This window comes from Burkholderia sp. MSMB1835, assembly GCF_001526365.1.
Taxonomy (GTDB): domain Bacteria; phylum Pseudomonadota; class Gammaproteobacteria; order Burkholderiales; family Burkholderiaceae; genus Burkholderia.
Genome location: NZ_LOYP01000015.1, coordinates 1 through 56,758 on the forward strand (window position 1 = coordinate 1; position 56,758 = coordinate 56,758).

A 56,758-nucleotide genomic window follows, 5' to 3' on the forward strand; every position below is an offset into this window, starting at 1 on the left:
TCGAACCTCATCGCAAGCGCAAGCGCAAGCGAGCTATGGACGTCGTCCGAGCCGAGTTTTTCAACAGTATCGGCCGAATGCCGACAACGCGTTCCACGCCCCAGTAATTTGCAAATGACAACAAAAAAGGCCCTTGCGGGCGTTTCATGGCGAAGTCGCGGACGACGCTTACCGCGTCAACGCCGTAAACCCGTCCAGCAACCGCTCGACATCGGCCGCCTGAATCGCGCCCATCGTGGAGATGCGGAACAGCTCCTTCGACAGCCCGCCTTGCCCCGCATAAATCACGAAGCCACGCGCCTTCAGCCCATCATGCAGTGTCTCGTACGTGACGCCCTGCGGCAACCGATACGCACGCAGCACGACCGACGATTCGCCCTCAGGCAACACCAGCGGCATCCCGCGCGCAGCAAGCCCCGCCTGCGCCTGATCCGCGAGCGCCTTGTAATGCGCATGCCGTGCACGCCAGCCGCCGGCCTCATCAAACTCGCGCAGCGCCTCGACGAGCGCGTAATACGCGTGCACGGACGGCGTAAACGGCGTATTGCGCTGATCCTGCAGCTTCGCAAGCCGACCGAGATCGAGATAGTAAGTCCGGCTCGCCGCCTTCGCGAGCGCGCTGCGGCGCACGATCACGAACGCCGCGCCCGGCACGCCGTGCAGGCACTTGTTCGCGGTCGCGGCAACGGCGTCGATGTCGCCACCGGCAAAATCGATCGCTTCCGCGCCGAAGCTGCTGACGCCATCCACGAGCATCTTCACGCCGCGCGCACGGCACACTTCCGCAATCGCGCCGAGATCGTTCAGCCGGCCCGTCGTCGTTTCATGATGAATCACGGCGACATGCGAGTACCCGCCCGCGTCGAGCTTCGCACCGATCTGCGCGAGATCGGGCGCCTGCATCCACTCGTGCTTCAACACGTCGCGCGCGATCCCGTACTGCGTGGCGATCTGCGTGATCCGTTCGCCGTACACGCCGTTCTCGATCACGAGCAGCTTGCCGTCCTGCGGCACGAGCGCCGCGATCATGCTCTCGACGGCGGCGGTGCCCGAACCCGTCATCAGCACGGCGGCCCATTCGGCCGGATCGAGTTCGTATGCGGCGACGAGGCGCGCACGCGCTTCATCCTGCAGGTCGAAGAACTCGCTTTCGCGATGGCACAGATCGGGTTGCAGCAGGCTGCGGCGCACGCGTTCGGTGAGCGTGACCGGGCCGGGGTTCAGCAGCAGCATCAATGAGCTCCTTCAACGTGGGCGGCGGTCTGCGCGGCGCCGATGTGCCGCATCAGACGGGTCTTGACCTCGACCGGCGTGACGGTCGGGCGGGGCAGGCCGTCGGGCACGCCCGTGCGGATCGCCACGCGAACGAACTGCGCACCATTCCCCGTGGCGGCCAGCGCCGCATCGAGCACGTCGAGCGTATCGCCTTCGACCGCCGACGCGTATCCGCACGCGGCCGCGACACCCGCGAACGACACATGCTGCGACACCGTCGCCTGGCCGCCCGTCGATTCGTGCGCGCCGTTGTCGAGCAGCACGTGCGTGAGGTTGGCCGGGCCGTAGGTGCCGAGCGTCGCGAACACGCCCATGCGCATCAGCGCGGCGCCGTCGCCGTCGACGGCCACCACGCGCAGGTCGGGGCGCGCGAGCGCGAGGCCGAGCGCGAGCGGCGTCACGCAGCCCATCGAGCCGACCATGTACAACTGATTCGGGCGATCGTCGAGCGCGTAGAGTTCGCGGCCGCAGAAGCCGGTCGACGCGAGCACGACGGTCGAATCGACCGGCGTATGCGCGATCACGCGCTGCAACGCGTCGTGGCGGGTCGGCCATGCATCGGCCGACCCGGCGCGCGACGACGATTGCGCGGCGACGTGCGCGCGCGGCTTCGCGGCCGGATTCGCCTTCAGTTCATACGGCGCGACGCTGCCTTTCTGCATCACGAGCGCGTACGGGCGGCCCGTCGCGTCCATGTGCGCGATCGCGCGGTCGAGCGCCGGGCCGACCTGTTCGGGGTCGGTCGGGAACGTCTCCCACGGGATCTCCATCGTGTCGAGCATCGCGGGCGTGATCGGTCCCATCAGCGCGTGCTGCGGCTCGTCGGCCACGCCCGGCTGGCCGCGCCACGTGACGATCAGCAACTGCGGCAGCCGGAACGTCCAGGTCAGCGACGTGAGCGGGCTCACCGCGTTGCCGAGCCCCGAGTTCTGCATCATCGCGATCCCGCGCTTGCCGCCGAGCGTCGCGCCTGCGATCAGCGCGACCGCGTCGCCTTCGTTCGCGGCCGACACGTAGTGCAGCGTCGGGTCCTGCAGCACGTAATTGATGAACGGCGTCAGGTACGAGCACGGCACGCCCGCGTACCAGTCGAAGCCGCGTTCGCGCGCGGCCTCGACGAACTGGGCCGCTTCGATCATTGCGCGCCCCCGTTGCCGGCGCCCGGTTCGGACAGCGGCGTCTGGCCGTGCGCGAAGTCGCCCGCGCGACGGAAGTCTTCCAGGTCGTTGACGCCGCGCCAGTGGCCGTGCACGTACTGCACCTCGATCTTCTCGCCGGCGGCGATCAGTTCGTTCAGCAGCGACGGGATGTCGAGCGTGTCGAAATCAGGGCGCGCCTGCAGCGTCGCGAGCATCGCCTTCAGGCGGTCGACGCCGGCGCCGCGCACGTTCAGCAGGCCGATCCAGCGGCCGTGCGGCGTGCCCGCGGCGACGTCGCTCGACACGCGTTGCAGGTAGGTCTTCTGGCCGAACAGGCCGCGATCGTCGGCTGCCGAGCAGAGGGCGAAGTCGCGCACGCTCTGGTTCGACGGCTCGGTCAGCGACGAATCGACCACCACGCTGAACTCGGCCTCGCTCTCCGCGAGGTCGCGCAGGATGTAGCTGCGGAACAGCAGGTCGCCGTACGAGATCACGGTGTCGCCGGTCAGGCGTTCGGCCGCGCACGCGAGCGACGCGAGCTCGCCCGTCTGTGCATGGCGTTCGTTGACGACGAGCTTGATGCCCGACGTGTCGATCGCATCGGCGCGGTAGCCGCCGACCACGGTGATGTCGTTTACGCCTTGCTTCTTGAAGCCGTCGACGAGCCAGCGCAACAGCGGCTTGCCGGCGACCGGCAGCATGACCTTGGGCTTGTCTTCGGTGACGGCTTCGAGGCCCTTGCCGCGGCTCGCGGCGAGCACGACCGCCGCGTTCGACGCGCGCGACGACGACGACAGGTAGATGCGCTCGGCCGCCGAATACTCGTCGGCGTCCTGCAGGCGGAAGATCTCGTTGACCGACGCGACGCGGTCTTCGACGTTGATCAGCGTTTCGTTCTCGTGGATCTCGCGCGCGACGGCCTGCATCGCCGACGCGGACGCGCGGATCAGGTGGTTCGCCCAGATCACGGTGCTGATGCCGGCCTGGCGGAACACGTCGGTCGGCGTGCTGTAGTACTTGGTCGGCACGATCACGAGCGGCGCCTTGCCGCTCCATTCGCGCGCGAACTGCAGGATTTCGTCCGGACGCGACAGCTTGCTGTGGATCAGGATCGCATCGGCGCCGGCTTCCGCATACGCGTTCGCGCGGCGCAGCGCCTCGTCCATTCCCCAGCCCGCGATCAGCGCCTCGACGCGCGCGACGATCGAGAAATCGGGATCGGTCTGCGAATCCTTGCCGGCCTTGATCTTGCCGCAGAACTCGTCGATCTCGGCGAGCGGCTGGCGCTCGCCGTCGATGAAGCTGTTCGTCTTCGGGAACTGCTTGTCCTCGATGCAGACGCCCGCGATGCCGCGCTGCTCGAGCTTCTTCACGAGGCGGCGCACGTTGTTGAAGTTGCCGTAGCCGGTGTCGCCGTCGAGCAGGATCGGCAGGTCGCTCGCGTCGGCCATGAACTCGAGCACGTCGACCACCTGGGTCCAGCTCGCCTCGTTGTTGTCGCGCACGCCGAATTGCGCGGAGATCGCGAGGCCCGACGCCCAGATCCCCTTGAAGCCGGCCTCGCGGACGATCCGCGCCGACAGGCCGTTGTGCGCTTCCATCAGGAATTCGAGGTCGCTGCTGACGAGCATGCGACGCAGGCGCGCGCTGCGCGATTCGGTGAAGTTGGGTTCGCGTGCGTTCATCGTGCGGCTCCGGCGGTGGTGCGTTGAATCAGGGGAAGAATGTCTTGCGTCGCGCGTGCGACGTCGTTCGGGAAGTCGATCTCGATCCACGGCGAGCCGGTGACGTCGGCGACGTCGAACGAATGGCCGCCTTCGAGCAGCAGGTCGCGCACGGCTTCCTCGTGCGGCATGTTCGCGCGGCCGCTGTCGACGTAGCCGGCGACGATCGCCGCGAGGCGGCGCGCGGTGCCTTCGGTGAAGCGGAAGAAGCCGACCGATTCGCCGATCGTGTCGTAGTCGAGGTCGACCGCGAGCTGCTTGCGCAGCTCGACCGGCACGCCGTTCTTCAGGCACAGCTTGACGGGCTCGTCGCCGGCCTCGAAGTCGCGATCGATCAGCAGGCGATCGACCGGCTTGTCGGCGTCGGCCACCAGCGCGTGCAGGATGTTCTCGTCGTACAGCACGTCCGCGTCCATCAGCAGCACGTCGCCGCCGCGCGTCATCGCATCGGCGACGGTATGCACGGTCAGCACGCTGCCGAGGTCGTAGCGGTCGTTGATCACGATCTCGGCCTGACGGCCGAGGCGCTTCAGTTCCTGCTCGACTTTCTCGTGCTGAAAGCCGAGCCCGAGCACGATCTCGTCGACGCCCGCGGCATCGAGCACGCGCAGATGGCGCTCGAGCAGCGACACGTCGTCGAAGCGCAGCAGGCACTTCGGGAACTGCGCTTCGGGCGGTTGTTGCAGGCGCAAGCCGAGGCCTGCCGCAAGAATGATGGCTCGCATGGGTTCTCCAACCAAAAAGCCGGCGATCTGAACGATCAGTCGGCGAGCGGCTGCGGCGCATGGCGCCGCTGCCAGTTTCTTTCACTGAAATGCAGATAGAGCAGGCCGGGCAGGCCGAGCGCGAGTTCGCGCGCACGCTTCGCGAGCGACAGCGCGAGCGCCGCGTCGGGCGGCAACCCGACCAGCGGCGCGAGCAGCAGGTAGCCGCCTTCCTGCGCGCCGAGCGAGCCCGGGATCGCGAAGGCCGCCCCGCGAATCGCCTGGCCGACGCTTTCGAGCAGCAGCGCGTCGAGCCAGCTCACCGGATGCCCGAGGAAGTGCAGCGCGAGCCACACTTCCGCGGTGCCGACGATCCAGCCGGCGAGACTCAATGCAAAGGTCTTCGCGACTTTTGCGCGATCGCGGTACAGCGCGCCGACCGCGTCGTCGATCGCGTCGGCGCGCGTGGCGAGCGACGACCAGTCGCGCGGGCCGAGCAGCTTCGACGCGAGGCGCAACCCGCGGCCGAACAGCCCGCGCCGCTGCGCCAGATAGAACATCACCGCGAGCGCGCCGAGCACGCCGGTGGCGATCAGCGCGGGCGTGCGCAGGTGCGCGACCGACTCGTGCGTCGCATACAGGCTGAACGCGGCGATGCCGATCAGCGCGAAGGCCATTTGCGCGAGCGCCTGCATCGTCGTGCTGACGGTCACGGCGGCGGCCGCATCGGCCATCCGCGTGCCGCGCTGCGCAAGGTGGCGCACCATCAGCACGGGGCCGCCGATCTGCCCGGCGGGCAGCAGGCTGTTGACCGATTCGCCGACCCAGCGTGCGCGCAGCGCATTGCCGAGTTCGGCGGCGGGCTGCCCGCGGCCGAACATCACGGAGATCGCGACCGCGTCGATCGCGAGCGGCACGACGTGGAACGCCGCGACGAGCGCGAGGCCCCAGCCGGCCGCGAGGAACGTGGACGCTACCGCGCCGATGCCCTGCCAGGCCAGGAGTGCGATGAAGAGTGCGGTCCCGAGGGACAGCAGGATGAGGCCCGCGCGTGTCATGACCCGCTCGTGCGTCGCGTCGCCAGTTGCTTGAACACCTGGCGGAAACCGAAATACGCGATCGCGTCCTTCATGTTCGAGATGAAGCGCTTCCACGGCCGCATGCCGGGGTTCGTCACGTATTCGAACGTGAGCGACACGCGCATCTCGTTCTGGCCGAGCGGCGTGATGCGGTGGCGCAGCTTGTCGCCGTCGAACAGCACGATCCCGCCGTCGGCGATCTGCACGGAGCCCGGTTCGTCGGCGACGTCCGGGTTGCGCGTGTGCAGTTCGTAGTCGAGCCGGCACGACGATTCGTCGATCACGCCGATCAGCAGCGTGTAGCGGCGACCGTCGTAATACGACGTGTCGTAGTGCCAGCCGATGTGGTCGCCGGGCTTCGTGTAGTAATACAGCGCGTACGCGTGCGGATCGTCGTCCGGCGACAGCATCAGCTTGTCGCCCGTGATTTTCTCGAGGAAACCGATCAGCGCCTTCGAGCGATACAGCTCGGCGATGTACGGCGCTTGCTCGTCGATCGTATGGCGGCTCACGCTGCCGCCCTGCTTGTGGCCGGGCAGGTAATTGCGGTTCAGGCCGGCCTGCATCGCGCGGGCGGCATTCGCCAGCTTCGCGTGCGCGTCGGCCGGCAGGAACGCGTCGAGGTAGAGGAACGAGCCCTGGCGCGTGTAGTCGTCGCGCAGGCGGTCGAGGTCGAGCCGGCCGACGCAGTCGGCCACGGTGCGATCGGGATCGGCCGCGGCCGCGCGCACGGGCGCGGGGCGTGCCGGGCTCAGCACGGAATCGTCGCGCGTGCTAGGAGTCATTTGGAAGCCTGGATTTCGGTTGGGTTCTGCGCGGCCGGGTTCTGCGGCAGGTTGCCGCGCCGCACGATGCGCCACCAGTCGATCACGACCCAGGCGGCGAACAGCGGAGCGCCGATCGACGCCGCGAGCAGGAACGGCTCGACGCCGTCGACGAGCGTCACGATCGGCAGCAGGTACAGCACGTCTTCCGTCTCGAAGCCGCCGGCGAACGCCTGCTTGGTGCCGGCCTTGCCGGCGATCGACTCGATCCGCATGCGCAGGAAGAAGATCAGCGCGACGGCCGCGCCGGCCACCGCGCCGAGCAGCACCGGCGACGCGGCCATCTGGCCGCCCTGGGCGACGATGCCGACGCCCATGCTGACGAACAGCGCGACCGTGACGAGCGCATCGGCCGCCAGATCGTAAAAATGACCGATCTTGCTGGACTTGCCGCTGATGCGCGCGAGCTCGCCGTCGGTGTGGTCGACGAAGTTGGACAGCACGATCAGGAACGCGCCTGCATTGCTCCAGCCGAAGCCGCCGTGCGCGAGGCACCAGGCGCCGGCGAGGCCGATCAGCAAACGAACTGTGGTGAGGTGATTCGGGGTGACCGGCGTATCGACGAGCGGTCGGACGAGCGAGCGCGCGAGCCGCGCATCCCAGGTGCGTGGCGGGGGTGGCTCGGGGCGTGTGGCGGTTTTTCTTTGGTCCATCGGCGAAATATATACGGAATTGTAATTTGTTGCTTTTTATTCGATCAATGTCCTGACATACGGGAGTGTTACCGCGTCTTGCAGGCATCGGCCGGGCCAAAAACGCACGGGTGAACGGGGCGGCCATCCGGTCGGCGACCCTGTCTTCCAGTGTGGTTCGCCTCACGCGGCTGTCAAGGCCGGACGGGCCTCGCAGGCGGATCTGGCCGGTTTTTCGCGCCGTGTGGCCGGCGTCGCGCAGCGCATGCGACCTTGATCTCCGTCAGGTCCGGAAAAGCCGCATCGGGCGACAATCGGCCGCGCCGGACGGTATCGGCGATTACCGAGCCAGAGGCCGTCAATGTCGGCGTAATCGCATCGATTGATGCGCGACGGTCGGGGGATCGCAAATCCATGATTCGCCCGATGCTTTCGCACGCCTTTCGGATGCATTCGGCGGGGGCGGGTCGCCTGTCACAGAACGCTCGTTCGATACCCGGCAAATCCGGCAAGGATCTTTTGCATCCAGCGGACATTTCGCGGCGATGGCCTCTGCGATACTCCGACCGTGCCCGTGGTGCCGGGCCGCCCCTCGCGGCCCCAAGGGCTTCGCGTCGCTCAGGAGACACCCCCCGCGACGTCAACGACAGACCAAAGCGTCAGATAACCAGCCATGTCTTCTTCACGCATCCTCGCTCCCGCCCTGCGTTCGCTCGTCCGCACCGCCAACGAAGCCGCCGCGCTGATCCGCCCCGGCATGACCGTCGCCATGAGCGGCTTCACCGGGTCGGGCTATCCGAAGGCCGTGCCGGCCGCGCTCGCCGCCCACATCGACGCGGCGCACGCGCGCGGCGAGGACTTTCGGATCAACGTGCTGACGGGTGCGTCGACCGCACCGGAACTCGACGGCGCGCTTGCCCGCACCGACGGCATCTCGATGCGGCTGCCGTACCAGTCCGACCCGACGTTGCGCGACAAGATCAACGGCGGCGAAGTCGATTACCAGGACGTCCACCTGAGTCACGTCGCGCAATACGCGTGGTTCGGGCTGTACGGCGATCTCGACGTCGCGATCGTCGAAGTCGCGGGCATCCGCGAGGACGGCCTGCTGATTCCGTCCGCGTCGATCGGCAACAACAAGACCTGGCTCGAGCGCGCGAAGCACGTGATCCTCGAGGTCAATTCGCGCCAGCCGCTCGGCCTCGACGGGATGCACGACATCTACTACGGCACCGCGCTGCCGCCGCACCGCAAGCCGATTCCGCTCACGAAGAGCGACGACCGGATCGGCGAGCCGTACCTGCGCTGCCCGGCCGACAAGATCGTCGCGATCGTCGAGACCGATGCGCCCGATCGCAGCAATGCGTTCACCGCACCCGATGCGACGTCCAAGCAGATCGCGCTGCAGCTGATCGACTTCCTGCGCCACGAAGTGAAGCGCGGCCGTCTGCCGGAAAACCTGCTGCCGCTGCAGTCGGGCGTCGGCAACATCACGAACGCGGTGCTCGCGGAACTGAGCTCGGCCGGCTTCTCGAACCTGACCGCGTACACGGAAGTGATCCAGGACGGCATGCTCGACCTGCTCGACGACGGCACGTTGAGCTTCGCATCGGCCACCGCGCTGTCGCTGAGCCCGGCCGCCGTGCAGCGCTTCGCCGACGAAATCGCGACGTTCCGCGAGAAGATCGTGCTGCGCCCGCAGGAGATCAGCAACCATCCGGAACTCGTGCGCCGGCTCGGCTGCATCGCGATGAACGGGATGATCGAGGCCGACATCTACGGCAACGTGAACTCGACGCACGTGATGGGCACGAAGATCCAGAACGGCATCGGCGGCTCGGGCGACTTCGCGCGCAACGGCTACCTGTCGTGCTTCATGTCGGCCAGCACCGCGAAGGGCGGAGCGATCTCGCGGATCGTGCCGATGGCGAGCCACGTCGACCATACCGAGCACGACGTCGCGGTCGTCGTCACCGAGCAGGGGCTGGCCGACCTGCGCGGCCTGTCGCCGAAGCAGCGCGCGCGCAAAATCATCGCGAGCTGCGCGCACCCGGACTACCGGCCGATGCTCGAGGACTACTTCGAGCGCGCGTCGCGCGACAGCTTCGGCAAGCACACGCCGCATCTGCTCGCCGAGGCGCTGTCGTGGCACGAGCGCTACGTGCGAACCGGGACGATGAAGGCCTGACGCGGCCCCGGACGGGCGCATGCGCGCTCGTCAATCCATCGCCGCATGCGCGACGTCGACGCTCGCCGCCTTCTGCGGCGGGCGGATCAGCAGCAATAGCGGGATCATCAGCAGCGTCGCGACGAACATCAGTTTGAAATCGTTCAGGTACGCGATCATCGTCGCCTGCTGGTTGATCGTGCGGTCGAGCAGTGCGATGTCGACGCGGCTGCCGACGATCGCCTGCACGGCCGGGTCGAACGGCGTGACGTGGGCCGCGAGATCGGCATGCGCGACCTGCGTATTGCGTGTCATCAGCGTCTGCACGATCGAGATGCCGATACTGCTGCCGATGTTGCGCATCAGGCTGTAGGTGGCCGTGCCGTCGGCGCGCAGGTCGGGCGGCAACGTCGAGAACGACAGCGCGCTCAGCGGCACGAACACGAGCCCGAGACCGAAGCCCTGGATCACGCCGGGCCACACGATGTCCGCTTCGGACAGCACGACCGTGTACTGCATCATCTGCCACAGCGCGAGCGCGGAAATCGACAGCCCCGCGAGCAGCAGCATTCGCGCATCCACGTATTTCAGCAGCCGCCCGACGAACAGCATCGCGATCATCGTGCCGGCGCCGCTCGGCGCGGTGACGAGGCCCGTCGTCGCGACCGGGTAGCCCATCAGGTTCTGCAGCATCGGCGGCAGCAGCGCGCGCGTCGCATACAGCACCGCGCCGACCACGAAGATGAACAGCGTGCCCGTTGCGAAATTCGGGTCGCGCAGCAGTTCCGACTTGAAGAACGACGCCTTGCCGACGCTCGCCGTATGCGCGAGGAAGAACGCGAAGCCGAGCGCCGCGACGAGCGCCTCGATGCGGATCTCGTACGAACCGAACCAGTCGAGCTGTTCGCCGCGGTCGAGCATCGCCTGGAACGCGCCGATCGCGAGCGCGAGCGTCGCGAAGCCGAACGCGTCGAATTTCACGTGCGGGCGCGGCGCGCGCGCCGGCAGGAAGGTCATCACGCCGGCGAGCGCGAATGCGCCGATTGGCACGTTGATGAAGAACACCCAGCGCCAGTTGTAGCTGTCGGTGAGCCAGCCGCCGAGCGTCGGGCCGAGGATCGGGCCTACCATCACGCCCATCCCCCAGATCGCCATCGCCTGGCCCTGCTTCTCGCGCGGGTTGATGTCGAGCAGGATCGATTGCGACAGCGGCACCAGCGCGGCGCCGAACACGCCTTGCAGCAGCCGCGCGCCGACGATCTGCACGAGCGTCTCCGACAGCCCGCACAGCGCCGACGCAACCGTGAAGCCGGCGATCGACACGATCAGCAGCCGCTTCACGCTCAGCCGGTCGGACAGCCAGCCGGTGAGCGGCGTCGCGATCGCCGCGGCGACGATGTAGGAGGTCAGCACCCACGTGATTTCGTCCTGCGACGCGGACAGCGTGCCCTGCATGTGGGGCAGCGCGACGTTCGCGATCGTGCTGTCGAGGGTCTGGATCAGCGTGGCGAGCATGATCGACAGGGTCAGCATCGGCCGGTTCAGGGCGGGCGAAGCGGGGGCGTCGGCGGCGGGGTTCAAGCGGGTGTCTCCGTGCGGCGGTCGCCGTGGGCGGCGATCCGGTATGGCGCAAATTATAAGCATGCTCATTATATAGCCGCTTATTGCCGAGTCGCCAGCCTCGGGTCGGTTCCGGCTTGACCCTATAATCGCCGCATGGACAAGACCTACGAGAACCGGATCGGTTACCTGATCGCCGACGTGGCCCGCCTGAACGGGCGCCTGTTCGACCGGCGCGCGAAGCGCATCGGGCTGACGCGGGCGCAAAGCCGCGTGCTCGCGTACCTGACGTGGAAGGGCGAGATGAACCAGGCGCGGCTCGCCGAATGGCTCGAGATCACGCCGATCTCCCTCACGCGGCTGCTCGACCGGATGGAAAGCTATGGGTGGATCGAGCGCGTCGCGAACGACGACGACCGCCGCGCGTTCGTGATCCGGCTGACCGACAAGTCGCGCGAGATCTTTCCGCAGATGCTGGAGGTGGGCGATACCGTCGCCGACGACGGGCTGCGCGGCTTCACGCCCGACGAGCGCGAGACGCTGGTGCGCTTGCTCGGGCGCGTGCGCCGCAACCTGATCGACTGCGGCGGCGAGTGACGCCGGTGCGCGGTCGGGCGTACCGGTTGCAACCACAACAAAGAGAACACTGAGAGATGACCGAGGCACGACGAATGGGCCGGAAAGCCCGTATTGCGATTCTCATTGCGCTCGCGCTGGTATTGATCGTCGGGGGCGGTACCGCCTGGCTCGGGCACGACGATGCGCCTGGGACGTTCGACGCGGCGATGGCGAAGGCGAAGCGCGGCGATCTGGACGGCGAATTCAGCGTCGCGCTGATGTACGAGCACGGCGACGGCGTCGAACGGAATCCCGCCGAAGCCGCGAAATGGTACCGGCGGGCCGCCGATCAGGGCGACGCGGCGTCGCAGAACAATCTCGGCACGCTGTACGAAACCGGCATCGGCGTCGAGCAAAGCCGTGCGGAGGCCGTGAGCTGGTATCGGCGCGCGGCCGCGCAGGGCAATGGGGATGCGTTGTGCAATCTCGGCCGCGCATACGAGGACGGCGAAGGCGCGCCGCAGGATAGCGCGGAAGCGGTGCGGCTCTACCGGCGCGCGGCCGAACAGGGCCTGCCGCGCGGGCAACTGTATCTGGGGCTGATGTACGACGCCGGGACCGGCGTGCCGCAGGATGTCGCGGAAGCCGCCAAATGGTATCGGCGCGCGGCCGATCAGGGCGAGCCGCAAGCACAGAACGCCCTCGGTTACCTGTACGACAGCGGGCGCGGCGTGACGCAGAGCGACACCGAGGCATTCAAGTGGTACCGACTCGCCGCGGAACAGGGCGACGCGAACGCGCAGAACAATCTCGGCCTGATGTATGAAAACGGGCAGGGCGTGCGCAAGGACGACGCCGAAGCGGCGAGATGGTATCGGCTCGCTGCGGCCCAAGGGGCCGCGACCTCGCTGTTCCGGCTGGGCGTGCAGTACTACGCGGGTAGCGGTGTCGCATCCGATCCGGTCGCCGCGAACGCGTTGTTGAGCCTGGCGGCCGCCGCAGGCGAGACGCGCGCGCAACAGTACCTCGATCAGGGCGCGAAGCTCACCGCGCCGGCCGATATCGAGAAAGCCGCCAGGCTGAGGGCCGCGATGAGCCGGCCGGGCAACCTGCTCGACGCGCTCGATCGCCACGAGGAAACGGCGCAGCGCGGCGACGGCGGCTGATTCCACCGGGCTTGTCTTCGTGAAGTCGAGCGACTATCTTGCAACTTCAAGTTCACTTGAGGTCAAGCATGAGCCGACTGGACATCGCGGACGTGGCGCGGCGCTCGGGATTGCCCGCGTCGACGCTGCGTTACTACGAGGAAAAGGGGCTGATCGTACCGATCGGCCGGCACGGGCTGCGGCGGCAGTACGACGCGTCGGTGCTGGAGCGCCTGGCGTTGATCGCGCTCGGCCGGGAGGCCGGTTTCTCGCTCGACGACATGCTCGCGATGGTCGGCGGCGACGGTCGGCCCGCGATCGATCGCGCGAAGCTCGATGGCAAGGCCGACGAGCTCGACCGCACGATCCGCCGTCTCGGCGCGGTGCGCGATGCGCTGCGGCATGCGGCCGTGTGTCCGGCGGCGAACCATCTCGAGTGCCCGTCGTTCCAGAAGCTGCTGCGCATTGCCGCGCATCGTCGTCCGGCACGCCGCGCGAAGGCGGAAAGCGCGTAGGCGGCGAGCCTGCGCGAGGGCGGGCGTAGCGGTAGCGATTCGACGGGAGGGGGGGACGTGGCGACGTAACGGGTGCGACGTGCCCGTTACGTCAAAAGGGACGCCGCTCGAGCCGCCCTCGACGTCGGCAAAACCGTTGACGCATGACTCACCCTGCGTAATACACGCGGCATTCCATCTCGCGCCCGCGCACGATCCGCTTGCCGACGAGCGCGCCGTACGTTTCGGTGAAGACGGTGCGCTGGTGCTCGCACTGCACGGCGTCGTAGAAGTAGAGCGAGACCCAGTCGGTCGGGCGCCCGGCTTCCGGCGTGCGCATCGCGGCATGCTGGCTTAGCACCGTGAAATGCCAGCCGCCCTTGGTCATGTGCATGACGGGCGGCGGCATGTAACCGTCCGCGTTCAGGCGCCGGTGCGTGAGCCTCGGCAGCACGCCGGCGGCCGCCTTGTTGCGGTATTGGCGGTCGATGTAAAGCAGCAGTTCGACGGGCGGTTCCGTGCCGGGATCGGCGTTCTGCATGTGACCTTGCCAGCGCCGGCGGCGACTCAGCACGTCGTCGAGTGCGGCGCGGATGCCGGCCGCGCGGCGCGGGCCGACGCCCGCGATCGTTTCGAGCTGGCCGTTGCGGGCCGCGCGTTCGAGCTCTTCCAGCGTGTCGATGTGCAGTGCGTCATGAATGCGCAGCGCGAGCGCGTGGCCGATGCCCGGCACCGCGTCGAAGGCCGACGCGCGTTCCGCATCGCCGCGCAAGCGATCGAGCTGGCGCCAGCGCCCCGTCACCAGCAGCTCGGCGATCGCCTGCGCGACGCCCGCGCCGATGTCGGGCAGCGCGCCGAGCGCCTCGACGCCGCCGGTTTCGAACACGCCGCGGATGTCGCGCTCGAGCGCGTCGACGGTATCGGCCGCCGCACGGTACGCGGCGACCCGGTACGGGTTCGCGCCCTGGTCGACGAGCCACTGCGCGGCCTCGCGCAGGCAGGCCGCGATGGACCGGTTTTCCTCGTACGTCTGGCTAACGGTCGACTGCATGGCGAGGGGCCCGGAAAGCACAAACGGAATGGACGCGGCGAGCGACGCGCCGGTCGGCTGTCAACCATTGTGGCGACGCGCAACGAAGAAAGTTTGATGCGCGTCAATGACAAACGTAGCACAGGCGCGCAGCGCACGGTCGTGCCGGAACGCGGCACGATCGGCGCTGCGCTCGATGCGGTCAAGCGTCGAGAAACGACTGCGCGTTCTCGGCCTCGGCGGCCGTACGCAGCGCGGCGAGCGCCCGTTTCTCGATCTGCCGCACGCGCTCGCGCGACATCCCCGCATCCTGCGCGATCGCGTCGTAGGTGTCGGGCTCGGCGCCGCCGAGGCCGAACCGCCGGCGCAGCACGTCGGCCTCGGTCGGCGTGACCGACCGCAGCAGCGACCGCACGCAGTCGCGCATGCGCGTGTCGGCCAGTTGCTCGAACGGGCTGGCCGAGGCCTGATCCTCGATCAATTCCACGAGGCCGGTGTCCGCGTCGGGCAGCGGCGTGTCGAGCGAGACGGGCTCGGCGGGCAGCGCGAGCACCGCGCGCAGTTTGTCTTCGTCGAGGCCGGTTTCGGCCGCGAGCTCGGCCGGCGTGGCCCGTCGGCCCGTGCGCTGGCGAAAGCGCAGCGCATGCCGCTGTACGCGCTGGTACTGATCGCCGACGTGCACCGGCACGCGAATCGTGCGCGAGCGATCCGCGACCGCGCGCGCGATCGCCTGGCGAATCCACCACGTCGCATAGGTCGAGAACTTGAATCCGCGCCGGTATTCGAATTTCTCGATCGCGCGCATCAGGCCGAGACAGCCGTCCTGCACGAGGTCGGACAGGTCGACGCCGCGGTTCAGGTACTTGCGCGCGATCGACAGCACGAGCCGCAGGTTCGCCTCGAGCATCGCACGCGTCGCGTCGCGCACCTTCTGCTGGCCGTCGCTCAGTGCGGCTGCGAGCGCGCGCCGGGCGACCGCGTCGAAGCACGCCGCGTCGGCCGCCGACGGATCGTGAGGGGCGGCCGCGAGCGCGCGGACCGTCCGGCTCGCGTCGTCGACAGCCGGCGCGACCCACGAGAGCGAACCGAGCAGGGCGGCCACGTGGTTGCGCGCGTCGCGGTATTCGGCCGACCGGCTGCCATGCGCATGCAATGCGCCGCGCAGCGCCGACACCGCTGCGTGCAGCGCATCGTAGCGGGCGGGCGCGGACGCACCGGCGTCGTCGTCATCGGGCGAGCCGGTCGAGCCGGCGCTGCCCGTCGCGCGATGACGCTCGAGCAGCGCGTCGACCGCGGGCGGATAGCCGGCAATCGCGTGCAGTACCTGATGGCGACCCGTTTCGATCTCGCGGGCGAGCACGATTTCGCCTTCGCGCGTGAGCAGCGGCACCGCGTGCATGCGGCGCATGTAGAGCGCGAGCGGGTCGGTCGATGCGCTCGTGCCGCGCGCGAGGTCGCCGAGCATGGCCCGGCCTTCGTCGAGCGCGTCGCGATCGACTTCGACCGGCGCCGCGCCGGCGAACGGCGCAGGCACGGCCGGCTCGTCGAGTACCGCGATGCCGATGTCGGCAAGCGCGGCGCGCACGACGTCGAGCGCGTCGGGGCTGTCGCTTTCGGGCGGCAGCGCGTCGACGAGGTCGGCGTGCGTCAGATAACCCTGCTCGCCGGCGAGCGCCAGCAACTGAATGATCGGATCGAGCGGTGTGTCCGCCCGGGAAGTGGGGCGTGGCGTAGTCATGTCGATGGCGGCGCGAGCCGCGTTCCTGTCTGGGCGGGCCGAAGCTCGCCGGTTTGCGGGTGCCGGTGGATCGCGGACGCCCGTCCGCGCCGGTCAGCCCGACATCGTTCAAGTTGAGGGCATTTGCGCCAACTTCAACGTCGGCGCCGCCGACGGCCCAGCACGCGGCGTGCCTGCTTCGCCGGTCGGGGCAGGAAACAAAAAGTAACCGATCATACGCGCGGAAATCTGCAGGGGACGTAAGCTAGAGTCAGGCGCGCGCCCGGCGGCGGCGCGCGGATTCTGCCGGAGTACGAGATGAACCCCATTTCCGCCGCGAGGCCCGCCGCCGTCGCGCTGGCCGCACTGGCGCTTGGCGGCTGCTACTACACGAGCCCGTACGGTTATGCACCTTATTACGCGCCGGTGCCTGCCGCGGTGACGCAGCGCGACACGCCAGTCGCAACGGCCGCACCGGCGCCGGCTCCGTCGACCGTGCCGCAGGCGCAGGTCGACGCCGACACGGCGGTGCCGGTGTATGTCGCCCCGGCCTACGTGCCGCCGCCGTATCCGTATTACTACCCGGCGTACTACTCCGGCTGGTACGGGCCACCCGTGACGATCGGCTTCTGGGGCCGCTGGGGCGGCGGATACTGGGGCGGGCGCGGCGGGTACTGGCATCGTCCGTGGGGCGGCGGTCATTGGGGTGGCGGTCACTGGGGCGGTGGCCATCGCCACTGACCGGCGCGCGTCGGCGCGACGCGGGAGAGCATCATGAGGAACACGATTGTCCGAAGTCTGTGCGTCGTCCTGGCCGGCCTCGCGGCCGCACCGGGCGTCGCCGACGCGCAGAGCAGCGCTTACACGAATTCGCCGGCCGAGTTGTATGCCGGGCCTGCGCCCGATTATCCGGTGGTCGCGCAGATTCCGCCCGGCACCGCGCTGGACGTATTCGGCTGCCTGAGCGACTACACGTGGTGCGACGTCGCATTGCCGGGCGTGCGCGGCTGGATCGATGCGCAGTTGCTCGACTATCCCTACCAGGGCAGCTACGTGCCGTTGCTCGAATATGGCGCGATCATCGGCGTGCCGGTGACCGGGTTCGCGATCGGCGCGTACTGGGATCGCTATTACCGGCACCGCCCGTGGTATCCCGACCGCGATCGCTGGGCGCATCGTCCGGAGCCGAGGCTCGGTCCCGGCGGCGTGCCGCCGGGGCAAGGACGTCCGCAACCGGGCGTGCCGATGCAGGTCGCGCCGGGCGGCCCGCCGCCCGTGCACGACACGCGGCCGTCGGCGACGCGCGGCGGCTGGAACGGCGCGAACCGCGTGCCGGCGCCGGCGGCACCGGCACCGACGCCGATGCCGGGCGGGATGGGCAACGCGCGTCCGGCCAGCCCGCCGGCGCAGACGCCGATGCCGGGTGGGATGGGTAATGCGCGCCCGCCCAGCCCGTCGGCGCCGACGCCGATGCCCGGTGGGGCGGGTAATACGCGTCCGGCCGGCCCACCGCCGGCGGTGCTGCGCCCGCCGCCTGCGCCGGGCGGAGAGAGTCGCGCGATGCCGCCGCCGGTACGTCAGGGAGGCGGGGGCGGCGGTTATGCACGGCCGCAAGGCGGCGGAAACGGTGGCGGCAACCACGGTGGCGGCGGGGGTGGCGGCCCCGACGAACTCCGTCACTGACGGGGCCGCACCGCGGGTGCTCCGGGCGCCGGACGAAAAAAAGCCGCTCCGAAGAGCGGCTTTTGGATCGGGCAAGCGGGGCGAGGTAAGGTGCTACCGGTCGCCGGTCGCTCGCGGCATCAGTCGTCGAGCAGCGACAGATCGCGCACGGCGCCCTTGTCGGCCGACATGACGAGCTTCGCGTACGCCTTCAGCGCCGCGGACACCTTGCGCGGGCGCGGCTGCGCGGGCTTCCAGCCCTTCGCGTTTTGTTCTTCGCGGCGGCGCGCCAGCTCCTCGTCCGACACCAGCACGTCGATCGTGCGATTCGGAATGTCGATGCGGATCCGGTCGCCGTCGCGCACGAGGCCGATCGCGCCGCCCGCTGCCGCTTCCGGCGAGCAATGGCCGATCGACAGACCCGACGTGCCGCCCGAGAAACGGCCGTCCGTCAGCAGCGCGCACGCCTTGCCGAGCCCCTTCGACTTGATGTAGCTGGTCGGGTAGAGCATCTCCTGCATGCCCGGGCCGCCCTTCGGGCCTTCGTAGCGCACGATCACCACGTCGCCGGCCTTGACCTTGTCGTTCAGAATGTTCTCGACCGCTTCGTCCTGCGATTCGGTCACGTGCGCCGAGCCTTCGAACACGAGGATGCTCTCATCGACGCCGGCCGTCTTCACCACGCAGCCGTCGAGCGCGATGTTGCCCGTCAGCACGGCGAGGCCGCCTTCCTTCGAGAATGCGTGCTCGTACGAGCGGATGCAGCCTTCGGCGCGATCGAGGTCGAGGCTCGGCCAGCGCGTGTCCTGGCTGAACGCGACCTGCGTCGGGATGCCGGCCGGGCCGGCCAGGTAGAACGTGCGCACGGCTTCGTCCTGCGTGCGGACGATGTCCCACTGGTCGAGCGCATCCTTCAGCGTCGGCGCGTGCACGGTCGGCACGTCGGTGTGCAGCTTGCCCGCACGGTCGAGCTCGCCGAGGATCGCCATGATGCCGCCGGCGCGGTGTACGTCCTCGATGTGGTACTTGTTCGTGTTCGGCGCGACCTTGCACAGCTGCGGCACGATGCGCGACAGGCGATCGATGTCCTTCATCGTGAAGTCGATGCCGGCTTCCCGCGCGATCGCCAGCAGGTGCAGGATCGTGTTGGTCGAACCGCCCATCGCGATGTCGAGCGTCATCGCGTTCTCGAACGCCTTGAAGCCGACCGAGCGCGGCAGCACGCGTTCGTCGTCCTGCTCGTAGTGCTGGCGCGTCAGTTCGACGATGCGGCGGCCGGCGCGCTTGAACAGTTGTTCGCGATCGGCGTGCGTGGCGACCACCGTGCCGTTGCCGGGCAGCGACAGGCCGAGCGCTTCGGTCAGGCAGTTCATCGAGTTCGCGGTGAACATGCCCGAGCACGAGCCGCAGGTCGGGCATGCCGAGCGTTCGACTTCGGCGACGTCGGCATCCGAATACGACTGGTCGGCCGCGATCACCATCGCGTCGACGAGGTCGAGCTTCTTCAGTTCGACGGTCTTGGTGACCGGGTTCGCGAGACGCGTCTTGCCGGCTTCCATCGGGCCGCCCGACACGAAGATCACCGGAATGTTCAGGCGCATCGCGGCCATCAGCATTCCCGGCGTGATCTTGTCGCAGTTCGAGATGCACACCATCGCGTCCGCGCAGTGCGCGTTCACCATGTATTCGACCGAGTCGGCGATGATGTCGCGGCTCGGCAGCGAATACAGCATGCCGTCATGACCCATCGCGATGCCGTCGTCGACCGCGATCGTGTTGAATTCCTTCGCGACGCCGCCGGCAGCCTCGATCTCGCGCGCGACGAGCTGGCCGAGATCCTTCAGGTGCACGTGCCCGGGCACGAACTGGGTGAACGAGTTGACGACCGCGATGATCGGCTTCGAGAAATCGTCGTCTTTCATGCCGGTGGCGCGCCACAGCGAGCGCGCACCTGCCATGTTGCGGCCGGCGGTAGAGGTTTTGGAACGGTAAGTGGGCATGGTGATGGCTGAAGAAATATCGCGGGAAAAGGTGGGGGCTCGGGAATAAAGGCCCCTCTCGCGCCCGTGCGAACAACCTCTTGAGCTGCGCCCTGGGCAAACTCGACGATTATCCCACAGCCGCCGGGCCGGCGGCGCCGGCGGGAGCGGGCGAGCGGCGTGGGCGGTGTGCCGGGCGGCGGTCGAGTGCAACGCGTGCTCCAAGTTCGCCGAGTTCGCCGAGTTCGCCGAGTTCGCCAAGTTCGCCAAGTTCGCCAAGTTCGCCAAGTTCGCCAAGTTCGCCAAGCTCGCCGAGTTCGCCAAGCACGACGCCCGATGCAGGCCATTGCCGGCGGAGCCGCCCGTCCCGCCGACGATGAAGCCGCACCGTGCCGCTCGATCGCGCATCAGTCGAGCAGCGTCAGGATCTCGTCGTACAGCGCCTTCGGAATCCGCACGCCGTTCGCGATGCTGCGCGCGCGGGCGTCGAAGCGCCGTTGCGACGGCAGCCGCGCGCCCTGCGCGACGATCGATTCGAACATCCGCTCGGCGCGCGCGAGCCCCGCGTCGAGATCGTCGCCGAGAAACACCTTCGGATCGAACGCGATCACGAGTTCGCCATGGCAGGGCGTCGCGCCGACGCCTTCGTCGAAGTCCATCGATTCCCGGCTCGTCATGTCGCCGATCAGCGCCCCGCCGAGCAGCTCGACCATCGCCGCCAGCGCCGAGCCCTTGTGGCCGCCGAACGTGCGCATCGCGCCTTGCAGCGCGGCCTTCGGGTCGGTAGTCGGCTGGCCGTCCGCGTCGATCGCCCAGTGCGACGGAATCGCCTTGCCCTGTTTCGCGTGCAGCTCGATGTCGCCGCGCGCGATCGCGCTCGTCGCGAAATCGAACACGAACGGCTCGCCGCCCGGGCGCGGCCACGCGAACGCGATCGGGTTGGTGCCGAACACCGGTTCGCGGCCGCCTTCCGGCGCGACCCAGCTATGGCTCGGGTTCATCGCGATGCCGACCAGCCCTTCGGCGGCGATCGCCTCGACCTCGGGCCACAGCGCGGAGAAGTGGTAGCAGTGGTTGATCGCCATCGCGGCGATGCCGTGCTGCTTCGCCATCTCGACGAGTACCGGCAGGCCGGTTTCGAAGCTCAGCAGCGAGAAGCCGCGATGCGCGTCGACCGCGACGATCGACGACGACAGCCGGCGCAGCGTCGGCACGGCCTGCGGATCGACCTTGCCCTTCTTCAGCGAGCGCACGCACACGAGCAGCCGGTACACGCCGTGCGAGTGGCACTCGTCGCGCTGGCCCTGCGCGATCACGTTGGCGATGGCCCGCGCATGCGCGTCGGACATCCCGTTGTGCGTCAGCACGCGCAGCGCGAGCGCGTGGACTTCATCGAGCGACAGGACGACTTCGGCAGGGCGCTCAGACATGGTTCACCTCGCGCGGGGCGGGCACGCCGTCGATGCGTTGCGGCACGTGCAGCGGATTGCTGCTGCGGATCGCATCCGGCAGCAGCGCGTCCGGCACGTCCTGGTACGACACGGGGCGCAGGAAGCGCTCGATCGCGCGTGCGCCGACCGACGTCGTGCGCGTGTCGGACGTCGCCGGGAACGGGCCGCCGTGCACCATCGCGTGGCCGACCTCGACACCCGTGCCGAAACCGTTGACGAGGATGCGACCGGCCTTGCGTTCGAGCGTCGGGCGCAGCGCGGCGAACAACGCCGCGTCGCCGTCGGCCAGATGCGCGGCGATCGTCAACTGGCCTTCGAGCGATTTCAGCACGCGATGCAGCGTGTCGGCGTCCGGGCAGCGCACGATCAGCGACGCAGGGCCGAACACTTCGTCGCGCAATTCGCGATGCGCGACGAATGCGTCGGCGGACGTCGCGAACAGCGCCGCGCGGGCCTGGTGACGGCCGCCTTCCGCGCCTTCGGCGAGCAGCTCGACCGCATCGTGAGCGCGCAGCGCCGCGACGCCTTGCGCATAGCTCGCGTGGATATCGGGTGTCAGCATCGTTTGTGCGGCCGCCGCGCGCAGCGCATCGGCCGCCGTGGCTTCGAATGCGCGCAGCGCGGCGCCGTCGATCGCGAGTACGAGGCCCGGGTTCGTGCAGAACTGGCCGGCGCCGAGCGTGAGCGACGCGACGAACTGCGGTGCGATGGTGTCGTGACGGGCGTCGAGCGCGGCGGGGCACAGCACCACCGGATTGATCGAGCTCATTTCCGCATAGACGGGGATCGGCTCGGCTCGCGCGGCCGCGATATGCATCAGCGCCACGCCGCCGCGGCGCGAGCCGGTGAAGCCGACCGCCTTGATGCGCGGATCGGCGACCAGTGCCTGGCCGATCTCGCGCGATGCGTCGAACAGCAGCGAGAACACGCCGGCCGGCATCCCGCATTCGCGCGCGGCCTGCTGGATCGCGCGGCCGACGAGCGCCGACGTGCCCGGATGCGCGGAATGCGCCTTGACGATCACCGGGCAGCCGGCCGCCAGCGCCGACGCCGTGTCGCCGCCGGCCACCGAGAACGCGAGCGGGAAGTTCGACGCGCCGAACACGGCCACGGGCCCGACCGCGACGTTGCGCAGGCGCAGGTCGACGCGCGGCAGCGGCTTGCGCTCCGGGCGCGCCGGGTCGATGCGTGCGTCGAGAAACCCGCCGTCGCGCACGAGCGACGCGAACAGCGCGAGCTGGCCGACCGTGCGGCCGCGTTCGCCTTCGATGCGCGCGCGCGGCAGCCCCGTTTCGACGACGCAGCGCTCGATCAGGTCGTCGCCGAGCGCCATGATGTGGCGGCCGATCGCGTCGAGGAACGCGGCGCGCGCGTCGAGCGACGTTTCGCGATACGTGTCGAACGCATCGTCGGCGAGCGCGCACGCCGTTTCCAGGTCGTGCAGGCTCGCGCCGCCGAACGCCGGTTCGAGCGGTTCGCCGGTGGCGGCGGCGAGCGCGTGGAAGGAGCCGTTCTGTCCGGCGACGGCCGATTGGCCGATCAGGAGCTGACCTGTGAGTTGCATGGTTTTCCTCGGAAAAAAGCGGGGCCGGGCGTGCTGCGCCCGGCCGATGGAAGGGGAAAGGGCGCGGGCGCGTCAGTCCTCGTCGTCGTCGAGTTGCAGCTTGTCGGCGCGCACGCCGGTGTGAGCGCCCCAGTAGTAGATGACGAGCGCGACGGCCGCGACGACGGCCGTGTCGTACGGATGCGCGAGCCGGCCCGTGCCGCCGAAGCCGCCGAGATACGACAGCACGATCATCGCCGCATAGAACGCGATCAGCCACGCGGACGAACGCACTTGCTCGGCGAGGCTCAGGTGCGCGGTCGGCACCCAGCGGCGGCACGCGAGATAGATCGCGAACATCGCGATCTGCAGGCCGAGCAGCCAGGACACCGTGCTCCAGCCCGACCAGTAGACGATCAGCGCGGCGATCACGAACGACGCGGGGCCGGTGATGCCGAACGCGCTGGCGCGGAACGGTCGCGGCAGGTCGGGCGCGGTGCGGCGCAGCGCGGCGACCGACACGGGCGCGACCGCATAGCTGAGCACCAGCGCGGCCGACACGATGTTGATCAGCGCTTCCCATGACGGGAACGGCAGCGTCCAGAAGATCGCCAGGCCGAACGTGAGCCACAGGCCCGCGCGCGGGATGCCCGACGCTTCGTCGACGCGCGTGAACACCTTGAAGAACGTGCCCGTCTTCGCCCAGCCGTAGACGACGCGCGGCGTCGCGTTCATGTAGATGTTGCCGCAGCCGCTCGGCGAGATCATCGCGTCGGCGACGACCATCACCGCGAGCCAGCCGACGCCGAGCGCGAGGGCGATGTCGCGGTACGGCAGCGAGAATGCCTTGCTGACGTCGTGCCAGCCGGCGGCGAGCATCGCCGTCGGGATGCTGCCGATGAACGCGAGTTGCAGCAGCACGTAGATCAGCGTCGACAGCAGGATCGACAGGATCAGCGCGATCGGGATCGTGCGCTGCGGATTGCGCACCTCGCTCGCGACCGACACGATCGGCGTGAGCCCGAGATACGCGAAGATGATGCCGCCGGCCGACACGGCCATCTCGATGCCCGGCATGCCGAACGGCGCGAAGCCGTGCACGGTCAGGTTCGCGGGCTTGAAGAACGCGAACAGCACCGCGATCACCGACAGCGGCACGATGAACTTGAAGAGGCTGATGATGTTGTTCGCCTTCGCGAACGTCTTCACGCTCGAATAGTTCAGGTAAAAGAAGAAGCACAGCAGCGCGGCCTGCACGAGCCAGCCGAGCGTGGTCGGGTCGCTCGACCCGACGACCGTCAGGCCCGGAAACCACGCGGCCGCGTACTGGCGCGCGGCGACGACTTCGATCGCGATCAGGCTCGAGAAGGCGATCAGCGTGATGAAGCCCATCAGGTAGCCGAGCAGCGGGCCGTGCGAGAACACCGGGTAGCGGACCACGCCGCCGGCGCGCGGCAGCGCGGCGCCGAGTTCGCAGTAGACGATGCCAAGCAGCAGCACCGCGAAGCCGCCGAGCAGCCACGAGAAGATGCCGGCCGGCCCCGCGATCGTCGACACGTGACTCGCGGCGAACAGCCACCCCGAGCCGAAAATGGCGCCGAGACCGATGAACGTGAGATCGGTCAGCGACAGCTGTTTCTTGAACTTGCCGTGACCCGCGCCGGGATGCGCGGAACGGGAAAGCGGGACGGACGGGTGAGCATTGCCTTGGCCTGGCATGGGCGTGTCTCCTGGGGAATGTCGGTGCAGGCGCGCGTGGCGCGCGCTCCGACGGAGCAGCGCGCACGCCTGCCGGCCGGCGTCGCCCGGTTCGAACGACCGGGGCGGGCCGCGGCCCGTTCACGCGCGGCGCGGGCGGGCGCCGGGGCGTGCGGACCCGTGGGCCATGCCGGACCGCGGACGGCGACGCACCGGGCAAACCCGCGCGCCGCCGCAGGGGCGTCGATCAGAGACCGACGTCGGGCAGCGCAGGGCGCGTGTCGAGCGCCTTCGCGACGATGGCCTTCACTTCCGCGAGCGTGTCGCCTTGCAGCGCGAGGCGCGGCGGACGCGTGACCGCGCTGCCGCGGCCGACCAGTTCCTCGCACAGCTTGATGCACTGCACGAGGTCCGGGCGCGCGTCGAGGTGCAGCAGCGGCATGAACCAGCGATACAGCGCGAGCGCTTCGTCGAAGCGCTTTTGCTTCGCGAGGCGGAACAGCGTCTCGCCTTCCTTCGGGAACGCGTTCGACATGCCCGACACCCAGCCTTCGGCGCCGACCGCGATGCTCTCGACCACGACGTCGTCGAGGCCCGCGAACAGCACGAAGCGATCGCCGACCGCATTGCGCAGGTCGATGAAGCGGCGCGTATCGCCCGACGAATCCTTGAAGCAGACGATGTTCTCGCAATCCTGCAGCGCGATCAGCACGTCGGGCGTCACGTCGTTCTTGTAGATCGGCGGGTTGTTGTAGACCATCACCGGCAGGTCGGTACTCGTTGCGACCGCCCGGAAGTGCGCGGCGGTTTCGTGCGGCTTCGCCGAGTACACGAGCGCGGGCATCACCATCACGCCGTCGACGCCGACGCGCTGCGCTTCGCGCACCGTGTTGCGCGCGAATTCGGTCGTGAATTCGGCGATGCCGGCGATCACCGGCACCTTGCCGCCAGCCGCGTCGCGTGCGGCTTCGATGACCTGGAGCTTCTCGCTCGTCGACAGCGACGTGTTCTCGCCGACCGTGCCGCAGACCACGAGGCCCGACACGCCGTCGTTCACCAGGTTCTTGACCACGCGGTGCGTGGCGTCGATGTCGAGGGAAAAGTCCGGCTTGAACTGGGTGCTGACGGCCGGGAAAACCCCGGTCCACTGAATGGCTTTGCGGCTCACTGAAATCTCCTACGTTCGTATCGGTCGGCCGACGGTGTGTCGGTGTGGCAACCAGTATCGCCGCGCAAACGCCCATCACGCTTGAGTCGTATCGCGGAGCAAAATGACGAAATCGGCACAGCGGCCGGCGAGGGCGCGAAGGGCGTCTCGCACTATGCCGATTTCGTCGTCGTCCTCATCGAAAAGCCACAAGCGGACGGACGCGCGACGGAGGAAGCTATGCTCCTTTCCCCACTTCGGACAGCTCATGATGAAGCGCATCCAGATCATCGATTCGCACACGGGCGGCGAACCCACTCGGCTCGTCGTGTCCGGTTTTCCGTCGCTCGGCAACGGCACGATGGCCGAGCGACGCGACGTGCTCGCGCGCGAGCACGACCGTTACCGCACCGCGTGCATTCTCGAGCCGCGCGGCAGCGACGTGCTGGTCGGCGCGCTGCTGTGCGACCCGGTAGCGGCCGACGCGGCGGCCGGCGTGATCTTCTTCAACAATAGCGGCTATCTCGGGATGTGCGGGCACGGCACGATCGGCGTCGTGCGCACGCTGCATCACATGGGACGCATCGCGCCCGGCGTGCACCGGATCGAGACGCCGGTCGGCACCGTCGAGGCGACGCTGCACGACGACCTGTCGGTCAGCGTGCGCAACGTGCCCGCGTATCGCCACGCGCAGGGCGTCGAAGTTGACGTGCCGGGATACGGCCCCGTGAAGGGCGACGTCGCGTGGGGCGGCAACTGGTTCTTCCTGATCAGCGACCACGGGCAGCGCGTCGCCGGCGACAACGTCGCGGCGCTCACCGCGTATGCGTCGGCCGTGCGCGAAGGGCTCGAACGCGCGGGCATCACCGGCGCGAACGGCGGCGAGATCGATCACATCGAGCTGTTCGCCGACGATCCCCGGCACGACAGCCGCAGCTTCGTGCTGTGCCCGGGCCTCGCCTACGATCGTTCGCCGTGCGGCACCGGCACGAGCGCGAAGCTCGCGTGCCTCGCGGCCGACGGCAAACTCGCGCCGGGCGCCGTGTGGCGGCAGGCGAGCGTGATCGGCAGCGTGTTCCACGCGAGCTACGAACTGGCCGACGGCGGTATCGTGCCGACGATTCGCGGCAGCGCGCACCTGAGTGCGGAAGCGACGCTGTTGATCGACGAAGACGATCCGTTCGGCTGGGGCATCGGGTCGTGAGCGAAACGAAGACCGACGTCGTCGTGATCGGCGCCGGCATCGTCGGTGCGGCGTGCGCGCACGAGCTCGCGCAGCGCGGGCTGCGCGTGCTCGTCGTCGACGACGCGAGCGGCGGCGCGACCGGCGCGGGCATGGGGCACCTCGTCGCGATGGACGACAATGCGGCCGAGCTCGCGCTGAGCCATTACTCGATCGAATTGTGGCGCGCGTTGAGCGGCGAGATGCCCGACGGCTGCGCATACCGCAACTGCGGCACCCTGTGGCTCGCGGCCGATGCGCACGAGATGGATCTCGCGCGCGCGAAGCAGGCGACGCTCGCCGCGCACGGCGTGGCCGGCGCGCTGATCGACGCGGCGGCGCTCGCGCAACTGGAGCCGATGCTGCGCGCGGGCCTCGGCGGCGCGCTGAAGATTCCGGGCGACGCGATCCTTTATGCGCCCGTCACCGCGAACTGGCTGCTGCAGCGCGCGCCGCGCGTCGCGCTGCGCCGCGAGCGGGCCGTCGCGGTCGATGGCCCGAGCGTGACGCTCGCGAGCGGCGACGTGCTGCGCGCGGAGCGTGTGGTCGTCGCGAACGGCGTGGCGGCGCGCACGCTGCTGCCCGAATTGCCGCTGCGCCCGAAAAAGGGCCATCTGCTGATTACCGACCGCTATCCGGGCCAGGTATCGCACCAACTCGTCGAGCTGGGTTATGCGGCGAGCGCGCATGCGAGCGACGGCACGTCGGTCGCATTCAACGTGCAGCCGCGGCCGACCGGCCAGTTGCTGATCGGCTCGTCGCGCCAGTTCGACACCGAGGATGCGCAGGTCGAGCCGCCCGTGCTCGCGCGCATGCTGCGCCGCGCGGCCGGCTACCTGCCGGATCTGGCCGACCTGAACGGCATCCGCGCATGGACGGGTTTTCGCTCCGCGAGCCCCGACGGCCTGCCGCTGCTCGGCGAGCACCCGGCGCGGCCGGGCGTATGGCTCGCGGTCGGCCACGAAGGGCTCGGCGTGACGACCGCGCCGGGCAGTGCGCGGCTCGTCGCCGCGCTGATGACCGGCGAGCGGCCGCCCATCGATATCGAACCGTATTTGCCGGGACGCTTCCTGACCGCGTCCCCCGTAGCCGGAGCGCTGACATGAAACGACCCCCACGCGCACTTCGTTCGCCGTTGGCCGGAGTGGGCGCTTCGGCGCTTACTCCGTTCCTATGCAAGGCGCCCCCCAAGGGGGCGGTCAGCCTCCTTGGGTCGGCCCGGCGGAGGCTGACATGATCATTCATCTGGACGGCCGCGCGCTGACGGTGGCCGACGGTGCGACCGTCGCGGCCGCCGTCGCGGCGAGCGGCGACGACACGACGCGCGTGTCGTGCACGGGCGCGGCGCGAGCGCCGTTTTGCGGGATGGGCATTTGCCAGGAATGCCGGATGACGATCGACGGCCGGCACCGGTTGGCGTGCCAGACGCTGTGCCGCGACGGCATGCAGGTGGAGCGCACGCGATGAAACAGGAACGATTGAGCGTCGACGTCGCGATCGTCGGCGCGGGGCCGGCCGGGCTGTCGGCCGCGCGGGCCGCCGCGCGCAGCGGCGCGACCGTCGCGATCGTCGACGACAACCCGCGCGCGGGCGGGCAGATCTGGCGGCGTTCGGCTGCGGCCGCACCGACGCCGGCCGCGGCCGAACGCCTCGCGATACTGCGGCAACCGAACGTCACGCATCTCGCGGCGACGCGCATCGTCGCCGAAACGCAGCCGCGCACGCTGCTGCTCGAGGACGACGAGCGCGGGCTGCTGCTCGATTTCCGGACGCTGATTCTCTGCTGCGGCGCCCGCGAGCTGCTGCTGCCGTTCCCGGGCTGGACGCTGCCCGGCGTGACCGGTGCAGGCGGCTTGCAGGCGCTGATCAAGTACGGGCTCGACGTGCGCGGGCAGCGCACGGTGATCGCGGGCAGCGGGCCGCTGCTGCTGGCGAGCGCGGCGACGGCCCGGCAGGCCGGTGCACGCGTATCGCACGTGCTCGAACAGGCCGCATGGAGCGACGTGGCCGGCTTCGGCGCGGGGCTGTGGCGCTGGCCGTCGAAGCTCGCGCAGGCCGCGAAGCTCGTCACGTCGGCGTATCGGCCCGCTGCGCACGTCGTCGAGGCCTTCGGCGACGTGCGGCTCGAACGCGTGCGGATTCGCCAGGGCCATCGCGAATTCGACGTCGACTGCGACCGGCTCGCGTGCGGCTTCGGCCTCGTGCCGAACACCGTGCTGCCGCGCCATCTCGGCTGCCGGGTCGAGAACGGCGCGGTGGCGGTCGACGCGCATCAGCGTACGAGCCGCGACGGCTATTTCGCCGCGGGCGAATGCACGGGCGTCGGCGGCAGCGAGCTGGCAATGGTCGAAGGCGAAATCGCGGGCTACGCGGCGACCGGGCAGACCGCGCAACTGGCCGAGCTCGTCGCACGGCGCGCGCACTGGCAGGCGTTCGCGGATGCCGTCCGCGAGCGCTTCGCGATCCGGGAACCGATCCGCCGGCTCGCGCGGCCCGACACGGTGCTGTGTCGTTGCGAAGACGTGCGGTTCGATGCGGTCGCACGGGAGCCGGGCTGGACGGCCGCCAAACTGCAGTCGCGTTGCGGGATGGGCGCGTGCCAGGGCCGCGTGTGCGGCGCGGCCGCGCAGGCGCTGTTCGGCTGGGCGCCGCCGGCGCCGCGCACACCGCTCGTGCCCGCGCGGGTCGGCACGCTGATGCTCGACGGCACGGAGGCCTGCGACGGCGCATGACGCGTGCGGGCTTGCGAATACGCGAGCGCGCCGGCCGGACACGGTACCGAAGCGGCAAGCCGCCGCCATTTCATCGGCCGACCGCGTGCGTGGCGAGGTGCTGGCGGATCAGCGACAGGTAACGATCGCCGACCGAGAAATCCCGGGCCGCACGCGGCCGGGCCGGAGCCGGCCGCAGCGTGGCCGGCGCGCTCATGCCCAGATACCGGCACACGGCGGACGGAAAGGGCTTGCGCGTATGCCCGAGCTGACGCGCCGCGCGCTCGACGCGGGCATCGCCGACCTGGGCACGAAGCCACGCCAGCACTTGGCGATCGGTGTCGTTGACGATACGGACCAGATGTTCCATCGCGCACCTCACTGTTCATAAATACAGTACTGTAAATATAACCAGTAGTTGCGGTAATCGCAAGCGGTGGCGCGTCGACCGGCCGTTCGGCCAGGGTCAGCGCGCCGGTGCGGCGGTGCGCGCGATCCGCGCGTCGGGCGCGGCCGACGCGGCACGGCCGGTATAGCGCGCGTCGGTCAGCGTGCCGAGGAACGCGACGATGTCGTCGATTTCCGCTTCGGTCAGCGCGGGCGGCGTGCCGGGCCGGCGGTTCATCGGCGTCGAGTTGACGTTGATGTTGCCGCGATAGGCGGCCGGCACGTCGTCGAACGTCTTGGCGCCGCGATACCAGAAGCCGGGATCGGTCGAGCGCGTGTTGTAGAACGCGACCGCGTCGCGCAGCGTCGTGAACACGCCGTTGTGCATGAACGTCTGCTTGATCGCGACGTTGCGCAGCCCGGGCGTGCGCAGGTAGCCGCACCATTGCGTCGGTTCGGGCCAGCGCAGCCGCCGCGCGGTATCGCACAGCCCGTTGTCGAAATGGCGCGGATCGCGGTTCGCCGGCAGCGCGCGGTTGCGCGGCACCGCGATCGCGTCGTAGCCGAAATCGGTGAAGAGCGAGCGTTCCGGGCGGCTCGACGTGTCCGACAGCGTATGGCAGGTCATGCAATTGCCCTTGTCCGGATTCCGGAACAGCGCGAGGCCGCGCATCTCGGCCGGCGCGAGCGGCGTGCGCGTGCGCAGGAACGCGTCGAAGCGCGACGTGAACGGCGCCATCTCGTCGCTCTGCAGATAGGCTTCGACGGCCGAGCCCAGCGCGCGCACCAGTTGCTCGGGATCGCGCCGCACCGGCGCGCCGAAGCGCGCGGCGAGATCGGGCGCGAGTTCGGTTGCATCGACCTTGCGCAGCAGCGCGGCCGGCGACCGGTTGTTCATCTCGTTCGGATCGAACAGCGGCCCGCGGATCTGCTCGGCGAGCGTATCCGCGCGACCGTCGCTGAACAGGCCGCCGAACGGCGACGGAGCCGGCGCATCGTCGTCCTGGTAGAAGTGGCGGCGCGGCACGTAGCGCACGTACAGCAGCGACGGCGCATTGCGTCGGCTGAAGCGCCCGGGCCGGCTGCCTTCCGGCACGCCGGGCCCCGCGAGCGACGCGGCCGACAGTGTCGGCGCGAACGCGCGGCCCGGATCGTGGCAGCCCGCGCACGACATGCCGCGCGGCTCGGACAGCCGCGGGTCGAAGAAGATCCGGCGGCCGAGCGCGACGAGCGTCGGGTCGGGCGCGAAGCGGGCGGTGGCCGCGTCGATCTTGCTCGTCACCTGCGGCGTGCCGTTGCCGATCGTGTCGACGACGCGCGAAGGCGGCGCGCCGGGAAGCAGGACCGTTTCGGCAGGCGCGGCGTGGGCCGCGAGCGTCAGGCCGGCGAGCACGGTCGCGGCAAGCATGTGCAGCGTCTGCCGGCCGCGCCCGCCGTGGCCGTCGCATCGAACTGCTTCCGTCACGGCGCGATGAACCCCGTCTTGTCGCAGGCGAGCGTCGTGCCCGACTGGTTGCACGACGCGAGCCGCTTGCCGGCCGCCGAATACGCATGGAACACCCAGCCCGTCGCCGGTGCCGGGTTGCGCTCCATGATCAGGAAACCGAAGCTGTTGTTGTGCGAAAGCCGCTCGATCACGGCGCCCGGCGCGGGCGTCAGGCCGGCCGGGAATGGGTCGGGCAGCGCGACGTCGAGGTTGTCGCCGCCGTTGCCGGAGACGATCGTCGCCGGGTGCCCGGACGAGAAGTTGATCGCCTGGAAATCGTGCACGTGGCCGTGCAGCGCGACGTGCACGCCCGGCGGGTAGTACGCCTGCGCGTTGAGGCTCGACATCACCGACTGCAGCGCGAGGTTGCCCGGCGCCGGCGTGCTGCCGGCGATCGGCGCGAACGCGAGGATCGGGTGATGGTTCGTGAAGATCGTCGTCGTCATGCCGGGCTTCGACGCGAGCGAGGCGACCGTCTGGAACTGCTTCTGGTAGATGCCGAACTGCGCGTCCGTCGTCTTCAGCGGGCTGCGGCCGACCTTCGCGGTGTCGAACACGATCACCTGCGAGCCGCCGCCGAGCGAAACCGCATAGGGCTCCGAATAGTTCGCGCTGTTGTCGTTGGCCGGATCGTCGCACGAACGTGCGGCCGAATACGGGCGCGGGTCGAGGAAACGGAACCAGCCCTGGCCCGCGCGCGCGCATTCCTCGTGATTGCCGCGCACGACCACCCACGGCGCCTTCGCGAGCAACGGCGCGGCCGGGCGGAACAGGTCGGCCTGCCACGTATCCCAGCCATAGCCCCACGGGCTGTCCTTGCAGCCGGCGATGTCCGGCGGGCACGCGTTCTCGCGATAGTGGTAGTCGCCGACGTGCAGCACGAGATCGGGCGACAGCTTCGCGACGCTGGCCGCGATCGTGTCGAGCGGCCAGACCGCGGCGTCGTTGCACGCTTGCCATGCGTTGTCGGCCTTTTTCATCCGGCAGCCCGTGTCGGCGATGATCGCGATGCGCTGCGGCTGCGCTTTCGGCAGCGGCAGCGTGCGGCCCGCGACGCTGGCCGCCTGCGCGCTGGCCGGCAACGTCGCCTCGCAGACGGACACCGGGAAGCTCGACGGTTTCGAATCGGCCGGGTCGCTGGCGGTCGGCCGCTGGGCGACGGTCGCGGCGCCCGCGCGCAGCGCCATGCGCGACAGCTTGCCGTCGACGGTCAGTTGCGGGCACGGCGAATCGCCGGCCGACGCGGGCGTGTAGTTCGTGATGACGCGCGCGATCGCCTGGTTCGCATCGCCGATCTCGACCCAGGCGGCCTGGACGTTGACCGACGCGCTGGCCGGATCGTCCGGCGTATCGATGTGATTCGAGCACGCGGACAACGCGGCGAGGGCAACAAGAGGGGCGCAGCGCACGAGCAGCGCGCGCGTGATGAATCGTCGCATGGGAGGGGGCGGCACCGTAGGAAAGTCGTCAACGATACGCAGCGCGAATGTAAGAAATGTGAAAAACGGGGGGGGGGACGGGGCGCACGCTGGCGGCCTTGACTTCAAGCCGGCTTGAAGTAGCACAGTCCGGTCCGTCATCAATGAATCGGAAGGGGATCGACGATGGAAGCCAACCGGCCCAACGAAGCGCAATCGGCGCTATGGAACGGTCCGTCGGGGCGCGCATGGGTCGATGCGCAGGCGGCGCTGGACCGGATGTTCGCGCCGTTCGAAACGCTGCTGGCGGATGCCGCGGCGGCGTCGTCTGCAAGCAGCGTACTCGATGTCGGCTGCGGCACGGGGGCGGTCACGCTCGCGATCGCGCGGCGGCTCGGTGCGAACGCGCAATGCACGGGCATCGATATTTCGGCGCGGATGATCGACGCCGCCCGGGCGCGCGCCGAACGCTGCGGCCTGCGCGCCCGCTTCGTGTGCGCGGATGGGCAGACGCATGCGTTCGAGCCGACGAGCGTCGACCTGATCGTGTCGCGCCTCGGCGTGATGTTCTTCGACGATCCGGTGCGGGCGTTCGCGAACCTGCGGCGGGCGGCGCGCCCGGGTGCGCGGATGCGGTTCGTCGCGTGGCGTGGCGCGGCCGACAATCCGTTCATGACGACGGCCGAGCGGGCGGCCGCGCCGCTGCTGCCGAACCTGCCCGTGCGGCAGCCCGGCGCACCGGGGCAGTTCGCGTTCGGCGACCGGCAGCGGATCGCATCGGTGCTGTCGGACAGCGGCTGGGCCGACGTCGCGATCGAGCCGGTCGACCGGGCGTGCGTGCTGCCGGAGCCTGCGCTGGACGACTACATTGCCCGGCTGGGCCCGGTAGGCCTCGCATTGCTGGAGACGGACGAAGCGACGCGGCGGTGCGTGATCGACACGATGCGCGCGGCGTTCGAGCCGTACGTGCATGGCGCCGAGGTGCGTTTCGATGCGGCTTGCTGGCTCGTGACGGCGCGCGCGCCGGGCGCATGACGTGTGGCGTGCCGGCAGCGGATCAGGGCGGGACGGCGGCCCGTTCGCCCCGAGCGTGACCGTGCCCGCGTGACGAAGCGGGTGGTGCGGCGCGCGGCCGTCAGCGTTTCCGCGCGCGCAGCATCAGCCACGCGCAGCCACCGGCGACCAACGCGAGTCCGAGCAGGACGGCCTCGGCGCCGAGCGCGAAACCGGGCGGCATTTCGCCGCTGTTCGGTACCGGCGACAGGTTGCCGCCCATCGCGACGGCGCCGCCGGCGAGCAGCGCCGCGCAGACGATCCAGTAGACCTTGCCGAGCGGCGCCGCGGCGCGGATCCGCCACAGCGCGATGCCGGCGCCGCCGAGGTACAGCACGGCGAGCGTGCCGAGTGCGATGACGTCGACAGCGCGGCTTTGCAGCAACCCGCTCACTCGGCCTCCGTCGCGTGCCCCGGCGCGCGGCTCAGCAGGTGCGTGCGTGTGTCCGCGGCGAGCGACACGTAGCGTTCGTACTGGCGCAGCACGTCGGCGATCACTTCGTCGCCGCGCAGGTATTCGACGTCGTAGCCGAGCCGACCATCCTCGAAGAACGTGACGATCCCGTACACGTGCGCCCGCGCGGCTTCCGGCTCGGCCGCCTCGCGCATCAGGAACGCGGCCGCGGATTTCGCGGTGACGCGCACGCCGTACACGAAATCGCGGTGTTCGGCGGTCGGCACGGTGAGCCGCACCGCATCGTCGCCGTCGCGCTGCACGTGCGCATCGACGCCGCTTGCGCGCAGCTCGTCGGCGACCTTGCGCAGCGCGGGCTCGACCGTCTCGGCAACGAACTGGCGCGCCTCGGCCTCGGTCGTCTGCCGCAGGATGTGCGTCAGGCGATGGCGCCAGTGCTGGCCGGTCCAGAAGCTCGCCGCGGGCGCGATGTCCTGCGAATAGTGCGCACGGTCGGCCGCGAGCCCGCGCCACAGTCCGTAGCACAGCGCGAGCATGATGAGGGCGACCGGCAGCGCCGCGATCAGCGTCATCGCCTGCAACGCGCCGAGCCCGCCCGCGACGAGCAGCACCGCGGCCGTCACGCCGAGCAGCGCGGCCCAGAACAGCCGCTGCCAGACCGGCGAATGCGCGTTGCCGCGCGTCGCGATCTGGTCGATCACGAACGCGCCCGAATCGGCGGACGTGACGAAGAACACCGCGATCAGCACGATCGCGACGATCGACAGCAGTTGCGGAAACGGCAGGAAATCGAAGAAGCGGAACAGCAGCGCATCGACGTTGGTCGCCGTCTGCGCGAGCGCGCCGGCCGCGCCGTGCGTGTCGAGCCAGATCGCGCTGTTGCCGAACACGGTCATCCACACGAGGTTGAACGCGGTCGGCACGAGCAGCACGCCGATCACGAACTGGCGGATCGTACGGCCGCGCGAGATGCGCGCGATGAACATGCCGACGAACGGCGACCACGACACCCACCACGCCCAGTAGAGAATCGTCCAGCCGCCGAACCAGCCTTCCTCGCGCGGCGGCGCGTAGGCGTACGTGCGGAACGACAGGTCGACGAGGCTCGACAGGTACTGGCCGATGTTGTCGCCGAGCGCGCGCAGCAGGAATGCGGTCGGGCCCGCGACCACCACGAAGGCGAGCAGCAGGAACGCGAGCAGCAGGTTCAGCTCGGACAGCCGGCGCACGCCCTTGTCGAGGCCGGTCGCGGCCGACACGCCCGCGAGGATCACGACCACCGCGACGAGCCCGATGCGGAACAGGTTGCCGCCCGTGTCCCACCCGGCGGCCGTATGGAGGCCCGCGCTCAGCTGCATCACGCCGTAGCCGAGGGTCGTCGCGATCCCGGCGACCGTGCCGACGAGCGCGAACGCGTCGACCGTGTGACCGACCCAGCCGTCGATGCGTTCGCGCAGCACCGGATACAGCCCCGAGCGCAGCGTGAGCGGCAAGTTGTAGCGGAAGCCGAAGTACGCGAGCACGAGCCCCATCAGCCCGTAGATCGCCCACGCGTGGAAGCCCCAGTGGAAGAACGTCATCAGCATCGCTTCGCGCGCGGCGGCAGGCGTGCCGGGATCGACGGTCGGCGGCTTCAGGAAATGCTGCATCGGCTCGCCGACACCGAAGTACATCAGCCCGATGCCCATGCCGGCCGCGAACAGCATCGCCGTCCACGACACGAAGCTGAATTCGGGTTCGGCGTCGTCGGGGCCGAGCCGGATATTGCCGAAGTCGCTGGCGGCGATCAGCACGAGAAACACGAGGAAGCCGGTGACGGCGAGCACGTAGAACCAGTCGAACCGTGCGATGACCCATTGCTGGCCGGCGGAGAACAGCGCGCCGGCTTCGCTCGGGTGCAGCGCGCACACGACGAGTAGCGCGCCGATGACGGCGAGCGCGGGCAGGACGACCTGCGGCTTGAATGTCGTGCGGGGCGAGGGACGGGAATCCGGCATGGCGGGCATCCAGTTGTGGGCGCAACGAAGCGCGACGCCGCCCGGCGCGCACGTCGCGCGTCGGACCCTGATACGGCGTGCGTCGAGTGTACCGCGGTGTCAGGACTGCAAGAAGGGGTATGCAGAAGGGATGAACCTGACGGATTGTAAGGTATCGCGGCCATCGAGAAAACCCGCGCGATGCGCGCGGCGGGCCGGCGAGGCGGGGAACGCGCCGCGACGAACGCGTATCGGGCGCCCGGACGGCGCGCGCGGCAAGCGCATCGTCCGGGCCGGAGACGGCGCGCGGAAGGCGCCGCCGGACGGGCTCAGAACGTGACGGCGATCCCGGCCATGCCGACGAACTGGCCGTGCGTCGTCGACGGCGTGAGCTGCTGCGAATCGCCGACGATCGGCGCCGCGTCGACGATGTGGCCGGCGCCTTGCGCGCCGAGCGTCCGCCCGCTCGAATGCGTGTACGCCTGCAGCGCATAGAGCGTCGTGCGTTTCGACAGGCTGTACGACTCCTTCAGCGAATACTGCTGATAGCGGGCCGCGTTCGCGACGCCGTTCGCCTTCGACGCGAGCGTATACGCGAATGCGCCGGCCACCGAGAACGTCGGCGTGAAGCGGTACGCGGCAAGCGCGCCGTAGGTGTTGAACACGGCCGTGTCGGTGAAGGTCGAGCCGTTGCCGGGCAGATACTTCACGTTCGAATAGTTGAGCCCCATCGTCAGGTCGCCGAGCGTGTAGTTGCCGGCCGCCGCGACCTGCTCGACGGCTTTCGCGGTGAGGTAGCCCTGATTCAGCACGGATACCGCGAAGCTGCCCGACGATGCGGTGGCCGGATTCAGGAAGCCCGCGGACGAGCCCGAGCTGTTGATCCGCAGGTAGCCGGCCGCGATCCCGATCGGCCCGTTCGCGTAGCGCAGCGCGGCGCTGAACGTGTTGCCCTTGCCGGTCGCGCCGGCAATGCCGCCGAAGGCGTACATCGCGCTCGCGCTGAGCCCGGCGAAGGTCGGCGACGTATAGGTGACCGAGTTGTTCACGCGAATCGTCGTGTCGAGGCCGTCGATGTCGCCCGGATGCGCGCCGGTGGCGCCCGTCAGCCAGCTGCTCGACGCATACGGGCCGACGAACAGGAAGTAGGGCGTGTACTGGCGGCCGGCCGTGACCGTGCCGTAGCGAACGTTGCGCAGGCCGACGAAGGCCTGGCGATTGAACAGCGTGCCGGCGGCGGCCTGCGCGCCCGTATTCAGGTTGAAGCCGGCCTGCAGGTCGAAGATCGCGTGCGTGCCGCCGCCGAGATCCTCGTCGCCGCGCAGCCCGAACTTCGACGCATACAGGTTGCCGTCGCGCATGTAGACGTTCGAGTGTCCCTGCTGGTTGTTCACGTACGCGAGCGAATCGTCGACGACGCCGTACAGCGTGACGCTGCTCTGCGCGTGGGCGGCGGTCGTGCCGAGCGACGCGGCCGATAAAATCAGGATTGCATAACGGTTGGCGGATGCTTTCATTGTCGATCTCCGGGTCTCTTCATCTTTTCAAGGGGCGGGAGGTTGAATGCCTCCTCTGTGGCAGGGGGCGGGCCGCGCGAACGGCCCGCCCGATCGGGTTTGCTTCGGCTTTCGTGGTTCGGTGGTTCAGTGGTCGAACGCGACGACGAGGCGGCGCCACGCACCGTCTCTCGCATCCTGCTCGACTCGCGCATCTCGCACCGCAACCGGGCCTTGCAGCGACGCGGGCAGCAGGATCTCGACGCGATCGGCCGGGCGCGCCGGGCGGCCGTCCCAGCGGACCGACACGCCGAGCACGCCCGACGCCTCGCGGCCGGTCTCGATGCGCCACAGGCCGTATTCGCCGTCGCGCCATGCTTCCGTCTCGCCGTCGTCCTCGACGCATTCGCCGTACGCGACGCCGTCCTCGATCCGCGGTGCGACGAGGAAGCCGCGCGTATCGGCGCGCGCACCGAAATGCTGTTCCGCGACGTTCAGCGGCAGCACGCGGCCTTCGCGCAGCAGCGTCACCGGCGTGTCGAGCGGCGCGGGCAGCGTCACGTTCGCGCCGCCGTCGAACGACTGCGCGCTCGCGCAGCAGGTCCAGCGTGCGCCCGCCGGCAGGTAAACCGTGCGTTCGGTCAGACCGGGATCGACGACCGGCGCGACCAGCAGCGCGTCGCCGAGCATCATGTCGTCGCATGCGTCGTAGCAGCGCGCATCGCCGGGGAAATCGGCGAAGGTCGGCCGCAGCACGGGCTCGTAGCGCGTGGTCGTCAGCCACAGCAGGTGATAGAGGTACGGCAGCAGCCGGTAGCGCTGCTTGATCAGCGACGCGACCTGCGCGGCGATCTCCGGGTACATCCACGGCTCGTTGACGGTGCCGTCGTCGTTCCACGAATGAATGCTGAAGCGCGGCATGAAGATGCCGAACTGCACCCAGCGCAGCAGCAGCTCGGGCGACGGCGCGGGGCCGGAGAAGCCGCCGATGTCGTGGCCGATGTTCGACACGCCCGACAGCGCGAGCCCGAGGCCCATCTTCAGGTTGTAGCGCAGCGTTTCCCAGGACGTGAAATTGTCGCCGGACCACGTCTGCACGTAACGCTGCATGCCGGCGCCGCCGGAGCGCGACACGAGGAACGGCCGGCGCGCCGGCGCATGCGCGCGCTGCGCATCGCGCGACGCGCGCATCATCAGCATCGTCTGGAGCACCTTGGCTTCGCGTGCCGGAAACGGCTGGCCGAAGCCGTGCGCGATCGCGTCGGGCGACCAGATCTCGTATTCGTTGTTGTCGTTCCAGGTCGACTCGATTCCGTATTCCAGCAGCGCCGACGTGACCTGCTCCTGCCACCATCGGTAGGCGTCCGGCTGCGTGAAGTCGAGATACGCGCCGACTTCGTCCCAGAACTGCACCCATGCGGGTTCGCCGGATGCCGAGCGGATCAGCAGAGCGCGCTGCGCGGCTTCTTCGAAGGCGGGATGGTCGCGCAGCAGGCACGGCTTGATGTTCGCGCACAGGCGGATGCCGTGGTCGCGATAGTGCTGCACGAAACCCTTCGCGTCGGGAAACTTGTCGCGGTTCCAGTTGAACACGTAGCGCTTCGCGCCGATCGACGTATAGCCCGACGACAGGTGGAACGAATCGCACAGGATGTCGTGCGCGTCGCACTGCTCGACGAACTGGTTCATCTGCTGCTGGGCGTCCGGCGCGTCGGTGTAGCTCATCGTCGAGCCCGAATAGCCGAGCCCCCATTTCGGCGTGCGCGCGGGGCGCCCGGTCAGCCACGTGAAGCGCCGCGCGGCCGCGAGCGGCGTATCGGGCGACGCGATGAAGTAGTAGTCGAGATCGCCGTGCTCGGCGACGAAATAGCGATAGGGCCCGTGATAGTTGTCGAGCTCGCGGCCCATGTCGAACGAGCAGTCGGACAGCGTGTCGTAGAACAGCCCGAACCCCTGGCACGCATCGGGCGACCACGTGATGTAGAACGGGATGTGCTTGTACAGCGGGTCGGTGTGCTTCGCGCTGTAGCCCATCGCGTCGATGTTGCGCATCTCGAAGCGTGCGCCCGTGCGATCGAGTTCGCCTGCGCGTTCGCCGAGGCCGAATACCTTGTCGCCGCGCTCGCGGGCGACGTAGTGATACGCGCGCTCGTCCCACCAGCCGAAGTTGTACGCCTGCGTCGGGCGGTCGGCGAGTGCGACGCGCCATGCGCCGTCCGCGCCGCGCATCGACCACGTGCAATGGCCGCCTTGCCGGCGCACCGCGAGCCGGACCTGCGCGGTTTCGATGCGCACGCCGTCGTCGTCTTCCGCGAAGTCGTAGTGGGGCAGCGCGAAGCCGCTCAGGTCGAGGCGGTCGCGCCCGTCGAGCGGCACGTCGTCGAGACCGGGCGCGATCGTCCACGTGCGCGGGTTGCGCGCCGTCGCGTCGGGGAGCACGCGCACGCGCACGATATCGTCCTCGAGCACGAAGATTTCGAGAGTCGCGCCCGTATCGGAGGCGAGCAGCACGCGGTTCGCGTGGTGGCCGGCGACGCGGAACACGGGCGGATGAAGAAGCGAAGTCATGAATGCGATTTCCTGGTGAAAACGGATGTCACGCGTGCTGCGCGAGCAGGCGTTCCTGCTTCGACTGCCCGCGGATCAGCACCGCGAGCAGCGTGACGCCGACGATGTCGAACAGGCCGAGGCACGCGAACAGCGGCGCATAGCCGATCTTGTCCGCGAGCGCGCCGACCAGCAACGAGAAGCCGAGGCCGCCGATCCACGCGGCCATCCCGGCGAAGCCGCTCGCGGTGCCGACTTCCTCGGGGTCGAACACGTCGGCCGACAGCGTGTTGACGAGCGCCGAGATCATCTGGTGCGCGAAGCCGCCGACGCAGAACAGCGCAATCGCCGTGTACGGCGACGACACGAGGCCGATCATCGCGGGCCCGAGCATCAACACCGCGCCGAGCGCGACGCCGGCGACGCGCGACCACACGAGCGGCAGCCTGAAGCGATTGGCGAGATACGGCGACAGATAGCCGCCCGCGATGCCGCCTGCGTCGGCCGCGAGAAACGGCATCCACGCGAACACCGCGATCTGCGTGAGCGGCATGTGGCGCTCGGTCGCGAGGTACAGCGGAATCCAGAAGCTGAAAGTCTGCCACGCGGGTTCCGCGAAGAAGCGCGGCAGCGCGATCGCCCAGAAGCGGCGCGCGGTGACGACGTCGCGAATGCGGCGCTTCGACACGGGCGGCATCGTGGCCTGGCCGTCGCGGATCAGCGTGCGCTCCTGCGGCGTGAGGCGCGGATGATCGGCCGGCGACCGGTACTGCGTGTACCAGAGCGCGGCCCACACGAATCCGAGCGCGCCGGTGACCATGAACGCGGCCTGCCAGCCGAACCGCATCGACAGGAACACGACGAGCGGCGGCGCGATCGCGGCGCCGAGCGACGTGCCCGCGTTGAAGTAGCCGACCGCGACCGATTTCTCGCGATCGGGAAACCATTCGGCGACGGCCTTCATCCCGGACGGAATCGCGGCGGCCTCGAACAGGCCCAGAAAGCCGCGCAGGATGCCGAGCGACAGCCAGCCGGACGCGAAGCCGTGCGCGACGCCGACCACCGACCACAGCATCGCGAACAGCGCGAAACCGAGCCGCAGCCCGATCAGGTCGACGATGAACCCGCATACCGGTTGCATGATCGTGTAACCGATCTGGAAGGCGCCGACGATGTACGAGTACTGCTGCGTCGAGATCGCGAACACGTGCTTGAGCTCGGGCGCGAGCACCGCGAGGGAATTCCGTGCGAGGTAGTTGAGGATCGTGCCGAGACATACGAGCACGATGATCCACCAGCGCAACGCCTTGACTGTCTTCACTGCTGTCTCCTGTCAGGGAGGGCGGGCGCGCGGCGCCTGCCCGGTCCGTGAGGGCCATCCGTCCGGATGGCTTGTTTCGTTTTGTTCGTACGATGTCCGATCTTGATGTGCGCCGGTTTTACCGGTTTATATCGAAATCACGGTGTTCGAGCGAACATCCGGTCGTCTTTGAGCTGCAATGTTATCTGACGACTGATCATTTTCGAACATCCTATGTTCGAATGCGAATCCGGTCAACGTGAATCTGCATTCGAACGAACGTACTCGGGGTTTTCCCGATGAACGGTCGCGACCGGGCGAGCGGCAGCGCAGGCGGTTGCCCGTCGAAGGCCCGTGCGGCGGCCCGGACGATCGTCCGGACGGTCGACGCACGCCGGGTGGGGCGTGACAACCCTGATGAAAATTTATTTCTTTTCGGAAGACGGATTGTGTAAATTGATTTTCATCGAACCTTGCAACAACCCTTCGCATGACGCCTCTCGTTCCGCCCGATGTCAGTCACGACGAACCCGCGATCGCCGAGCGGATCGCGTCGGCGATGCCGTTGATGACGCCGATTCACCGGCGCATGGGCGAATTCGTGCTCGCGAACCCGTTTCGCGCGGCGACGATGCGGATCGACGAGCTCGCGCAGGCGGTGAATGCGTCGATCGCGACCGCGAACCGCTTCGCGAAAGCGCTCGGTTTCGACGGCTATCCGGCGATGCGCGCGGCGCTCGTGCGCGGCTTCGAGGCGACGCTCGGGCCGGTCGAACGGCTGCGTTCCGCGCAGGAGCAGGAGTCCGGCGTGCGCGGCGCGGTCTGGATCGACGCGGTGTTCGACCAGGCTGCCGCGAACATCGAGAACACGCGTGCGCAACTGGACGCAGCCGATGTCGAGGCGGCGGTCGAGGCGATCGTCGGCGCGCGGCGCGTGCTGATTCTCGGCGCCGGGTCGAGCGCGTTTCTGGCCGGATTGATGGAGCACGGACTGTCCGTCTGCCATGACAGCGTGCAATCGCTCGCGCTGCTCGGCGGGCCGTCGCATGCGGCGCGACGCCTGTACACGGCCGATTCGCGCGATCTCGTGATCGCGCTCGCGTTTCCGCGCTACGTGAAGGACACGATCGAGCTGGCCCGTCGTGCGGCGGCGCGCGGCGCGCGCGTGCTCGGCATCTCCGACGGCCCGCAATCGCCGCTCGCGCCGATCGCGTCGCTGAACCTGTACGTCAAGGCCGAGCGGCGTTTCGCGGCCACGTCGGAAGCCGCCGTGCTGACGATGATCGAGGCGCTGATCGATGCGGTCGCGCTGCGCACGCATCGGTCCGCGAAATCCGCCGCCGAGATGACCGAATTCCTGCTGCCGTGGCTCGTGCAGCCGCAAGCGGCGTTGCCGGCCGCCAACCCTTCTTTCCCCCGTCCGAAAAAATCATGACTTCACCCGCGATCGTCGCGATTCACGGCGGCGCAGGCACGATCCTGCGCGAAGCGATGGATACCGACACCGAACGTCGATACCGCGCCGAACTCACCGCGATCCTGCAGGCCGCGCAACAGGTGCTGGCCGACGGCGGCAGCGCGCTCGACGCCGTCACCGTCGCGGTGCGGATGCTCGAGGATTGCCCGCTGTTCAACGCCGGGCGCGGCGCCGTCTATACGGCGGAAGGCAAGCACGAACTCGATGCGGCGGTCATGGACGGCGCGACGCTCGGCGCCGGCGCGATCTGCTGCGCGACCCGCGTGCGCAATCCGGTGCTCGCCGCGCGGCGCGTGATGGAGGCGAGCGAGCACGTGCTGTTCGCCGGCGCGGGCGCCGATGCGTTCGCGGCCACGCAGGGGCTCGAACTCGCCGAGCCCGGCTACTTCGACACCGACGCGCGGCATGCGCAGTGGGTGAAGGCGCGCGCGGCGGCCGGCGCGATGCTCGACCACGATGCGGCGACGTTCGTGTTCGGCCAGTCGCAGCAACAGCCGCAGCCGGCCGAGCCGCTCGATCCGGACCGCAAGCACGGCACGGTCGGCGCGGTCGCGTGCGACCTGAACGGCCACATCGCGGCGGCGACGTCGACGGGCGGCATCACGAACAAGCAGCCGGGGCGCGTCGGCGATTCGCCGATCATCGGCGCCGGCTGCTATGCGGACGACGCGACCTGCGCGGTATCGTCGACGGGCACCGGCGAGATGTTCATGCGGCTCGCGACGGCCTACGACGTCGCCGCGCAGATCGCGTATCGCGGCGCGTCGCTCGCCGATGCCGCGCACGACGTCGTGATGAACAAGCTGCCGCGCCTCGCGGGCCGCGGCGGGATCATCGCGGTCGACGCACGGGGCAACGTCGCGATGCCGTTCAACACCGAAGGGATGTACCGCGGCTACGCACGCGTCGGCGAAGCGCCGGTCGTCGGCATCTACCGCGACGACGCGGCCTGATCGCGGATCGCACGAGGAGAGACGCATGACTTCGAGCCGTAACCCGTCGGTCCTGACGCTGCCCGAGCAGCGCGTGGTGGCCGTCGACGACCTGTCGGTCACGTTCCGCCGCGAAGGCGCGACGTTCGATGCGGTGCGCAACGTGTCGTTTCACGTCGATCGCGGCGAGACGCTCGCGATCGTCGGCGAATCGGGCTCGGGCAAGTCGGTCACGTCGCTCGCGCTGATGCGCCTCGTCGAGCACGGCGGCGGCGAAATCACGAGCGGCCGCATTGCATTCCGGCGCCGCGGCGGCGCGCTGGTCGATCTCGCGCAGGCGCGTGCCGCGACGATGCGCGGCATCCGCGGCGCGGACATCGCGATGATCTTCCAGGAGCCGATGACGTCGCTGAATCCGGTGTTTACGGTCGGCGACCAGATCAGCGAGGCGATCGCGCTGCACCAGTCGAAGGGCGCCGCCGAAGCGCGCGCGGAAGCGCTGCGGCTGCTCGATCTGGTGCGCATCCCCGAAGCGCGCCGCGTGTTCGCACGCCATCCGCATCAGTTGTCGGGCGGGATGCGGCAGCGAGTGATGATCGCGATGGCGCTGTCGTGCCGGCCCGCGCTGCTGATCGCCGACGAGCCGACGACCGCGCTCGACGTGACGATCCAGGCGCAGATCCTGCAGTTGATCCGCGGGCTGCAGGACGAAATGAACATGGGCGTGATCTTCATCACGCACGACATGGGCGTGGTGGCCGAGGTCGCCGACCGCGTGCTCGTGATGTATCGCGGCGAGAAGGTCGAGGAGGGCGAGTCGGACCGCATCTTCGCGACGCCCGCGCATCGCTACACGCGGGCGCTGCTCGCGGCGGTGCCGCGGCTCGGCTCGATGCAGGGCACCGACGTCCCCGAGAAATTTCCGCTGCTCAAGGTGGACGGCGCGAGCGCGACGGCGCCGACCACGGCGTGCGCGGCGAACGACGCGCAGCCGCCCGTCGATCACGCCGCGCCGCCGATCCTGCGCGTGCGCGATCTCGTCACGCGCTTTCCGGTGAAGAGCGGCGTGTTCGGCCGCGTGTCGCAATACGTGCATGCGGTCGAACGCGTGAGCTTCGAGCTGCGCGCGGGCGAGACGCTCGCGCTCGTCGGCGAATCGGGCTGCGGCAAGTCGACCACCGGCCGTTCGCTGTTGCGCCTCGTCGAATCGCAAAGCGGCTCGATCGAATTCGACGGCCGCGACATCAGCGCGCTGAAGGGCCCGGACCTGCAGGCGTTGCGCCGCAACATCCAGTTCATCTTCCAGGACCCGTTCGCGTCGCTGAACCCACGCCTGACCGTCGGCTTCTCGATCATGGAGCCGCTGCTGGTGCACGGCGTCGCGAGCGGCAGCGAAGCGCAGGCGCGGGTGGACTGGCTGCTCGACAAGGTCGGCCTGCCGCCGGAGGCCGCGCGCCGCTATCCGCACGAATTCTCGGGCGGCCAGCGCCAGCGGATCGCGATCGCGCGTGCGCTCGCGCTGAACCCGAAGGTCGTGATCGCCGACGAGTCGGTGTCGGCGCTCGACGTGTCGGTGCAGGCGCAGATCGTCAACCTGATGCTCGACCTGCAGCGCGAGCTGGGCGTCGCGTACCTGTTCATCTCGCACGACATGGCGGTGGTCGAGCGCGTCAGCCATCGCGTCGCGGTGATGTATCTCGGCCAGATCGTCGAGATCGGCCCGCGCCGCGCGGTGTTCGAGGCGCCGCAGCATCCGTACACGAAGAAGCTGATGAGCGCGGTGCCGGTGGCCGACCCCGCGCGCCGGCATGCGCCGCGCCAGCTCGCGGCGGACGAGATTCCGAGCCCGATCCGCGCGGTCGGCGACGAGCCGCTCGTCGCGCCGCTCGTCGCGGTCGGCCCCGATCATTACGTCGCGACGCATCGTGTCGGCGGCGCGTATTGAGTGGGGGAGTCGTGCGCGGCGACGACGGCGCACGCACCCGCAGGCAGTCGAAACCGAAACGCCCGTGAGGCGTCACCGATTCACCGATAGGAGCCCAGCAAAATGACCCTGCAGCATCCGTTTTCGATGTTCCGTCCGCGCGCATGCTTCGTCGCGCTTGCCGGCGCGTTTGCGCTGTCGTCCGCACTGCCCGCGTACGCGCAGCAGACCGCGGTGATGGCGGTGGATTCGACCTTCACGACGATGGACCCGTACGACGCGAACGACACGGTGTCGCAGGCCGTCGTCAAGTCGTTCTACCAGGGCCTGTTCGGCTTCGACAAGGACATGAAGCTCGTCGACGTGCTCGCGACCGGCTATGAAGCCAGCCCCGATGCGAAGACGTACACGATCAAGCTGCGCGCGGGCGTGAAGTTCCACGACGGCACCGATTTCAACGCGGCGGCCGTGAAGGCGAACTTCGACCGCGTGACCGATCCCGCGAACCACCTGAAGCGCTACAACATGTTCCGCGTGATCGAGAAGACCGAGGTCGTCGATCCGACCACGGTGAAGGTCACGCTGCGCGAGCCGTTCTCGGCGTTCATCAACACGCTCGCGCACCCGTCGGCCGTGATGATCTCGCCGGCCGCGCTGAAGAAGTGGGGCCGCGACATCGCGCTGCATCCGGTCGGCACCGGGCCGTTCGAGTTCGTCGAGTGGAAACAGACCGACGACCTGAAGGTGAAGAAGTTCGCGGGCTACTGGAAGAAGGGCTATCCGAAGATCGACGCGATCGACTGGAAGCCGGTGGTCGACAACAACACGCGCGCGGCGCTGATGAAGACGGGCGAAGCCGATTTCGCGTTCCGCATTCCGTTCGAGCAGGCGACCGAGCTGAAAGGCAACCCGAAGGTCGACGTCGTCGAGCGGCCGTCGATCGTGCAGCGCTACGTGTCGCTGAACATGCTGCAGAAGCCGTTCGACAACCCGAAGGTGCGCCAGGCGCTGAACTACGCGGTGAACAAGGAAGCGCTCGCGAAGGTCGCGTTTTCCGGCTTCGCGACGCCGTCGACCGGCGTGGTGCCGCAGGGCGTCGATTACGCGACGAAGCTGGGCCCGTGGCCGTACGACCCGGCGAAGGCGCGTGCGCTGCTGAAGGAAGCCGGCTATCCGAACGGCTTCGAGACGACGCTGTGGTCCGCGTATAACAACTCGACGTCGCAGAAGGCGATCCAGTTCGTGCAGCAGCAGCTCGCGCAGGTCGGCGTGAAGGTGCAGGTGCAGGCGCTGGAAGCCGGCGAGCGCGTCGCGAAGGTCGAGAGCGCGCCCGATCCGGCGAAGGCGCCGGTGCGGATGTACTACATCGGCTGGTCGTCGTCGACGGGCGAAGCGAACTGGGCGATCACGCCGCTGCTGGCGGGCGCGTCCGCGCCGCCGAAGCTCGTCAATACCGCGTACTACAAGAACGACGCGGTCGACGGCGATCTGACGAAGGCGCTCGAGACGACCGATCGCGCGAAGAAGGCCGAGTTCTACGCCGATGCGCAGAAGCAGATCTGGGCCGATGCGCCGTGGATCTTCCTCGTGCAGGAGAAGATCGTGTATGCGCGCAGCAAGCGGCTGCAGGGCGCGTACGTGATGCCGGACGGCTCGTTCAACTTCGACGAGATCTCGCTGAAATGACGGCGGTTCGTCCGCCATGCAGTGCCGGCGGCGCGAGCCGCCGGTGCGCTGATTCGATCGGTGCCCCATGCTGAATTTCCTCGTCAAACGCCTGTTCGGCCTGCTGCCCACGCTCGCGATCGTCGCGGTGCTGGTGTTCCTGTTCGTGCACCTGCTGCCGGGCGACCCCGCGCGGCTCGCGGCCGGCCCCGAAGCCGACGACGCGACGATCGCGCTCGTGCGCGCCGATCTCGGGCTCGACAAGCCGATGCCCACGCAGTTCGCGAACTTCTTCGTGAAGATCGCGCACGGCGATTTCGGCGTGTCGACGCGCAGCAAGCGGCCGGTCTCGACCGAGATCGGCGAACGCTTCATGCCGACGCTGATGCTGACGCTCGTCAGCATGGGGTGGTCGACGCTGTTCGGGATGGCGATCGGGATTGCGTCGGCGGTCTGGCGCAATCGCTGGCCCGACCGTCTCGGGATGACGCTCGCGGTGTCGGGCATCTCGTTCCCCGCGTTCGCGCTCGGCATGCTGCTGATGGAAGTCTTCTCGGTGAAGCTCGGTTGGCTGCCGGTCGTGCCGGACGGCTCGTGGAAGAGCTACGTGCTGCCGTCGCTGACGCTCGGCGCCGCGGTCGCGGCCGTGATGGCGCGCTTCACGCGCGCGTCGTTCGTCGAGGTGCTGAACGAGGACTTCGTGCGCACCGCGCGCGCGAAGGGCGTGCACGAGCCGATGGTCGTGCTCAAGCACTGCCTGCGCAACGCGATGATCCCGGTCGTCACGATGATGGGGCTGCAGTTCGGCTTCCTGCTCGGCGGCTCGATCGTCGTCGAGGTCGTGTTCAACTGGCCGGGGCTCGGGCGCCTGCTGGTCGACGCGGTGACGATGCGCGACTACCCGGTGATCCAGGCGATCGTGCTGCTGTTCTCGCTGGAATTCATCCTGATCAACCTGACCGTCGACGTGCTGTACGCGGTCATCAACCCGACCATCCGGTTCAAGTGAGGCGCGAATGAACGCGACTGCCCAGCCCGCGGCGCCGGCCGCACCGACCGCGATCCGCACGCCGTGGCGCGAATTCTGGCGCAAGTTCCGCAAGCAGACCGTCGCGCTCGTCGCCGGCGGCTTCGTGCTGGCGCTCGTGGTGCTCGCCTTCGTCGGCCCGCACATCGTGCCGTTCGACCCGGAGAACTATTTCGACTACGACGCGCTGAACGCGGGGCCGTCGGCCGTGCACTGGTTCGGCGTCGATTCGCTCGGCCGCGACATCTTCAGCCGGATCGTCGCGGGCACGCGCATTTCGCTCGCGGCCGGCTTCTTCTCGGTTGCGCTCGGTGCGGCGATCGGCACGTTGTTCGGGCTGCTCGCCGGCTATTACGAAGGCTGGTGGGACCGCATCACGATGCGCATCGCCGACGTGCTGTTCGCGTTCCCGGGCATCCTGCTCGCGATCGGCGTGGTCGCGATCCTTGGCAACGGGATGGTCAACGTGATCTGCGCGGTCGCGATCTTCAGCATCCCGGCGTTCGCGCGGCTCGTGCGCGGCAACACGCTGATGCTCAAGCACATGACCTATGTCGAAGCCGCGCGCAGCATCGGCGCGTCCGACTGGACGATCATCATGCGGCACATTCTGCCGGGCACCGTGTCGTCCGTCGTCGTCTACTTCACGATGCGCATCGGCACGTCGATCATCACCGCCGCGAGCCTGTCGTTCCTCGGGCTCGGCGCGCAGCCGCCGACGCCGGAGTGGGGCGCGATGCTCAACGAGGCGCGCGCGGACATGGTGACGGCGCCGCACATCGCGGTGTTCCCGAGCCTCGCGATCTTCCTGACCGTGCTCGCGTTCAACCTGCTCGGCGACGGGCTGCGCGACGCGCTCGACCCGAAGCTGGAGCGCCGTTGATGCGCGCCGCACCGATGTGGACGGCGACGCTGCCGGCCGGGCCGCGCGGCACGATCGCGGACGTGCCCGGCGTGACGGTCGGCCATTGCACGCTCGATGCCGGCAACGTGCAGACCGGCGTGACCGTCGTGAAGCCGCATCCGGGCGACGTGTACCGCAGCAAGGTGCCGGCCGGGGCGGCCGTGATCAACGGTTTCGGCAAGAGCGTCGGGCTCGTGCAGATCGACGAACTCGGCACGCTCGATACGCCGATCGCGCTGACCAATACGTTCGGCGTCGGCGCGGTTGCCCACGCGCAGATCCGTGCGGCGATCGCGGCGAATCCGCAGGTCGGTCGCGACTGGCCGACCGTCAATCCGCTCGTGTTCGAGTGCAACGACGGTTACCTGAACGATATCCAGGCATGCGCGGTCACCGCCGCGCATTACGACGACGCATGCCGCGCGGCGTCGCGCGACGTCGCACGCGGCGCGGTGGGCGCCGGGCGCGGAATGTCGTGCTTCGACCTGAAAGGCGGGATCGGCTCCGCGTCGCGCGTGGCCGTCGCGGCCGGCCGGCCCTATACGGTCGGCGCGCTCGTGCTCGCGAATTTCGGCCGGCTGCCGATGCTGACGCTCGGCGGCGTGCCGCTCGGGCGCATCGTCGCGCAACGGCGCGCGGCCGAAGCCGCCCATACGGCGGCGCCCGAGCAGGGCTCGATCATCCTGTTGCTGGCCACCGATGCGCCGCTCGATGCGCGGCAGTTGTCGCGGCTCGCGCGCCGCGCGGCGGCGGGGCTGGCCCGCACGGGCTCCGTCTACGGGCATGGCAGCGGCGATATCGCACTCGCCTTCTCGACCGCCTACACGATCGCGCACGACGCATCGACGATCGCGCTGCCGGCCCTCGTGGCCGATGCGGCGCTCGATCCGCTGTTCATGGCCGCGGCCGAAAGCGTCGAGCATGCGATCGCCGACGCGTTGCTGCAGGCGGTGACGGTCGCCGGGCGCGACGGCCACGCGCGGCCATCGTTGCGCGACGCGCTGCCCGATCTCGACCGGTTGTTCAACGAGTACAACGAAGGACGTTCGACCCCGTCATGAAGATCCTGATCTCGACCGACATCGAAGGTGTCGCCGGCGTATTCGCCACCGAGCAGACGCGCGCCGGCAATCCGGAATACGAGCGGGCGCGCCGCTGGATGACCGCCGAGGCGAACGCGGCGATCGAAGGCGCGTTCGCCGGCGGCGCGCAGGCCGTCTGGGTCAACGATTCGCATGGCGGCTATCGCAACCTGCTGCCCGACGGGCTCGATGCGCGGGCGCGCGTCGTGCTCGGCAAGCCGCGTACGCTCGGGATGATGGCGGGCCTCGAACAGCAGCCCGATCTCGTATTCATGATCGGCTATCACGCGAAATCGCAGACGCGCGGCGTGCTCGCGCACACGATCAACAGCTTCGCGTTCACGCAGGTGTGGCTGAACGGCGTCGAGCTCGGCGAAGCCGGGCTGTACGGCGCGCTGGCGCGCGAATACGGCGCGCACGTCGCGCTCGCGACGGGCGACGACGTATTCGCCGAGGAAACGCAGCCGCTGTTTCCGGACGCGCGTTTCGAGACGGTCAAGACCGCCGGCGGCGCATCGAGCGGCGAGACGCTCACGCCGTCCGCATCGTGCGCGCGCATCGCGACCGCCGCACGGGAGACGGTCGCGCACGCGCTGTCGTCCGGCCGGCGCGCGGGCGCCCATCGGCCCGCGCCGGCCGCTTGCACGCTGCGCGTGCAGACGGCCGCGCTCGCCGACCTGTTCTGCGTGCTGCCGTCGCTCGAGCGTGTCGATGCGGTGACGCTGCGTTTCGACGGGCCGTCGGTCGAGCACGTAGTGCGCACGCTGAACAGCCTGTCGGCGATGTCGTTCATGTTGCGGTGACGCGTGCCGCGCGATGCCGCCGGCGCATGACCGGCCGGCCGATCGCGGCGGGGCGGACCGCCTTCGATAGCGGGTCATTGATGATGGAATTCGGGCCGTGAGAAATACGCTGCTAGATCCCTACGAACACATTCCCCGGAGCGTGGTCGTGCTCGCCAACGAATTTGCGGCGGGTACGACGTTTCCGGATCATGCGCACGTGCGCGGGCAATTCGCATTCGCGTCGCGCGGCACGATCAGCGTGTCCACGCCGCACGGCCGCTGGCTGGTGCCGCCGCAGCGCGCGTGCTGGGTGCCGGCCGGCGTGCGGCACGAATTGACGATGACCGGGCCGGTCACGATGCTCACCGCGTTCGTGTCCGCCGACGCCGCGCAGGCGGCCGGGCTGCCCACCCAGTGCGGCGTGTATGGCGTGTCGCCGCTGCTGCGGCAACTGATCGACGATGCGATCGACTTGCCGGCCATGTACGACGTCGACGGCCGCGCGGGCAAGCTGATGGATCTGCTGATCGCCGAAATCGCGACGATGCCGCGTCTGTCGCTGCATGCGCCGTTACCGGCCGATGCACGACTGGCGAAAGTTTGCCGGCATCTGTTCGCAGCGCCGTCGATCGCGGCCGATCTCGATCGGGTCGCGGCCGACGCGGGCGTGAGCCGGCGCACCTTCACGCGACAGTTCCGCGCGCAGACGGGCGTGAGCTTTGCCGCCTGGCGCCAGCAGGTGTGCATGCTCGCGGCGATTGCGCGCCTGACCGACGGGCAGCCGGTGACGCGCGTCGCGCTCGATCTCGGCTACGCGAGTGCGAGCGCATTCACGTCGGCGTTTCGCCGCATTCTGGGCGACACGCCGAGCCGGTATCTGGAGATTCGTCGCTAGGCGCCGGGGGCTGCGCGCGGGTCACGCCGGTGCGCGGGCCGCGACGCCAAAAAAAATACGCGCCCGCCAACTTCGGCCAGACGCGCTTAAAGGCACTCTGTCTGACAAATGCGCGGACCGCCTGTCGGGCAGCGTTGCGCATGACGCCTGTCATTGTTGCTTCATACGATTCAATTCTGCTGACTCGTTGCGGATAACGAAGAATACGCCGCATAACGCGCAAACGATATCGGGTCGACCCGACGATTGATGTGCTGTCGCAGCATGCGCTTCAATGACGCGTTCGATATCGGGGCGGGAAGCCGATAACGGAAGGATCCGCAGCCGTCACCGGGTACGACGCGGCGCACCATCGAATGACGACGACGCGTGCCCCAAAACGCCGTGTGGCGCGATGCCTGCCGGTATCGCGCCACACGGTGGTACGGTTGCACACGAAACCGGCGAGCGCCGGCGCACGCGTCAAACGTCGAAGAACACGGTTTCTTCCGGTCCCTGCATGCGGATGTCGAAGCGGTAGACGACCGGGCGGCCCGGCTGCGCGTCGCGTTTCGCGACGAGCGTCGCACGTCGCTCGGCCGGCACCGCGTTCAGCACGGGGTCGACCGCGTTCGCGGCGGCTTCGTCGTCGAAGTACACGCGCGTGAACGCGTGGGTGAGGATGCCGCGCATCATCACGGTCACGTTGATGTGCGGCGCCTCGTCGGCGGCGATGCGGCCCGGCTTCACCGTCTCGACGACGAAGCGCTGCTGCGGATCGGTGCCCGTGCCGACCCGCGCGAAGCCCGTGAAGCCGGATTTCGCGATGTCGTCGCGCGACGCGGGATAGCGGCCCGCGGCGTCCACTTGCGTGAATTCGAGCACCGCGTCGCCCACGACGTTGCCGTCGCCGTCGAACACCTGCCCGACCAGCAGCACATGCTCGCCTTCGGCGTGCGCGGCGGCGATCGTCGGCGTGAACAGGCTTTTCAGGTCGTAGTCGTATTGCTGCGGGCACAGGCCGTACGCGAAGTACGGGCCGACCGTTTGCGAAGGGGTTTGCTTCAGCGTCGTCATGGTTCAGCGCTCCATCGGGGTGGCGTCGCGGCCGCGCAGCACGATGTCGAATTCGTAGCCGAGCGCATAGCCTTCTTCGGTGATGCCCATCGAGAAGCGCGAGATCAGGCGATCGCGCGCGGCTTCGGGCGTGCCCTGGAAGATCGGGTCGTACGCGAGCAACGGATCGCCGGGGAAGTACATCTGCGTGACCAGACGCGAGCCGAAGTAATCGCCGAACAGCGAGAAGTGGATGTGATTCGGGCGCCACGCGTTCGGGTGGTTGCCCCATGGATACGCGCCGGGCTTGATCGTCAGGAAGCGGTAGCGGCCTTCGTCGTCGGTCAGGCAGCGGCCCGCACCGAGGAAGTTCGGATCGAGCGGTGCGTCGTGCTGGTCGACCTTGTGCACGTAGCGACCGGCCGCGTTGGCCTGCCACACTTCGACGAGCGTGTTGCGCACGGGCTTGCCGCCTTCGTCGAGCACGCGGCCGGTGACGACCATCCGCTCGCCGAGCGGCTCGCCGTTCTTCACGGCGTTCTTCGTCAGGTCGTGGTCGAGCGCGCCGAGATCTTCCGCGCCGTAGACGGGTGCGTACTGGTCGCGCAGCTTCTCCTTCAGCGGGATCAGCGGACGGGTCGGGCCGCGCTTCACGGACGAACGGTACTCGGGGTGAACATAGGCCGGATGCGACGGCCAGTCGCGCGGCGTGAGGATCGTGGGGGAATCCATCGGGGCGTCTCCTGATAGGTTTTTCGCGAAGTGGACGACACGACTTTAGCCAATCCGGAAAGTTATGAAAAATGACCTTTTTTCGCGAATTGCATAACCGTTCGTTATGTTCGTCCCGCCCATGAAAATTCCGCCGGACAGGAACCCTGTCCGGCGGAAAAAGCGATCGGGCTTCGCGTCGTCGGCGACGACCCCGTGCACGGCCCTCCAGCCAGCCCGTCGCTGCTTTTTTGTCTTTCGTTCTCGTTGTTATCCGGTCTCCCCGAGCGTGCCCGTCGTCACGGATGGCGGGGATCGAACACGATCCCGTCGAATTCGAGCGCCAGCGTGCTGCTGCGCAGCAGGGCCGACGGCGTCGACGCGTGGCCGGCGCCGAGCACGTCGTTCACGTACTGCGCGCAGAAGCCGCGCCGCGCGCGCAGGTTGAAGCGACTGCCGAGCAGCGCGTCGATTCGCCGTTCGGCCACCGCATGGACGTGGCGCTGCGCGTCGGCCGATGCTGCCGCGACGCGGCGCGCCAGCGCGATGCGTCCGCCGTCGGCACGGGCGACGAAGCGCGACAGCGGCGTGAGCTTCGTCCACGCGAACACGGTGGTTTCGGCGATCACCGGTTCGTCGCCCGACGTATCGACGACGATGCCGAAGCGATTGGCCCAGACGCCCGCCGAGCCCGCCGAGCCGGTCGCGGCATCCGGCGCACCGGCCGGCTCGCGGATGAACACGAGATCGCCGACGTGCGCGCCGGCGGCCAGCGTGCGCACGGTGGCGAGCGGCATCGTGCGATCGGTGTCGCGTGCATCGCGCGGGGCGGCGTGGCGCGGTTCGCAGGCGGCTGTGTCGATTCGGGCGGTCATTTCGGCTCCGTCGTTGCGTGACAGGACGGAGCGGATTATGCAGACAAGTAACCTGAATTGCTGATGCGGATGCGCGAGTAGCCTAATATCCGACCACGAGCATCATTTTTCGATACCAACATGACCGAGACCGCCCAACTCATCGAAACGCTGAAGCGCCAGTTGAAGGCGCAGGGAATGACTTACCGGGACGTCGCGCGTACGCTCGACGTCTCCGAGACGAGCGTGAAGCGGCTGTTCGCGAGCGGCCGCTTCACGCTGGAGCGCGTCGCGGAGATCGCGCAACTGCTCGGCTATACGCTCGCCGAGCTCGTGCAGGAAGCGTCCGCGTCCGCGCCGCGCTTGCGCGTGCTGACCGAGCAGCAGGAGGCGCTGCTCGTGTCGGACGAGAAGCTGCTGCTGGTCGCCGTGTGCGCGATCAATTACTGGACCGTGCAGGACATCGTGTCGGCCTATCGCGTCACGCAGGCCGAGTGCGTGAAGTATCTGCTGATGCTCGACCGGATGAACGTGATCGCGCTGCTGCCCGGCGACCGGATTCGCGTACGCGTCGCGCGCGATTTCGACTGGCTGCCGGGCGGACCGATCCGCCGCTACTTCCATGCGCACGTGCTCGACGACTTTCTCGGCAGCCGCTTCGACGGCCCGGGCGAGACGATGACGTTCCTGCAAGGGATGCTGACGGACGCGGCCGCCGCGGAGCTCGAACAAGAGCTGCGGCGGCTGAGCAGCAAGGCGGCGGCGCTGCATGCGGAGTCGTCGTCCGCGCCGCTCGGGCAGAAGCACGGCACGGCCTTGCTGATCGCGAAACGGATCTGGGAGCCGACGGGATTCCACGCGCTGCGGCGCCATGCATGACGCCGTGCCGAACGCTTGGGCCTTTCCGGAAAGTTATGCAAAATGGCGATTCATCGTCATTCGCATAACCACCCGTTATGAATAACCGTATCGCCGACGGTCGCGTCAAATTCCGGCACCTGCAGTGTTTCCTCGCGGTCGCCCAACTGGGCGGCGTGCAGAAGGCGGCCGAAAGCCTGTCGATCACGCAGCCGGCCGTGTCGAAGACGATCGCCGAGCTGGAGGCGATCCTCGGCGTGAAGCTGTTCGAGCGCGGCCGGCACGGCGCACAGCCCACCCGCGAAGCGCAACTGTTCATGCCGCACGCGAATGCGTGCGTGCTGGCGCTGCGGCAGGGCGTCGGGCTGCTGGCGCGCGAGGGCGGGGCCGCTGCCGCGACGCTGGAAATCGGCATGCTGCCGACTGTCGCGGCTTCGCTCGCACCGGCCTTGATGAAGGCGCTGACCGCGCGCTGGCCGCGCATCGTCGTGCGGATCGCGACGGCCGCGAACGCCGAGTTGCTCGAGCGTCTGAAATCCGGCGCGATCGAATGCGCGATCGGGCGGCTGTCGGAGCCGGAGCGGATGATCGGGCTCGCGTTCGAACAGCTGTACAACGAGCCGCTCGTCGCGGTCGTGCGCGCCGGGCATCCACTGCTCGCCAGCGCGGCGCCGGCCGCCGAGCTGGCGCGTTATCCGGTCGTGCTGCCGCCGTTCGGCACGTTGATCCGCCAGTCTGCCGAGCAACTGCTCGGCGCATGCGGCGCGCCGCCGCTGGATTCGTTCATCGAGGTGCTGTCGGTATCGGTCGCGCGCGCACTGGCGCTCGAGAACGACGCGGTCTGGTTCGTGCCGCTCTATGCAGCCGAATACGATCTGTCGGCCGGCGCGCTGGCGCGCCTGCCGCTGCCGTCGGCGGGCACCGACGAGCCGGTCGGGCTCGTGCTGCGCACCGATGCGCAGCCGTCGCCGGTCGCGCGGACGCTGATCGATGCGGTGCGCGACATCGCGCGATCGCGATTCGGGGCGGCCCGCCCGCACCAGGCGCCGCGCGCGGCGCGCAAGCCCGCT

General features: G+C 69.0%; 48 protein-coding genes (1 of these 48 cut by a window edge). 22 read left to right on the plus strand and 26 right to left on the minus strand.

Features of this window, described 5'->3' with window-relative positions; translation table 11 throughout:
• Positions 1 to 168: 168 nt before the first annotated feature.
• The 7 genes from WS96_RS06585 to WS96_RS06615 are packed head-to-tail and all read right to left on the minus strand — an operon-like array spanning position 169 to position 7,398.
• On the minus strand, positions 169 to 1,233 hold the full coding sequence (locus WS96_RS06585) for a 2-aminoethylphosphonate aminotransferase (RefSeq protein WP_059831360.1): 1,065 nt from the start codon (positions 1,231 to 1,233) through the stop codon (positions 169 to 171).
• The gene (aepY, locus tag WS96_RS06590) at positions 1,233 to 2,414 is read right to left on the minus strand and encodes a phosphonopyruvate decarboxylase (protein WP_059831361.1); all 1,182 of its coding nucleotides are present in this window, start codon (positions 2,412 to 2,414) and stop codon (positions 1,233 to 1,235) included. The genes WS96_RS06585 and aepY overlap by 1 nt, the downstream gene beginning before the upstream one ends.
• Complete coding sequence (aepX, locus tag WS96_RS06595; protein WP_034205044.1) at positions 2,411 to 4,099, minus strand: phosphoenolpyruvate mutase; 1,689 nt, start codon at positions 4,097 to 4,099, stop codon at positions 2,411 to 2,413. The genes aepY and aepX overlap by 4 nt, the downstream gene beginning before the upstream one ends.
• The gene (locus WS96_RS06600; RefSeq protein WP_059831363.1) at positions 4,096 to 4,863 is read right to left on the minus strand and encodes a phosphocholine cytidylyltransferase family protein; all 768 of its coding nucleotides are present in this window, start codon (positions 4,861 to 4,863) and stop codon (positions 4,096 to 4,098) included. The genes aepX and WS96_RS06600 overlap by 4 nt, the downstream gene beginning before the upstream one ends.
• Positions 4,864 to 4,898: 35 nt before the next feature.
• Positions 4,899 to 5,900: an HpnL family protein gene (locus tag WS96_RS06605; protein ID WP_059831364.1), complete on the minus strand. Its 1,002-nt coding sequence runs from the start codon at positions 5,898 to 5,900 to the stop codon at positions 4,899 to 4,901.
• Positions 5,897 to 6,706: a HalD/BesD family halogenase gene (locus tag WS96_RS06610; protein WP_059831366.1), complete on the minus strand. Its 810-nt coding sequence runs from the start codon at positions 6,704 to 6,706 to the stop codon at positions 5,897 to 5,899. Before WS96_RS06610 ends, WS96_RS06605 begins: the two co-directional genes overlap by 4 nt.
• Entirely contained in the window at positions 6,703 to 7,398 is a 696-nt protein-coding gene (locus WS96_RS06615; protein WP_034205040.1) for a CDP-alcohol phosphatidyltransferase family protein, read from the minus strand. Before WS96_RS06615 ends, WS96_RS06610 begins: the two co-directional genes overlap by 4 nt.
• Before the next feature lie 652 nt (positions 7,399 to 8,050).
• On the opposite strand from WS96_RS06615, the gene WS96_RS06620 reads away from it, so the two are divergent.
• Positions 8,051 to 9,565 (plus strand): acetyl-CoA hydrolase/transferase family protein, encoded by a 1,515-nt coding sequence (locus WS96_RS06620; RefSeq protein WP_059831368.1) that lies wholly within the window; start codon positions 8,051 to 8,053, stop codon positions 9,563 to 9,565.
• 30 nt (positions 9,566 to 9,595) lie between these two features.
• Here WS96_RS06620 and WS96_RS06625 read toward each other — a convergent pair whose 3' ends face one another.
• Positions 9,596 to 11,125 carry a DHA2 family efflux MFS transporter permease subunit gene (locus WS96_RS06625; protein WP_059831371.1) on the minus strand — a complete coding sequence of 510 codons (1,530 nt, stop codon included), beginning with the start codon at positions 11,123 to 11,125 and terminating at the stop codon, positions 9,596 to 9,598.
• A gap of 135 nt (positions 11,126 to 11,260) precedes the next feature.
• Between WS96_RS06625 and WS96_RS06630 the strand changes: the two genes are divergently transcribed.
• The 3 genes from WS96_RS06630 to WS96_RS06640 all read left to right on the plus strand — a co-directional run bounded on the left by WS96_RS06630 (position 11,261) and on the right by WS96_RS06640 (position 13,322).
• Complete coding sequence (locus tag WS96_RS06630) at positions 11,261 to 11,701, plus strand: MarR family winged helix-turn-helix transcriptional regulator (protein WP_034205037.1); 441 nt, start codon at positions 11,261 to 11,263, stop codon at positions 11,699 to 11,701.
• Positions 11,702 to 11,775: 74 nt separating this feature from the next.
• Positions 11,776 to 12,828, plus strand: coding sequence for a tetratricopeptide repeat protein (locus WS96_RS34765; protein ID WP_306454027.1), 1,053 nt, complete (start codon positions 11,776 to 11,778; stop codon positions 12,826 to 12,828).
• Between the two features lie 68 nt (positions 12,829 to 12,896).
• A complete protein-coding gene (locus WS96_RS06640; protein ID WP_059783812.1) occupies positions 12,897 to 13,322 on the plus strand; it encodes a helix-turn-helix domain-containing protein in 426 nt (141 codons plus the stop codon).
• A gap of 148 nt (positions 13,323 to 13,470) precedes the next feature.
• Here WS96_RS06640 and WS96_RS06645 read toward each other — a convergent pair whose 3' ends face one another.
• Both WS96_RS06645 and WS96_RS06650 read right to left on the minus strand, forming a co-directional pair.
• Positions 13,471 to 14,352, minus strand: a complete 882-nt coding sequence (locus WS96_RS06645) for a helix-hairpin-helix domain-containing protein (protein ID WP_059831374.1) — start codon at positions 14,350 to 14,352, stop codon at positions 13,471 to 13,473.
• A 181-nt stretch (positions 14,353 to 14,533) separates the two neighbouring features.
• Positions 14,534 to 16,069, minus strand: a complete 1,536-nt coding sequence (locus WS96_RS06650) for a sigma-70 family RNA polymerase sigma factor (RefSeq protein ID WP_059831376.1) — start codon at positions 16,067 to 16,069, stop codon at positions 14,534 to 14,536.
• A gap of 297 nt (positions 16,070 to 16,366) precedes the next feature.
• Between WS96_RS06650 and WS96_RS06655 the strand changes: the two genes are divergently transcribed.
• A complete protein-coding gene (locus WS96_RS06655; RefSeq protein WP_034205033.1) occupies positions 16,367 to 16,789 on the plus strand; it encodes a hypothetical protein in 423 nt (140 codons plus the stop codon).
• 33 nt (positions 16,790 to 16,822) lie between these two features.
• Positions 16,823 to 17,731, plus strand: a complete 909-nt coding sequence (locus WS96_RS06660; protein WP_059831378.1) for an SH3 domain-containing protein — start codon at positions 16,823 to 16,825, stop codon at positions 17,729 to 17,731.
• 119 nt (positions 17,732 to 17,850) lie between these two features.
• Here WS96_RS06660 and ilvD read toward each other — a convergent pair whose 3' ends face one another.
• The 5 genes from ilvD to WS96_RS06685 form a co-directional block, all read right to left on the minus strand.
• Positions 17,851 to 19,710 carry a dihydroxy-acid dehydratase gene (gene ilvD / locus WS96_RS06665; RefSeq protein WP_059831380.1) on the minus strand — a complete coding sequence of 620 codons (1,860 nt, stop codon included), beginning with the start codon at positions 19,708 to 19,710 and terminating at the stop codon, positions 17,851 to 17,853.
• 386 nt (positions 19,711 to 20,096) lie between these two features.
• A complete protein-coding gene (locus tag WS96_RS06670; protein ID WP_059831382.1) occupies positions 20,097 to 21,119 on the minus strand; it encodes an Ldh family oxidoreductase in 1,023 nt (340 codons plus the stop codon).
• Positions 21,112 to 22,704, minus strand: a complete 1,593-nt coding sequence (locus WS96_RS06675) for an aldehyde dehydrogenase (NADP(+)) (protein WP_059831383.1) — start codon at positions 22,702 to 22,704, stop codon at positions 21,112 to 21,114. Before WS96_RS06675 ends, WS96_RS06670 begins: the two co-directional genes overlap by 8 nt.
• Before the next feature lie 72 nt (positions 22,705 to 22,776).
• The gene (locus WS96_RS06680) at positions 22,777 to 24,402 is read right to left on the minus strand and encodes an APC family permease (protein ID WP_059831385.1); all 1,626 of its coding nucleotides are present in this window, start codon (positions 24,400 to 24,402) and stop codon (positions 22,777 to 22,779) included.
• A gap of 226 nt (positions 24,403 to 24,628) precedes the next feature.
• Complete coding sequence (locus tag WS96_RS06685) at positions 24,629 to 25,549, minus strand: dihydrodipicolinate synthase family protein (protein WP_059831386.1); 921 nt, start codon at positions 25,547 to 25,549, stop codon at positions 24,629 to 24,631.
• Positions 25,550 to 25,799: 250 nt separating this feature from the next.
• Here WS96_RS06685 and WS96_RS06695 point away from each other — a divergent pair, with 250 nt between their 5' ends.
• The 4 genes from WS96_RS06695 to WS96_RS06710 all read left to right on the plus strand — a co-directional run bounded on the left by WS96_RS06695 (position 25,800) and on the right by WS96_RS06710 (position 29,482).
• Positions 25,800 to 26,732 carry a 4-hydroxyproline epimerase gene (locus WS96_RS06695; RefSeq protein WP_059831647.1) on the plus strand — a complete coding sequence of 311 codons (933 nt, stop codon included), beginning with the start codon at positions 25,800 to 25,802 and terminating at the stop codon, positions 26,730 to 26,732.
• Complete coding sequence (locus WS96_RS06700; RefSeq protein WP_059831390.1) at positions 26,729 to 27,856, plus strand: NAD(P)/FAD-dependent oxidoreductase; 1,128 nt, start codon at positions 26,729 to 26,731, stop codon at positions 27,854 to 27,856. Before WS96_RS06695 ends, WS96_RS06700 begins: the two co-directional genes overlap by 4 nt.
• A gap of 127 nt (positions 27,857 to 27,983) precedes the next feature.
• Positions 27,984 to 28,217, plus strand: a complete 234-nt coding sequence (locus WS96_RS06705; protein ID WP_059831392.1) for a 2Fe-2S iron-sulfur cluster-binding protein — start codon at positions 27,984 to 27,986, stop codon at positions 28,215 to 28,217.
• On the plus strand, positions 28,214 to 29,482 hold the full coding sequence (locus WS96_RS06710; RefSeq protein WP_059831393.1) for an NAD(P)/FAD-dependent oxidoreductase: 1,269 nt from the start codon (positions 28,214 to 28,216) through the stop codon (positions 29,480 to 29,482). Before WS96_RS06705 ends, WS96_RS06710 begins: the two co-directional genes overlap by 4 nt.
• Positions 29,483 to 29,552: 70 nt before the next feature.
• Here the strand turns inward: WS96_RS06710 and WS96_RS06715 are convergent, their stop codons facing one another.
• The 3 genes from WS96_RS06715 to WS96_RS06725 form a co-directional block, all read right to left on the minus strand.
• Positions 29,553 to 29,831: a hypothetical protein gene (locus WS96_RS06715; RefSeq protein ID WP_059783792.1), complete on the minus strand. Its 279-nt coding sequence runs from the start codon at positions 29,829 to 29,831 to the stop codon at positions 29,553 to 29,555.
• Between the two features lie 96 nt (positions 29,832 to 29,927).
• On the minus strand, positions 29,928 to 31,256 hold the full coding sequence (locus WS96_RS06720; protein ID WP_082720209.1) for a cytochrome-c peroxidase: 1,329 nt from the start codon (positions 31,254 to 31,256) through the stop codon (positions 29,928 to 29,930).
• Positions 31,257 to 31,309: 53 nt separating this feature from the next.
• Positions 31,310 to 32,773, minus strand: coding sequence for a metallophosphoesterase family protein (locus WS96_RS06725; RefSeq protein WP_059831397.1), 1,464 nt, complete (start codon positions 32,771 to 32,773; stop codon positions 31,310 to 31,312).
• A 165-nt stretch (positions 32,774 to 32,938) separates the two neighbouring features.
• On the opposite strand from WS96_RS06725, the gene WS96_RS06730 reads away from it, so the two are divergent.
• Complete coding sequence (locus WS96_RS06730; protein WP_059831398.1) at positions 32,939 to 33,787, plus strand: class I SAM-dependent methyltransferase; 849 nt, start codon at positions 32,939 to 32,941, stop codon at positions 33,785 to 33,787.
• Between the two features lie 100 nt (positions 33,788 to 33,887).
• Here WS96_RS06730 and WS96_RS06735 read toward each other — a convergent pair whose 3' ends face one another.
• From WS96_RS06735 to WS96_RS06755, 5 genes are all read right to left on the minus strand, one after another.
• Entirely contained in the window at positions 33,888 to 34,199 is a 312-nt protein-coding gene (locus WS96_RS06735; protein WP_059500725.1) for a hypothetical protein, read from the minus strand.
• On the minus strand, positions 34,196 to 36,217 hold the full coding sequence (locus WS96_RS06740; RefSeq protein ID WP_059783782.1) for a BCCT family transporter: 2,022 nt from the start codon (positions 36,215 to 36,217) through the stop codon (positions 34,196 to 34,198). The genes WS96_RS06735 and WS96_RS06740 overlap by 4 nt, the downstream gene beginning before the upstream one ends.
• A 308-nt stretch (positions 36,218 to 36,525) precedes the next feature.
• The gene (locus WS96_RS06745) at positions 36,526 to 37,713 is read right to left on the minus strand and encodes a porin (RefSeq protein ID WP_059831400.1); all 1,188 of its coding nucleotides are present in this window, start codon (positions 37,711 to 37,713) and stop codon (positions 36,526 to 36,528) included.
• Between the two features lie 126 nt (positions 37,714 to 37,839).
• Complete coding sequence (locus tag WS96_RS06750) at positions 37,840 to 40,260, minus strand: glycoside hydrolase family 31 protein (protein WP_059831401.1); 2,421 nt, start codon at positions 40,258 to 40,260, stop codon at positions 37,840 to 37,842.
• Between the two features lie 28 nt (positions 40,261 to 40,288).
• Positions 40,289 to 41,560, minus strand: coding sequence for an MFS transporter (locus WS96_RS06755; RefSeq protein WP_059831403.1), 1,272 nt, complete (start codon positions 41,558 to 41,560; stop codon positions 40,289 to 40,291).
• Between the two features lie 469 nt (positions 41,561 to 42,029).
• Between WS96_RS06755 and WS96_RS06760 the strand changes: the two genes are divergently transcribed.
• From WS96_RS06760 to WS96_RS06800, 9 genes are all read left to right on the plus strand, one after another.
• Entirely contained in the window at positions 42,030 to 42,974 is a 945-nt protein-coding gene (locus WS96_RS06760) for a MurR/RpiR family transcriptional regulator (protein WP_059831404.1), read from the plus strand.
• Positions 42,971 to 43,969, plus strand: a complete 999-nt coding sequence (locus WS96_RS06765; protein WP_059831406.1) for an isoaspartyl peptidase/L-asparaginase family protein — start codon at positions 42,971 to 42,973, stop codon at positions 43,967 to 43,969. The genes WS96_RS06760 and WS96_RS06765 overlap by 4 nt, the downstream gene beginning before the upstream one ends.
• A 25-nt stretch (positions 43,970 to 43,994) precedes the next feature.
• Positions 43,995 to 45,893 (plus strand): dipeptide ABC transporter ATP-binding protein, encoded by a 1,899-nt coding sequence (locus tag WS96_RS06770; protein WP_059831408.1) that lies wholly within the window; start codon positions 43,995 to 43,997, stop codon positions 45,891 to 45,893.
• Positions 45,894 to 45,995: 102 nt separating this feature from the next.
• Positions 45,996 to 47,558: a glutathione ABC transporter substrate-binding protein GsiB gene (gene gsiB, locus WS96_RS06775; protein ID WP_059831409.1), complete on the plus strand. Its 1,563-nt coding sequence runs from the start codon at positions 45,996 to 45,998 to the stop codon at positions 47,556 to 47,558.
• Positions 47,559 to 47,625: 67 nt separating this feature from the next.
• Entirely contained in the window at positions 47,626 to 48,546 is a 921-nt protein-coding gene (gene gsiC, locus WS96_RS06780) for a glutathione ABC transporter permease GsiC (RefSeq protein ID WP_059783767.1), read from the plus strand.
• Positions 48,547 to 48,553: 7 nt separating this feature from the next.
• Positions 48,554 to 49,447 (plus strand): glutathione ABC transporter permease GsiD, encoded by an 894-nt coding sequence (gene gsiD, locus WS96_RS06785; protein WP_059783765.1) that lies wholly within the window; start codon positions 48,554 to 48,556, stop codon positions 49,445 to 49,447.
• Positions 49,447 to 50,529: a DmpA family aminopeptidase gene (locus tag WS96_RS06790; RefSeq protein WP_059831410.1), complete on the plus strand. Its 1,083-nt coding sequence runs from the start codon at positions 49,447 to 49,449 to the stop codon at positions 50,527 to 50,529. The genes gsiD and WS96_RS06790 overlap by 1 nt, the downstream gene beginning before the upstream one ends.
• Positions 50,526 to 51,353: a M55 family metallopeptidase gene (locus WS96_RS06795; RefSeq protein WP_059831411.1), complete on the plus strand. Its 828-nt coding sequence runs from the start codon at positions 50,526 to 50,528 to the stop codon at positions 51,351 to 51,353. Before WS96_RS06790 ends, WS96_RS06795 begins: the two co-directional genes overlap by 4 nt.
• 97 nt (positions 51,354 to 51,450) lie before the next feature.
• Positions 51,451 to 52,230, plus strand: a complete 780-nt coding sequence (locus WS96_RS06800; protein WP_059822595.1) for an AraC family transcriptional regulator — start codon at positions 51,451 to 51,453, stop codon at positions 52,228 to 52,230.
• Positions 52,231 to 52,692: 462 nt separating this feature from the next.
• Here WS96_RS06800 and pcaG read toward each other — a convergent pair whose 3' ends face one another.
• The 3 genes from pcaG to WS96_RS06815 form a co-directional block, all read right to left on the minus strand.
• Entirely contained in the window at positions 52,693 to 53,286 is a 594-nt protein-coding gene (pcaG, locus tag WS96_RS06805; protein WP_034205006.1) for a protocatechuate 3,4-dioxygenase subunit alpha, read from the minus strand.
• Between the two features lie 3 nt (positions 53,287 to 53,289).
• Positions 53,290 to 53,997: a protocatechuate 3,4-dioxygenase subunit beta gene (gene pcaH, locus WS96_RS06810; RefSeq protein ID WP_059831413.1), complete on the minus strand. Its 708-nt coding sequence runs from the start codon at positions 53,995 to 53,997 to the stop codon at positions 53,290 to 53,292.
• Positions 53,998 to 54,275: 278 nt separating this feature from the next.
• Entirely contained in the window at positions 54,276 to 54,851 is a 576-nt protein-coding gene (locus WS96_RS06815; protein WP_059831414.1) for a YiiX/YebB-like N1pC/P60 family cysteine hydrolase, read from the minus strand.
• A 120-nt stretch (positions 54,852 to 54,971) separates the two neighbouring features.
• On the opposite strand from WS96_RS06815, the gene WS96_RS06820 reads away from it, so the two are divergent.
• On the plus strand, positions 54,972 to 55,709 hold the full coding sequence (locus tag WS96_RS06820) for a helix-turn-helix domain-containing protein (protein ID WP_059831416.1): 738 nt from the start codon (positions 54,972 to 54,974) through the stop codon (positions 55,707 to 55,709).
• A 77-nt stretch (positions 55,710 to 55,786) separates the two neighbouring features.
• Positions 55,787 to 56,758 carry the 5' portion of a pca operon transcription factor PcaQ gene (gene pcaQ / locus WS96_RS06825; RefSeq protein WP_059831419.1) on the plus strand. It continues 15 nt past the right edge of the window, so 972 of the gene's 987 nt are visible here — the first part of the coding sequence; the start codon lies at positions 55,787 to 55,789; its stop codon lies off the right edge, out of view.

Excerpts from the sequence above, each read along its gene's own strand:
- WS96_RS06585 (WP_059831360.1), bottom strand. The coding sequence starts at position 1,233 with ATGCTGCTGCTGAACCCCGGCCCGGTCACGCTCACCGAACGCGTGCGC.
- aepY (WP_059831361.1), bottom strand. The coding sequence starts at position 2,414 with ATGATCGAAGCGGCCCAGTTCGTCGAGGCCGCGCGCGAACGCGGCTTC.
- aepX (WP_034205044.1), bottom strand. The coding sequence starts at position 4,099 with ATGAACGCACGCGAACCCAACTTCACCGAATCGCGCAGCGCGCGCCTG.
- WS96_RS06600 (WP_059831363.1), bottom strand. The coding sequence starts at position 4,863 with ATGCGAGCCATCATTCTTGCGGCAGGCCTCGGCTTGCGCCTGCAACAA.
- WS96_RS06605 (WP_059831364.1), bottom strand. The coding sequence starts at position 5,900 with ATGACACGCGCGGGCCTCATCCTGCTGTCCCTCGGGACCGCACTCTTC.
- WS96_RS06610 (WP_059831366.1), bottom strand. The coding sequence starts at position 6,706 with ATGACTCCTAGCACGCGCGACGATTCCGTGCTGAGCCCGGCACGCCCC.
- WS96_RS06615 (WP_034205040.1), bottom strand. The coding sequence starts at position 7,398 with ATGGACCAAAGAAAAACCGCCACACGCCCCGAGCCACCCCCGCCACGC.
- WS96_RS06620 (WP_059831368.1), top strand. The coding sequence starts at position 8,051 with ATGTCTTCTTCACGCATCCTCGCTCCCGCCCTGCGTTCGCTCGTCCGC.
- WS96_RS06630 (WP_034205037.1), top strand. The coding sequence starts at position 11,261 with ATGGACAAGACCTACGAGAACCGGATCGGTTACCTGATCGCCGACGTG.
- WS96_RS34765 (WP_306454027.1), top strand. The coding sequence starts at position 11,776 with ATGGGCCGGAAAGCCCGTATTGCGATTCTCATTGCGCTCGCGCTGGTA.
- WS96_RS06640 (WP_059783812.1), top strand. The coding sequence starts at position 12,897 with ATGAGCCGACTGGACATCGCGGACGTGGCGCGGCGCTCGGGATTGCCC.
- WS96_RS06645 (WP_059831374.1), bottom strand. The coding sequence starts at position 14,352 with ATGCAGTCGACCGTTAGCCAGACGTACGAGGAAAACCGGTCCATCGCG.
- WS96_RS06650 (WP_059831376.1), bottom strand. The coding sequence starts at position 16,069 with ATGACTACGCCACGCCCCACTTCCCGGGCGGACACACCGCTCGATCCG.
- WS96_RS06655 (WP_034205033.1), top strand. The coding sequence starts at position 16,367 with ATGAACCCCATTTCCGCCGCGAGGCCCGCCGCCGTCGCGCTGGCCGCA.
- WS96_RS06660 (WP_059831378.1), top strand. The coding sequence starts at position 16,823 with ATGAGGAACACGATTGTCCGAAGTCTGTGCGTCGTCCTGGCCGGCCTC.
- ilvD (WP_059831380.1), bottom strand. The coding sequence starts at position 19,710 with ATGCCCACTTACCGTTCCAAAACCTCTACCGCCGGCCGCAACATGGCA.
- WS96_RS06670 (WP_059831382.1), bottom strand. The coding sequence starts at position 21,119 with ATGTCTGAGCGCCCTGCCGAAGTCGTCCTGTCGCTCGATGAAGTCCAC.
- WS96_RS06675 (WP_059831383.1), bottom strand. The coding sequence starts at position 22,704 with ATGCAACTCACAGGTCAGCTCCTGATCGGCCAATCGGCCGTCGCCGGA.
- WS96_RS06680 (WP_059831385.1), bottom strand. The coding sequence starts at position 24,402 with ATGCCAGGCCAAGGCAATGCTCACCCGTCCGTCCCGCTTTCCCGTTCC.
- WS96_RS06695 (WP_059831647.1), top strand. The coding sequence starts at position 25,800 with ATGAAGCGCATCCAGATCATCGATTCGCACACGGGCGGCGAACCCACT.
- WS96_RS06705 (WP_059831392.1), top strand. The coding sequence starts at position 27,984 with ATGATCATTCATCTGGACGGCCGCGCGCTGACGGTGGCCGACGGTGCG.
- WS96_RS06710 (WP_059831393.1), top strand. The coding sequence starts at position 28,214 with ATGAAACAGGAACGATTGAGCGTCGACGTCGCGATCGTCGGCGCGGGG.
- WS96_RS06715 (WP_059783792.1), bottom strand. The coding sequence starts at position 29,831 with ATGGAACATCTGGTCCGTATCGTCAACGACACCGATCGCCAAGTGCTG.
- WS96_RS06720 (WP_082720209.1), bottom strand. The coding sequence starts at position 31,256 with ATGCTTGCCGCGACCGTGCTCGCCGGCCTGACGCTCGCGGCCCACGCC.
- WS96_RS06725 (WP_059831397.1), bottom strand. The coding sequence starts at position 32,773 with ATGCGACGATTCATCACGCGCGCGCTGCTCGTGCGCTGCGCCCCTCTT.
- WS96_RS06730 (WP_059831398.1), top strand. The coding sequence starts at position 32,939 with ATGGAAGCCAACCGGCCCAACGAAGCGCAATCGGCGCTATGGAACGGT.
- WS96_RS06740 (WP_059783782.1), bottom strand. The coding sequence starts at position 36,217 with ATGCCGGATTCCCGTCCCTCGCCCCGCACGACATTCAAGCCGCAGGTC.
- WS96_RS06745 (WP_059831400.1), bottom strand. The coding sequence starts at position 37,713 with ATGAAAGCATCCGCCAACCGTTATGCAATCCTGATTTTATCGGCCGCG.
- WS96_RS06750 (WP_059831401.1), bottom strand. The coding sequence starts at position 40,260 with ATGACTTCGCTTCTTCATCCGCCCGTGTTCCGCGTCGCCGGCCACCAC.
- WS96_RS06760 (WP_059831404.1), top strand. The coding sequence starts at position 42,030 with ATGACGCCTCTCGTTCCGCCCGATGTCAGTCACGACGAACCCGCGATC.
- WS96_RS06765 (WP_059831406.1), top strand. The coding sequence starts at position 42,971 with ATGACTTCACCCGCGATCGTCGCGATTCACGGCGGCGCAGGCACGATC.
- WS96_RS06770 (WP_059831408.1), top strand. The coding sequence starts at position 43,995 with ATGACTTCGAGCCGTAACCCGTCGGTCCTGACGCTGCCCGAGCAGCGC.
- gsiB (WP_059831409.1), top strand. The coding sequence starts at position 45,996 with ATGACCCTGCAGCATCCGTTTTCGATGTTCCGTCCGCGCGCATGCTTC.
- gsiC (WP_059783767.1), top strand. The coding sequence starts at position 47,626 with ATGCTGAATTTCCTCGTCAAACGCCTGTTCGGCCTGCTGCCCACGCTC.
- gsiD (WP_059783765.1), top strand. The coding sequence starts at position 48,554 with ATGAACGCGACTGCCCAGCCCGCGGCGCCGGCCGCACCGACCGCGATC.
- WS96_RS06790 (WP_059831410.1), top strand. The coding sequence starts at position 49,447 with ATGCGCGCCGCACCGATGTGGACGGCGACGCTGCCGGCCGGGCCGCGC.
- WS96_RS06795 (WP_059831411.1), top strand. The coding sequence starts at position 50,526 with ATGAAGATCCTGATCTCGACCGACATCGAAGGTGTCGCCGGCGTATTC.
- pcaG (WP_034205006.1), bottom strand. The coding sequence starts at position 53,286 with ATGACGACGCTGAAGCAAACCCCTTCGCAAACGGTCGGCCCGTACTTC.
- pcaH (WP_059831413.1), bottom strand. The coding sequence starts at position 53,997 with ATGGATTCCCCCACGATCCTCACGCCGCGCGACTGGCCGTCGCATCCG.
- WS96_RS06815 (WP_059831414.1), bottom strand. The coding sequence starts at position 54,851 with ATGACCGCCCGAATCGACACAGCCGCCTGCGAACCGCGCCACGCCGCC.
- WS96_RS06820 (WP_059831416.1), top strand. The coding sequence starts at position 54,972 with ATGACCGAGACCGCCCAACTCATCGAAACGCTGAAGCGCCAGTTGAAG.